At 66.2% G+C, this 52,888-nt stretch carries 63 protein-coding genes and 2 pseudogenes (1 of these 65 cut by a window edge); 33 read left to right on the top strand and 32 right to left on the bottom strand.

What is annotated here, in order from left to right:
* The 7 genes from ACCC97_RS01785 to ACCC97_RS01755 form a co-directional block, all read left to right on the top strand.
* Nucleotides 1-467: the 3' portion of a TolC family protein gene (locus tag ACCC97_RS01785; protein ID WP_413331441.1), read on the top strand. Its footprint begins 958 nt before the window's first position; the window shows 467 of its 1,425 coding nt (coding positions 959-1,425); the start codon falls outside the window, past its left edge; the stop codon is at nt 465-467.
* Nucleotides 468-499: 32 nt separating this feature from the next.
* Nucleotides 500-1,915, top strand: coding sequence for a multicopper oxidase family protein (locus tag ACCC97_RS01780; RefSeq protein WP_413331440.1), 1,416 nt, complete (start codon nt 500-502; stop codon nt 1,913-1,915).
* Between the two features lie 47 nt (nt 1,916-1,962).
* The gene (locus ACCC97_RS01775) at nt 1,963-2,454 is read left to right on the top strand and encodes a plastocyanin/azurin family copper-binding protein (protein ID WP_007828402.1); all 492 of its coding nucleotides are present in this window, start codon (nt 1,963-1,965) and stop codon (nt 2,452-2,454) included.
* 74 nt (nt 2,455-2,528) lie between these two features.
* Nucleotides 2,529-2,897, top strand: a complete 369-nt coding sequence (locus ACCC97_RS01770) for a copper-binding protein (protein WP_007828400.1) — start codon at nt 2,529-2,531, stop codon at nt 2,895-2,897.
* Nucleotides 2,898-3,098: 201 nt separating this feature from the next.
* Nucleotides 3,099-3,344, top strand: a complete 246-nt coding sequence (locus tag ACCC97_RS01765; RefSeq protein ID WP_413331439.1) for a hypothetical protein — start codon at nt 3,099-3,101, stop codon at nt 3,342-3,344.
* 63 nt (nt 3,345-3,407) lie between these two features.
* Nucleotides 3,408-4,067, top strand: a complete 660-nt coding sequence (locus ACCC97_RS01760; RefSeq protein ID WP_413313088.1) for a c-type cytochrome — start codon at nt 3,408-3,410, stop codon at nt 4,065-4,067.
* A 435-nt stretch (nt 4,068-4,502) separates the two neighbouring features.
* The gene (locus ACCC97_RS01755; protein ID WP_007828393.1) at nt 4,503-4,694 is read left to right on the top strand and encodes a heavy-metal-associated domain-containing protein; all 192 of its coding nucleotides are present in this window, start codon (nt 4,503-4,505) and stop codon (nt 4,692-4,694) included.
* A 43-nt stretch (nt 4,695-4,737) separates the two neighbouring features.
* On the opposite strand, the gene ACCC97_RS01750 is transcribed toward ACCC97_RS01755, so the two are convergent.
* On the bottom strand, nt 4,738-5,673 hold the full coding sequence (locus ACCC97_RS01750) for a LysR substrate-binding domain-containing protein (RefSeq protein WP_007828391.1): 936 nt from the start codon (nt 5,671-5,673) through the stop codon (nt 4,738-4,740).
* Between the two features lie 96 nt (nt 5,674-5,769).
* Between ACCC97_RS01750 and ACCC97_RS01745 the strand changes: the two genes are divergently transcribed.
* From ACCC97_RS01745 to ACCC97_RS01715, 7 genes and pseudogenes are all read left to right on the top strand, one after another.
* Nucleotides 5,770-6,222: a hypothetical protein gene (locus ACCC97_RS01745; protein ID WP_007828389.1), complete on the top strand. Its 453-nt coding sequence runs from the start codon at nt 5,770-5,772 to the stop codon at nt 6,220-6,222.
* A 33-nt stretch (nt 6,223-6,255) separates the two neighbouring features.
* A complete protein-coding gene (locus tag ACCC97_RS01740; protein ID WP_413331438.1) occupies nt 6,256-7,425 on the top strand; it encodes a trans-sulfuration enzyme family protein in 1,170 nt (389 codons plus the stop codon).
* 22 nt (nt 7,426-7,447) lie between these two features.
* The gene (locus tag ACCC97_RS01735) at nt 7,448-8,374 is read left to right on the top strand and encodes a transporter substrate-binding domain-containing protein (RefSeq protein ID WP_413331437.1); all 927 of its coding nucleotides are present in this window, start codon (nt 7,448-7,450) and stop codon (nt 8,372-8,374) included.
* Between the two features lie 59 nt (nt 8,375-8,433).
* Nucleotides 8,434-9,171 carry an amino acid ABC transporter permease gene (locus tag ACCC97_RS01730; protein ID WP_413313079.1) on the top strand — a complete coding sequence of 246 codons (738 nt, stop codon included), beginning with the start codon at nt 8,434-8,436 and terminating at the stop codon, nt 9,169-9,171.
* A complete protein-coding gene (locus ACCC97_RS01725) occupies nt 9,171-9,860 on the top strand; it encodes an amino acid ABC transporter permease (RefSeq protein WP_413331436.1) in 690 nt (229 codons plus the stop codon). Before ACCC97_RS01730 ends, ACCC97_RS01725 begins: the two co-directional genes overlap by 1 nt.
* Nucleotides 9,861-9,887: 27 nt before the next feature.
* Nucleotides 9,888-10,190, top strand: a pseudogene (locus ACCC97_RS01720) (amino acid ABC transporter ATP-binding protein); the annotation flags it as partial.
* A gap of 59 nt (nt 10,191-10,249) precedes the next feature.
* Nucleotides 10,250-10,750, top strand: coding sequence for a cupredoxin domain-containing protein (locus ACCC97_RS01715; protein ID WP_413331435.1), 501 nt, complete (start codon nt 10,250-10,252; stop codon nt 10,748-10,750).
* A gap of 35 nt (nt 10,751-10,785) precedes the next feature.
* On the opposite strand, the gene ACCC97_RS01710 is transcribed toward ACCC97_RS01715, so the two are convergent.
* The 4 genes from ACCC97_RS01710 to ACCC97_RS01695 form a co-directional block, all read right to left on the bottom strand.
* Nucleotides 10,786-13,092: a copper-transporting P-type ATPase gene (locus ACCC97_RS01710; RefSeq protein WP_007828367.1), complete on the bottom strand. Its 2,307-nt coding sequence runs from the start codon at nt 13,090-13,092 to the stop codon at nt 10,786-10,788.
* Nucleotides 13,093-13,405: 313 nt separating this feature from the next.
* The gene (locus ACCC97_RS01705) at nt 13,406-14,080 is read right to left on the bottom strand and encodes a methyltransferase family protein (RefSeq protein WP_007828363.1); all 675 of its coding nucleotides are present in this window, start codon (nt 14,078-14,080) and stop codon (nt 13,406-13,408) included.
* Nucleotides 14,061-14,297, bottom strand: a complete 237-nt coding sequence (locus ACCC97_RS01700; RefSeq protein WP_007828361.1) for a DUF2933 domain-containing protein — start codon at nt 14,295-14,297, stop codon at nt 14,061-14,063. Before ACCC97_RS01700 ends, ACCC97_RS01705 begins: the two co-directional genes overlap by 20 nt.
* A 24-nt stretch (nt 14,298-14,321) precedes the next feature.
* Nucleotides 14,322-14,735, bottom strand: a complete 414-nt coding sequence (locus ACCC97_RS01695) for a hypothetical protein (protein ID WP_007828359.1) — start codon at nt 14,733-14,735, stop codon at nt 14,322-14,324.
* Between the two features lie 129 nt (nt 14,736-14,864).
* On the opposite strand from ACCC97_RS01695, the gene ACCC97_RS01690 reads away from it, so the two are divergent.
* Nucleotides 14,865-15,167, top strand: a complete 303-nt coding sequence (locus ACCC97_RS01690) for a DUF5676 family membrane protein (protein WP_007828357.1) — start codon at nt 14,865-14,867, stop codon at nt 15,165-15,167.
* A 6-nt stretch (nt 15,168-15,173) separates the two neighbouring features.
* Here the strand turns inward: ACCC97_RS01690 and ACCC97_RS01685 are convergent, their stop codons facing one another.
* From ACCC97_RS01685 to ACCC97_RS01675, 3 genes are all read right to left on the bottom strand, one after another.
* A complete protein-coding gene (locus tag ACCC97_RS01685) occupies nt 15,174-15,389 on the bottom strand; it encodes a hypothetical protein (protein WP_007828355.1) in 216 nt (71 codons plus the stop codon).
* Between the two features lie 396 nt (nt 15,390-15,785).
* Nucleotides 15,786-17,321: a sensor domain-containing diguanylate cyclase gene (locus ACCC97_RS01680; protein WP_042672615.1), complete on the bottom strand. Its 1,536-nt coding sequence runs from the start codon at nt 17,319-17,321 to the stop codon at nt 15,786-15,788.
* A gap of 191 nt (nt 17,322-17,512) precedes the next feature.
* Nucleotides 17,513-17,770 (bottom strand): hypothetical protein, encoded by a 258-nt coding sequence (locus tag ACCC97_RS01675; protein WP_007828352.1) that lies wholly within the window; start codon nt 17,768-17,770, stop codon nt 17,513-17,515.
* Between the two features lie 271 nt (nt 17,771-18,041).
* On the opposite strand from ACCC97_RS01675, the gene ACCC97_RS01670 reads away from it, so the two are divergent.
* Both ACCC97_RS01670 and ACCC97_RS01665 read left to right on the top strand, forming a co-directional pair.
* Nucleotides 18,042-18,347, top strand: a complete 306-nt coding sequence (locus ACCC97_RS01670) for a hypothetical protein (protein WP_007828351.1) — start codon at nt 18,042-18,044, stop codon at nt 18,345-18,347.
* Nucleotides 18,348-18,457: 110 nt separating this feature from the next.
* On the top strand, nt 18,458-19,615 hold the full coding sequence (locus ACCC97_RS01665; protein WP_413331434.1) for a DSD1 family PLP-dependent enzyme: 1,158 nt from the start codon (nt 18,458-18,460) through the stop codon (nt 19,613-19,615).
* Nucleotides 19,616-19,642: 27 nt separating this feature from the next.
* On the opposite strand, the gene ACCC97_RS01660 is transcribed toward ACCC97_RS01665, so the two are convergent.
* Both ACCC97_RS01660 and ACCC97_RS01655 read right to left on the bottom strand, forming a co-directional pair.
* Nucleotides 19,643-19,957, bottom strand: a complete 315-nt coding sequence (locus ACCC97_RS01660; protein ID WP_007828349.1) for a hypothetical protein — start codon at nt 19,955-19,957, stop codon at nt 19,643-19,645.
* A 368-nt stretch (nt 19,958-20,325) separates the two neighbouring features.
* Nucleotides 20,326-21,153, bottom strand: a complete 828-nt coding sequence (locus ACCC97_RS01655; protein ID WP_413331433.1) for a crotonase/enoyl-CoA hydratase family protein — start codon at nt 21,151-21,153, stop codon at nt 20,326-20,328.
* Nucleotides 21,154-21,243: 90 nt separating this feature from the next.
* Between ACCC97_RS01655 and ACCC97_RS01650 the strand changes: the two genes are divergently transcribed.
* The gene (locus ACCC97_RS01650) at nt 21,244-23,112 is read left to right on the top strand and encodes a PhoX family protein (protein WP_413331432.1); all 1,869 of its coding nucleotides are present in this window, start codon (nt 21,244-21,246) and stop codon (nt 23,110-23,112) included.
* A 26-nt stretch (nt 23,113-23,138) separates the two neighbouring features.
* Nucleotides 23,139-23,537 (top strand): DUF488 domain-containing protein, encoded by a 399-nt coding sequence (locus tag ACCC97_RS01645; protein WP_413331431.1) that lies wholly within the window; start codon nt 23,139-23,141, stop codon nt 23,535-23,537.
* Between the two features lie 31 nt (nt 23,538-23,568).
* On the opposite strand, the gene ACCC97_RS01640 is transcribed toward ACCC97_RS01645, so the two are convergent.
* Complete coding sequence (locus ACCC97_RS01640; RefSeq protein WP_007828343.1) at nt 23,569-24,471, bottom strand: SDR family oxidoreductase; 903 nt, start codon at nt 24,469-24,471, stop codon at nt 23,569-23,571.
* A gap of 149 nt (nt 24,472-24,620) precedes the next feature.
* Here ACCC97_RS01640 and ACCC97_RS01635 point away from each other — a divergent pair, with 149 nt between their 5' ends.
* Nucleotides 24,621-25,502, top strand: coding sequence for a CoA transferase (locus ACCC97_RS01635; RefSeq protein WP_413313056.1), 882 nt, complete (start codon nt 24,621-24,623; stop codon nt 25,500-25,502).
* Nucleotide 25,503: 1 nt separating this feature from the next.
* Here ACCC97_RS01635 and ACCC97_RS01630 read toward each other — a convergent pair whose 3' ends face one another.
* The 3 genes from ACCC97_RS01630 to ACCC97_RS01620 all read right to left on the bottom strand — a co-directional run bounded on the left by ACCC97_RS01630 (nt 25,504) and on the right by ACCC97_RS01620 (nt 29,031).
* Entirely contained in the window at nt 25,504-26,406 is a 903-nt protein-coding gene (locus ACCC97_RS01630) for a hypothetical protein (protein WP_413331430.1), read from the bottom strand.
* A 64-nt stretch (nt 26,407-26,470) separates the two neighbouring features.
* Nucleotides 26,471-28,873, bottom strand: coding sequence for a YgiQ family radical SAM protein (locus ACCC97_RS01625; protein ID WP_413331429.1), 2,403 nt, complete (start codon nt 28,871-28,873; stop codon nt 26,471-26,473).
* Entirely contained in the window at nt 28,870-29,031 is a 162-nt protein-coding gene (locus tag ACCC97_RS01620) for a hypothetical protein (protein ID WP_413331428.1), read from the bottom strand. The genes ACCC97_RS01625 and ACCC97_RS01620 overlap by 4 nt, the downstream gene beginning before the upstream one ends.
* Between ACCC97_RS01620 and ACCC97_RS01615 the strand changes: the two genes are divergently transcribed.
* Nucleotides 29,021-29,971, top strand: coding sequence for a GNAT family N-acetyltransferase (locus tag ACCC97_RS01615; protein WP_413331427.1), 951 nt, complete (start codon nt 29,021-29,023; stop codon nt 29,969-29,971). The two genes, ACCC97_RS01620 and ACCC97_RS01615, sit on opposite strands and share 11 nt — an antisense overlap.
* Nucleotides 29,972-30,102: 131 nt before the next feature.
* Here ACCC97_RS01615 and ACCC97_RS01610 read toward each other — a convergent pair whose 3' ends face one another.
* The 4 genes from ACCC97_RS01610 to ACCC97_RS01595 all read right to left on the bottom strand — a co-directional run bounded on the left by ACCC97_RS01610 (nt 30,103) and on the right by ACCC97_RS01595 (nt 33,477).
* A complete protein-coding gene (locus ACCC97_RS01610) occupies nt 30,103-30,885 on the bottom strand; it encodes a 3-hydroxybutyrate dehydrogenase (protein WP_007828334.1) in 783 nt (260 codons plus the stop codon).
* Nucleotides 30,886-30,931: 46 nt separating this feature from the next.
* Nucleotides 30,932-31,681, bottom strand: a complete 750-nt coding sequence (locus tag ACCC97_RS01605) for an acetoacetate decarboxylase (protein ID WP_413313049.1) — start codon at nt 31,679-31,681, stop codon at nt 30,932-30,934.
* Between the two features lie 77 nt (nt 31,682-31,758).
* On the bottom strand, nt 31,759-32,889 hold the full coding sequence (locus ACCC97_RS01600; RefSeq protein ID WP_413313191.1) for a patatin-like phospholipase family protein: 1,131 nt from the start codon (nt 32,887-32,889) through the stop codon (nt 31,759-31,761).
* A gap of 138 nt (nt 32,890-33,027) precedes the next feature.
* Nucleotides 33,028-33,477 (bottom strand): CHRD domain-containing protein, encoded by a 450-nt coding sequence (locus ACCC97_RS01595; RefSeq protein ID WP_007828331.1) that lies wholly within the window; start codon nt 33,475-33,477, stop codon nt 33,028-33,030.
* Between the two features lie 117 nt (nt 33,478-33,594).
* Between ACCC97_RS01595 and ACCC97_RS01590 the strand changes: the two genes are divergently transcribed.
* The gene (locus ACCC97_RS01590) at nt 33,595-34,146 is read left to right on the top strand and encodes a DUF924 family protein (protein ID WP_042672612.1); all 552 of its coding nucleotides are present in this window, start codon (nt 33,595-33,597) and stop codon (nt 34,144-34,146) included.
* Between the two features lie 3 nt (nt 34,147-34,149).
* Here the strand turns inward: ACCC97_RS01590 and ACCC97_RS01585 are convergent, their stop codons facing one another.
* Nucleotides 34,150-35,073, bottom strand: a complete 924-nt coding sequence (locus ACCC97_RS01585; protein WP_413331426.1) for a YihY/virulence factor BrkB family protein — start codon at nt 35,071-35,073, stop codon at nt 34,150-34,152.
* Nucleotides 35,074-35,158: 85 nt separating this feature from the next.
* Here ACCC97_RS01585 and ACCC97_RS01580 point away from each other — a divergent pair, with 85 nt between their 5' ends.
* From ACCC97_RS01580 to ACCC97_RS01565, 4 genes are read left to right on the top strand one after another with little or no spacing between them, the layout of a single operon-like run.
* On the top strand, nt 35,159-35,728 hold the full coding sequence (locus ACCC97_RS01580) for a chromate transporter (protein ID WP_007828328.1): 570 nt from the start codon (nt 35,159-35,161) through the stop codon (nt 35,726-35,728).
* Nucleotides 35,725-36,324 (top strand): chromate transporter, encoded by a 600-nt coding sequence (locus ACCC97_RS01575; RefSeq protein WP_413331425.1) that lies wholly within the window; start codon nt 35,725-35,727, stop codon nt 36,322-36,324. The genes ACCC97_RS01580 and ACCC97_RS01575 overlap by 4 nt, the downstream gene beginning before the upstream one ends.
* Before the next feature lie 48 nt (nt 36,325-36,372).
* Nucleotides 36,373-37,344, top strand: a complete 972-nt coding sequence (locus ACCC97_RS01570) for an aldo/keto reductase (protein ID WP_413331424.1) — start codon at nt 36,373-36,375, stop codon at nt 37,342-37,344.
* A 13-nt stretch (nt 37,345-37,357) separates the two neighbouring features.
* Complete coding sequence (locus ACCC97_RS01565) at nt 37,358-37,834, top strand: DUF3237 domain-containing protein (RefSeq protein ID WP_413331423.1); 477 nt, start codon at nt 37,358-37,360, stop codon at nt 37,832-37,834.
* Here ACCC97_RS01565 and ACCC97_RS01560 read toward each other — a convergent pair.
* Nucleotides 37,831-38,352: a GNAT family N-acetyltransferase gene (locus tag ACCC97_RS01560; RefSeq protein WP_007828321.1), complete on the bottom strand. Its 522-nt coding sequence runs from the start codon at nt 38,350-38,352 to the stop codon at nt 37,831-37,833. The genes ACCC97_RS01565 and ACCC97_RS01560 overlap by 4 nt on opposite strands.
* Before the next feature lie 49 nt (nt 38,353-38,401).
* Here ACCC97_RS01560 and ACCC97_RS01555 point away from each other — a divergent pair, with 49 nt between their 5' ends.
* From ACCC97_RS01555 to ACCC97_RS01545, 3 genes are all read left to right on the top strand, one after another.
* Nucleotides 38,402-38,989 (top strand): helix-turn-helix domain-containing protein, encoded by a 588-nt coding sequence (locus ACCC97_RS01555; RefSeq protein ID WP_413331422.1) that lies wholly within the window; start codon nt 38,402-38,404, stop codon nt 38,987-38,989.
* A 123-nt stretch (nt 38,990-39,112) separates the two neighbouring features.
* A complete protein-coding gene (locus ACCC97_RS01550; RefSeq protein WP_007828319.1) occupies nt 39,113-39,283 on the top strand; it encodes a hypothetical protein in 171 nt (56 codons plus the stop codon).
* 95 nt (nt 39,284-39,378) lie between these two features.
* Nucleotides 39,379-40,590, top strand: a complete 1,212-nt coding sequence (locus ACCC97_RS01545; protein ID WP_413331421.1) for an NAD(P)/FAD-dependent oxidoreductase — start codon at nt 39,379-39,381, stop codon at nt 40,588-40,590.
* A gap of 12 nt (nt 40,591-40,602) precedes the next feature.
* On the opposite strand, the gene rlmB is transcribed toward ACCC97_RS01545, so the two are convergent.
* The 4 genes from rlmB to ACCC97_RS01525 are packed head-to-tail and all read right to left on the bottom strand — an operon-like array spanning nt 40,603 to nt 43,637.
* A complete protein-coding gene (gene rlmB, locus ACCC97_RS01540; RefSeq protein WP_007828317.1) occupies nt 40,603-41,349 on the bottom strand; it encodes a 23S rRNA (guanosine(2251)-2'-O)-methyltransferase RlmB in 747 nt (248 codons plus the stop codon).
* 43 nt (nt 41,350-41,392) lie between these two features.
* A complete protein-coding gene (locus ACCC97_RS01535) occupies nt 41,393-42,376 on the bottom strand; it encodes a phage holin family protein (protein WP_007828316.1) in 984 nt (327 codons plus the stop codon).
* 4 nt (nt 42,377-42,380) lie between these two features.
* Nucleotides 42,381-42,875 carry a hypothetical protein gene (locus tag ACCC97_RS01530; RefSeq protein WP_413331420.1) on the bottom strand — a complete coding sequence of 165 codons (495 nt, stop codon included), beginning with the start codon at nt 42,873-42,875 and terminating at the stop codon, nt 42,381-42,383.
* Between the two features lie 51 nt (nt 42,876-42,926).
* On the bottom strand, nt 42,927-43,637 hold the full coding sequence (locus ACCC97_RS01525) for an ABC transporter ATP-binding protein (protein WP_007828312.1): 711 nt from the start codon (nt 43,635-43,637) through the stop codon (nt 42,927-42,929).
* A gap of 36 nt (nt 43,638-43,673) precedes the next feature.
* Here ACCC97_RS01525 and ACCC97_RS01520 point away from each other — a divergent pair, with 36 nt between their 5' ends.
* Nucleotides 43,674-44,306, top strand: a complete 633-nt coding sequence (locus ACCC97_RS01520; protein ID WP_413313029.1) for an arylesterase — start codon at nt 43,674-43,676, stop codon at nt 44,304-44,306.
* Nucleotides 44,307-44,371: 65 nt separating this feature from the next.
* Here ACCC97_RS01520 and ACCC97_RS01515 read toward each other — a convergent pair whose 3' ends face one another.
* Entirely contained in the window at nt 44,372-44,575 is a 204-nt protein-coding gene (locus ACCC97_RS01515; protein ID WP_007828308.1) for a hypothetical protein, read from the bottom strand.
* 114 nt (nt 44,576-44,689) lie between these two features.
* Nucleotides 44,690-45,883 carry a PLP-dependent transferase gene (locus ACCC97_RS01510; protein ID WP_007828307.1) on the bottom strand — a complete coding sequence of 398 codons (1,194 nt, stop codon included), beginning with the start codon at nt 45,881-45,883 and terminating at the stop codon, nt 44,690-44,692.
* On the opposite strand from ACCC97_RS01510, the pseudogene ACCC97_RS01505 reads away from it, so the two are divergent.
* The 3 genes and pseudogenes from ACCC97_RS01505 to ACCC97_RS01495 form a co-directional block, all read left to right on the top strand.
* Nucleotides 45,882-46,274 (top strand): annotated as a pseudogene (locus ACCC97_RS01505) (DUF6597 domain-containing transcriptional factor); the annotation flags it as partial. The gene ACCC97_RS01510 and the pseudogene ACCC97_RS01505 overlap by 2 nt on opposite strands.
* A 229-nt stretch (nt 46,275-46,503) precedes the next feature.
* On the top strand, nt 46,504-46,833 hold the full coding sequence (locus ACCC97_RS01500; protein ID WP_413331419.1) for a helix-turn-helix domain-containing protein: 330 nt from the start codon (nt 46,504-46,506) through the stop codon (nt 46,831-46,833).
* Between the two features lie 97 nt (nt 46,834-46,930).
* Entirely contained in the window at nt 46,931-47,380 is a 450-nt protein-coding gene (locus ACCC97_RS01495) for a VOC family protein (protein ID WP_056598137.1), read from the top strand.
* A gap of 4 nt (nt 47,381-47,384) precedes the next feature.
* Here the strand turns inward: ACCC97_RS01495 and ACCC97_RS01490 are convergent, their stop codons facing one another.
* The 6 genes from ACCC97_RS01490 to hflK form a co-directional block, all read right to left on the bottom strand.
* On the bottom strand, nt 47,385-47,909 hold the full coding sequence (locus ACCC97_RS01490; RefSeq protein ID WP_007828299.1) for a phosphoribosyltransferase: 525 nt from the start codon (nt 47,907-47,909) through the stop codon (nt 47,385-47,387).
* Nucleotides 47,910-47,925: 16 nt separating this feature from the next.
* Nucleotides 47,926-49,257: an adenylosuccinate synthase gene (locus ACCC97_RS01485; RefSeq protein ID WP_007828298.1), complete on the bottom strand. Its 1,332-nt coding sequence runs from the start codon at nt 49,255-49,257 to the stop codon at nt 47,926-47,928.
* A gap of 23 nt (nt 49,258-49,280) precedes the next feature.
* A complete protein-coding gene (locus ACCC97_RS01480) occupies nt 49,281-50,441 on the bottom strand; it encodes an ATP phosphoribosyltransferase regulatory subunit (RefSeq protein WP_007828297.1) in 1,161 nt (386 codons plus the stop codon).
* A gap of 44 nt (nt 50,442-50,485) precedes the next feature.
* Nucleotides 50,486-50,674, bottom strand: a complete 189-nt coding sequence (locus tag ACCC97_RS01475; protein WP_042672606.1) for a DUF2065 domain-containing protein — start codon at nt 50,672-50,674, stop codon at nt 50,486-50,488.
* A 22-nt stretch (nt 50,675-50,696) separates the two neighbouring features.
* Entirely contained in the window at nt 50,697-51,596 is a 900-nt protein-coding gene (gene hflC, locus ACCC97_RS01470) for a protease modulator HflC (RefSeq protein ID WP_007828296.1), read from the bottom strand.
* A gap of 17 nt (nt 51,597-51,613) precedes the next feature.
* A partial coding sequence (gene hflK / locus ACCC97_RS01465; protein WP_413331418.1) for an FtsH protease activity modulator HflK occupies nt 51,614-52,888 on the bottom strand: 1,275 nt, incomplete at its 5' end.

The following is a 52,888-nucleotide window of genomic DNA, read 5'->3' as shown; positions in this document are numbered from 1 at the left end:
CGGAGGGCACCAAGAGCACCCGGCGTGGCTTCGAGCTCGACATCCGGTTGCCGCTGTTCGACTGGGGTTCTGCGCAACGCGATGCATTGAACGCTCAGTCCCTGGCCGCGGCCAACCGATATGACGCCACCGTGCGCGGCGCTTCTTCGCAGTTGCGCGAAGGCTACTCGGCCTACCGCACGGCCTACGACATCGCGCGGCACTACCGCGACGAGATCGTGCCGCTGCGCCAGGCCATGGCCGACGAAAACGTGCTTCGCTACAACGGCATGCTGATCGGCGTCTTCGAACTGCTGGCCGAAGCGCGCGACCAGATCTCCAGCGTGACCAACGCCATCAACGCCCAGCAGCAGTTCTGGCTGGCCGACGCCGCCCTCGCGGCTTCCGTGATGGGCAAGCCCACGTCCATGGGCGCCGCGACGGCCAGCTCGGGTGGCGAAGGCGCCTCCACTGGCGCCGCCCACTAGTGCCCCCGGGGCTCATCAACGATTTGAACGACATGACCAACAGACGCAATTTCCTGAGCGGTGCCGGTGCCATCACGGGCGCCATTGCAACCGCGAGCGTGAGCAAGGTGGCCATGGCCGCCTTGCCCGAGCCTGTGCTCCAGACGACGCCCAACACCATGCCTCCGCTGATGCCCTCGAGCGGACGCCCCTACAACCCCGTGGTCACGCTCAACGGCTGGACCCTGCCCTGGCGCATGAACAATGGCGTGAAGGAGTTCCACCTGGTGGCCGAGCCCGTGGTGCGCGAGATGGCGCCGGGCTTCAAGGCCAATCTGTGGGGCTACAACGGCCAGTCGCCCGGCCCCACCATCGAAGTGGTGGAAGGCGACCGGGTGCGGATCTTCGTGACCAACAAGCTGCCGGAGCACACCAGCATGCACTGGCACGGCCAGCGCCTGCCCAACGGCATGGATGGGGTCGCAGGCCTGAACCAGCCGCCGATCCGTCCGGGCAAGACCTTCGTCTACGAATTCGTGGCGCGCCGTCCCGGCACCTTCATGTACCACCCGCACGCGGACGAGATGACGCAGATGGCGATGGGAATGATGGGTTTCTGGGTGACGCATCCGAAGGCCGAGCATCCGCTGATCGAGAAGGTCGACCGCGACTTCGTGTTCCTGCTCAACGCCTACGACGTGGAGCCCGGCAGCGCCACGCCCAAGATCATGACGATGCTGGACTTCAACCTGTGGTCCTGGAACAGCCGGATCTTTCCCGGTATCGACTCGCTCAACGTCAGGCTCAACGACAAGGTGCGCATCCGCATCGGCAACCTGACGATGACAAACCACCCGATCCACCTGCATGGGCACGAGTTTCTGGTCACGGGCACCGATGGGGGACCGACACCCAAGAGTTCCAGGCAGTACGAGGTGACCACGGACGTGGCGGTCGGCCAGATGCGCCAGATCGATTTCCTGGCCGACGAAGAAGGCGACTGGGCCTTCCATTGCCACAAGAGCCATCACACGATGAACGCCATGGGCCACGACGTGCCGACCATGATCGGCCTGGACCACAAGGACGTCGCCAAGCAGATCTCGAACCTGGTGCCGGACTACATGGTCATGGGCGAGCGCGGCATGGCCGACATGGCCGAGATGGAGATGCCGATCCCGGACAACACCGCGCGAATGATGACGGGCGAAGGCCCCTTCGGCTCGGTCGAGATGGGCGGCATGTTCAGTGTGGTCAAGGTGCGCAAAAACCAGAAGGCCGGTGACTACTCCAATCCCGGCTGGTTCAAGCACCCAAAAGGCACGGTCGCCTACGAACTGGACGGCCCGCCGCCGGAAACCCCGCGCCAGCGCGGCGCCGGCGCAGCCGCGATGCCCGCTCGGAACATGCCCGCCAAGAACATCGAAGTTCAGATCCGCAAGCCCGCCAGCGGTCATTCCGGCCACTGACATTTTTTCCACTCCCCTCAAACCTTCCAACCTCTCAAAGGAAAACCATGAAACACACCTTCCGCAACACCACTCTCGCTGCACTGCTCGCACTGGCCGCCGCCGGCGCTTCGGCGTCGGGCACCCATGCCGGTGGCCACGGCCACGATGCCGACGAGGCGATCGGCAAGCCCGGCGTGGCCACCAAGGCGACGCGCACCATCAACGTCGACATGACCGACAGCATGCGCTTCACGCCGGCCAACATCAGCGTCAAGCAAGGTGAGACCGTGCGCTTTGTCATCAAGAACTCTGGCCAGCTCAAGCACGAACTCGTGATCGGGACCGAGAAGGAGCTCAAGGAGCACTACGAAGTCATGAAGAAGAACCCGGAGATGGAGCACTCCGATCCGAACATGGTGACGCTGGCCGCGGGCAAGACCGGCGAGATCGTCTGGCAGTTCACCCAGGCCGGAAAGGTCGACTTCGCTTGCCTGCAGCCGGGCCACTACGACGCCGGCATGAAGGGCGCCGTGAACGTGACCAAGACCGGGAAGTAAGCGCCAAACGCGCGCCGCGGGCCTCTATCGGGACGCGGCGGGCTTCAATTTCATTCATATCCAAGGAGATTCTCATGTCGAACATTCGCATCGCACTCTTGGCATTCGTTGCCACACTCTCGTTCGCTGGCACGGCCAGCGCGCAATCTTCCAAGTCCGACATGCCGGGCATGTCCGAGAAGGCGCCGGCCGCCGGCGCAGCGGATGCTGCCGCGGCGTCGGATCTCACCGAAGGCGAGATCCGCAAGGTGGACAAGGACAACAAGAAGCTCACGATCAAGCACGGCCCGCTCAAGAACCTGGACATGCCTGGCATGACGATGGTGTTCGGGGTCAAGGACGACGCCATGCTCGACAAGGTCGAGACCGGCGTCAAGGTCCGCTTCCAGGCGGAAAAGATCGACGGAAAGATCATGGTCACGAAGATCGAATCAGCTCGCTGAGCGCATCTTCACCAGGCGCTGTGCAGGAATGACATCTGGCTCGCCGCAGGCTCCCTGCACTGTTTCGAGGACGCGCGCCCGAACGATCTGCTCCACCGGTGCGAAAGACTGCCACGGCATATCCTGTTGAACAAGTCGCGCCTCTGCGATGGTGAGGACTACGTGACGACCCAGAATATTAGGGCCGGCTGCTTCTCACCGATGCACGTCTACAACCGTGGCAGCTTCATCGAAGAGATTGAATTGCAGGAAGACGGCCGGCTCCTACGAACTTGCCGGACAGCGCTTCGCGATCCCGGTCGATCGCTCCACGGGCAGCGCCACGCGCACGTCGTGATGCTGAATCCGGCGACATCCGCCGAGTTGGGCGACATCGTTTCGGCCAACGTCGACAGGTGCGGCACAACCATTCGCGTGTTGTCGCATGCACAACTGCCACCCGGCTGAATCGGCCTGCGCACGATCTCCGGCCATCTTTGCAGCCAGCCTCCCGCCAAACCTGAGCACCCCATGAAATTGTTCGCGCCTCTTTTGCTAGCCGCTCTCGGCGGATTGTCCTCCGGCTTTTCTTTCGCGGCCGATCCTGCCCTGCCAGCGCCGATCGACAGAGTCCCCGCCAAATCGGCAAAACCCGACATTGCGAACGGCGAAGTCGTCTTCAATGGCAAGTCATGCGCCGCGTGCCACAGCGGGGATGGAAACTCGGCTATCCCCGCCAATCCCAAGCTGGCCCAGCAGCATCCTGAGTACCTGCTCAAGCAACTGCAGGAGTTCAAATCCGGCAAGAGAAAAAGCGCAGTCATGAGCGGCATGGCGGCGATGCTTTCCGAGCAGGAAATGCGCGACGTCGCCTGGTTCCTGGGCTCCAAGCCCATCAAGCCGGGGTTTGCGAAGGACAAGGATCTGGTGGCGTTGGGCGAGAAGATCTATCGCGGCGGCGTCGGGGACCGCAGTGTGCCGGCCTGCGCGGGCTGTCACAGCCCCAACGGGGCGGGCATCCCGATCCAGTACCCCCGACTGGGCGGACAACACGCCGAATACATCGCCGCGCAGCTGACCGCGTTTCGCGATGGAGGGCGACTCAACAGCGTGCCCATGAGCGGCGTTGCAGCGAAGCTCAACGATCGCGAGATCAAGGCTGTGTCCGATTACATCGCGGGGCTTCATTGAATGACGCCATGCGTCCAGAGCTGCCCTCGCCTCAGGAGGTAGGCATGTATGTGACGGGACGATGGGTTTCAACCAATGTTGTCGGCACGATGTTCGTCGCCTGGCTCGTTGGAGTTGTCATCTTCGTGGCCGTCATCGTGTGGCAGCGCCGGAAGTCCTGGTGGAGCGAGCGTCTGACAGACATCGCGTCCGCCGCCGGCCAGTCTTAGAGGCCCGGCGGCGTCCTTGTCTGTATGCATTCAGCCCCCCTTGCGTCTGCCTCGCAGAGACAAGTCACGAGGACGCTGACCAACTGTTCCTGCGATTCGCTTCGCCCGGCCTCTTGAAAAGCCTGAATGCAAGAAACCACGCCGTTGAAGGATTTGATGCCAGTCGCTTGACCTTCACACGATGTCAAGCCTGAAACTGGAACCACTTTCAATCAAGGAGTCTCTCATGCAAGAGTTCGTCATCCAGTCAATGTCCTGCGGTGGCTGCGCGAGCCGGATCGCCCAGGCCGTCAAGAATCTGGACGCCGCAGCGAAGATCGAAGTCGACCTGCCGACCAAGACGGTGCGCGTCGACAGCGCCGAAGACCGCGCATCTGTGATCGCGGCCCTGACGGAAGCCGGCTACCCGCCGAAGTGATCCGCAACGCACGGGACATCGGCCTCAATCGGCTGTAGTGGCGCTATGCGGCGCGGGGTTTGAGGAGATTCGCGAGGGCCTTCTGGTCTTCGGCCAACTGGATGCGCATGAGCTGAAGCACTCGCAGGGCGAGGCCGGACAGCGGCTGCCCAGGGGGAAGCACCAACACCCCCGCGAAGGAGACTTCCAGGGACAGCGGACGGATGGCCAGGCCGCGTTGGGCGTATTCCATTGCGGTGACCGGATTGACGAACCCGATGCCCATCCCGCTCAAGGCCATCTCGCACACGCTCGCCGCGTAGGGGGTCTCGACCAGCACGCTCAACCCGACGTTGCACTCCGCCAAGGCGCGTTCCAGACGTCGCCGGGATGCGTCCTCGGGGTTGAGTGCAAGGAATGGCTCTTCCGCGAGCTGATGCGGCTGGATGGCCCTGGCCTTGGTCAGGCGGTGCTTCGCATGCATCACAACTACACCCGGGAAGCGCGCGAACTCGGAGTGCTCCAGGCCTGTCGTCGGCATCTCGTCGGCCATCAGCCCGAAGTCGACCTGCCGCCCCTGCACGGCCTCGTGCACCTCCCGCGAGCTGAGCACCTGCAGCGAAATCTGCGGCCGGGCGTCGCTGTCCCGGCGCTCGGCCACCAGCCGCGACAGGACTCGCGGGACGAAGGTCAGGCCGAAGGCCGGATAGACCGCCATGCGCAGCGTGTTGACGCCAAAGCGCTTGAGGCTGCGCATGCGGTGCTCGATGCTGCTGAGACCCACGAAGACGCGCTCGACCTCGACCAGCAAGGCATGCGCTTCGGGCGTGGGCTGCAGCCGGCCCCGCAGCCTGCGAAACAGCGGGAATCCCGCCGCTTCCTCGAGCCTGCGCAACGACTGGCTGATGGCGGGCTGCGTGACGCCCAGGAGCGCGGCCGCCTTGCTCGCGGAGCCGACGGACATCACGGAACGGAACACCTCGATCTCTCGGAGCAACATATAACAACCGCTTATGGAGAAAGAATTTCGAGCGCGAATCAGATTATCCCTGTCGTCCTAGAGTTGGCGTCTTCAGCCACCTTCCGGAGAAGCGACATGAAACTTCAAACAGTTCTTGCAGTGACCGTCCTCGCATGTGCCGCGCCTGCATGGGCGCACGATTTTTCCGGCGACATCGCCAGGTTCCGGACCATCGCCGCCACCAAAAAGCCCGATAGTCAGCAGGCGCTGGCCGCGAAGCTCGCGCTGGAGCGTGCGCAGGGCGAGATGGAGCAGTCGGACGTGAAGATGGTGTTGCGCATCCGCTCGATGACCAACGCCGGCCTGCGCGCCATCGGCGAACAACCGGCCTTCCTCACCAGCGAGTACAAGCGCCTGGAGGCGGCACTGGCCAATCCGAAGACCAACGACCCGGCCAAGATCGCCGCGGCCAAGGAAACCTTCGCCCGTCTGTCGGTGGAGATGAAGGTCTACACCGATCTCGAGAACATGGCCGTCGACCAGATGAAGCAGGCGCTGCAGCTCATCGAATCCGCACCTGCCAACTGATCGCACGTCCAACGAACAGCCCCGTCTTTCATCGTGAACTCTTCCATCCCCAATCTTGGCACCTCTCCTCGTGGTGCATTCGCCAGCCTGGTCCCGCCGGTGTGGCGTGCCTCCACGGTCGTCTTCGATTCACTCGACGATTTCGTGAATCGCCGCACCCGTCTGCCGGATGGCTTCAGCTACGGCACCACGGGCACGCCGACGCAGCGCGCCCTGGAGACACGCATCGCCGAACTGGACGGTGCCGCACATTGCGTCGTCTTTCCCTCCGGGCAGGCGGCGATCTGCAGCACGCTCCTGGCGTTGCTCAAGAAGGGTGATCACCTGCTGATGACCGACGCCGCCTACGGCCTGGCCAAGTCCTTCGCCGTCGAGCGGCTGCAAGCGCTCGGCATCGAGGTCGAGTTCTATCCGCCGCGGATCGGTGCGGACATCGAACGCCTGGTGCGTCCGAACACGCGCCTCATCTGGCTGGAGTCCCCCGGCACGGTGACGATGGAAGTGGAAGACGTGCCGGCGATCACCGCCGTGGCGCGTGCCCGTGGCGTACTGACCGCCATTGACAACACCTGGGCCAGTCCGCTGGGATTCGCGGCCTTGGCACGTGGCGTCGACCTGTGCATTCACGCCTGCACCAAGTACATGGGCGGCCATTCGGACGTGTTGATGGGCAGCATCGCGACCAACGACGAAGGTCTGTACAAGTCCTTGCGCGGACTCCAGTCGCAGATGGGACTGGCCGTGAGCCCTGAGGACTGCTTCCTGGTTGCCCGAGGTCTGGACACGATGCAGGTGCGCATGGAGCGCCAGGCGACCAGCGCACAGTTGATCGCCGAGCGGCTCGCAGCGCATCGCCTGGTGCGCCGGATGCTCTTTCCCGCGCTGCCCGGCGCGCCGGACCATGCGCTCTGGGCGCGTGACTTCAGGCAGTCCGGCTGCGTGATGTCGCTGCAGCTGCTGGACGGCCCCTACGACGCTTACCGGGCGCTGTTCGGGAATCTGAAGCTGTTCTCCATCGGTGCCAGCTGGGGAGGTGTGCGCAGCATCGCTGCTTTCTATCCGGCGGAAGAGCTGGCCAAGCGCAATTTCTGCGACGTCCGAGGCCCTGTCATCCGTCTGTCGATCGGCCTGGACGATCCCCAAGCGCTGCTTGACGAGTTGCAAGGCGCCTTGCGCGCCTGCGAAACGAGTTTCAACCTCTGATTCACGCCATCTGGAGCCCGCGATGCCCCTCAAGCCGACCTTTCACACTGCGTTGATTCGCTCCTTTCTCGCCGTAACAGGCCTCGCGCTGTGCGCCGGCGTCGCCGCGCAAACCGCGCCGCCGCTGGAGGGCACGCTCAAGAAGATCAAGGACACCGGGACGATCACGGTGGCCACGCGAGGCGCTTCCATCCCGTTCAACTACCTGGATGACAACAACAAGCAGGCGGGCTTTGCCTGGGAGATCGCGCAGCGCGTGGTCGACCAGGCGAAGAAGGACCTCAAGCTTGCGAAATTGGACGTCAAGGCCCTGGAAGTCACGCCGCAGACGCGCATTCCGCTGGTGGCCAACCAGACCGTCGATCTGGAGTGCAGCTCGACGACGAACAACGCGGAGCGGCAGAACCAGGTGTCGTTCTCGACGACGTTCTTCGTCGTTGGCGCACGGCTGCTGGTGCGCAAGAATTCCGGCATCAAGCACTGGTCCGACCTTGTCGGCAAGAACGTCGTGGTCAGTGCGGGCACCACCGCGGAGCGCATGCTGCGGCAGCTCAACGAGAAGAACAAGTGGGGCATCAACATCATCCTGGCCAAGGACATCAACGAGAACTTCCTGACCGTGGAGACGGGGCGCGCAGTGGCAGCGACGCAGGACGACATCATTCTCTTCAGCAACATCGCTCGCGCCAGGAACCCGGCGGATTGGGAAGTGGTCGGTGTGCCGCAGCAAAAGGAAGCCTATGGCTGCATGCTGCGCAAGGGAGACGTCGCCTTCAAGAAGCTCGTCGACGGCGTGATCACCGGAATGATGCGCTCCGGCGAATTCGCCTCGCTGTACGAGAAGTACTTCCTGAAGCCCATCGCGGTGAAGGGCAGCGTGACGGTCAACTTCCCGATGTCGCCCGACATGCAGGAACTCTTGCGTCACCCGAACGACCAGCCGCTGTAAGGCGCCGAACGCCACAAGTTCGACCACCGCTTCACGAACCGTCTCCAAGCACTTTCAAGATGCACTACACCTGGGATTGGCTGATCTTCTTCAAACCCTCGGTCACGGGTGAAGGCATGTACGGCCTGATGCTGCTGCGCGGGTTGCTGTGGACGGTCGTGTTGTCGTTGCTGGCCTGGACGCTGGCGCTGGGCATCGGCCTTTTCGCCGGCGTGGCCCGGACCTTGCCGAGCCGCACGGCGCGATACCTGTCCACGGCCTACATCCACTGCTTTCGCAACACACCGCTGCTGGTGCAGCTTTTTCTCTGGTACTTCGTGGTGCCGGAGCTGCTGCCCGTCGAATGGGGCAATGCACTCAAGCAGATGAACCCGACCACGAACCAGTTCCTCACCGTGCTGGTAGGCCTGACGCTGTACACCGCCGCGAAGGCCGCCGAGCAGGTGCGCGCGGGCATCGAGTCGGTGCCGCGCAGCCAGAAACAGGCTGCCATGGCGCTCGGACTGGGCACCACGGCGGCCTATCGCCACGTGATCCTGCCGCAGGCCTTGCGCACCGTCATTCCTCCGCTGACCTCGGACTTCCTGAACGTGTTCAAGAACTCGGCCGTCGCGCTCACCATCGGCCTCATGGAGCTGACCGGGCAGACGCGCCAGTTCAGTGAGTTCAGCGCGCATCCCTTCGAGGCCTTCATTGCGTCGACGTTGATCTACGTGGCCATCACTTATGGCGTGATCGTGCTGATGCGCCACGTCGAGCGCCGCACGCGGGTGCCTGGCCTGCTGGGAGCCGCGTGATGGGCTACGACTTCGACTGGGCCTCTCTGCAGCGCGCCTGGCCCTATCTGATGCAGGGCCTGCAGATGACCGCCTTCCTGGTGGTGGTCTCGATGGCGGCCGGCGTCGCGCTGGGGACCTTGCTGGCCATCACCCGGATCTTCGCGCCGCGTCCGATCGCGGCGCTGGTGGCCGGGTATGTGAACCTGTTCCGCTCGATCCCGCTGATCCTCACGATCCTGTGGATCTACTTCCTGATGCCCGTCCTGCTGCGGGCCGTGACCGGAGATGCGAACCTCGGCGTCGGGCCGATCTATGCTGCGCTCGTGGCGTTCGTGCTCGCGGAGTCGGCCTACTACTGCGAGATCATTCGCGCCGGGATCGGCAGCGTGCGCGCGGGCCAGATGCAGGCGGCGCAGTCGCTCGGCATGTCGCCGTGGCAGGCCCTGCGCCACGTGATCCTGCCGCAGGCGTTTCGCAACATGACGCCCTCGCTCATCAACCAGACCATCGCCCTGCTCAAGGACACCTCGCTGGTCTACGTGATCAGCCTGAACGACTTCCTCGGGGCGGCCAGCAAGGTGGGACAACGCGACGGGCGCGTGGTCGAGATCTACATTCTGGTCGCTGTCGTCTATCTGGTGCTGTGCACGGCAGGCGCCTGGTGGGTCACCTGGCTGCAGCGGCGCAAGGCCGCGGCTGCGATCTGAATGAACTCCATGATCGAAATCAACGACGTCTCCATTGCACGGGCGTTGTCCATGGACCCGATCGTCATGCTGTTCGACGAGCCGACCTCGGCGCTCGACCCGGAGATGGTGGGCGAGGTGCTCGACGTCATGGTGAAGCTCGCGCGCGAAGGCATGACGATGATGGTAGTGACCCACGAGATGGGCTTTGCCCGGCAGGTCAGCGACCGGGTGATCTTCATGGACCAGGGACGCATCGTCGAAGACTGCTCGAGCGAGGCGTTCTTCGGCCGTCCCGAGAGCCGGCCACCGCGCGCCCAGGACTTTCTCTCCAAGATGCTCGCGCACTGAAGGTCGAAGAAGCACCGAACCCTTCCCAGACAAGCCCAACCGCCTCCCAAAGGAAACACATGAAATCGATCAAGACACTGGTGCTCGCCAGCACCCTGGCGTTCTCGGGCCTGGCCCTCGCACATGGCGACGAGGATCACAGTGCGTCGAGCGGACCGGTACGCAAGGAGCAAAAAGAATGGGGCATCGCGGGCGATGCGAGTGCGGCCAGGCGAACGCTGGAATTCAAGATGAATGACAGCATGCGCTTCACACCCAATCGCATCCAGGTCAAGCAGGGCGAGACCGTCAAGCTCGCCATCCACAATGAAGGAAAGGCCATGCACGAGTTCGTGATCGGAACGAAGAAGGAGCTCGACGACCATGCCGCACTCATGATGAAGTTCCCGGGCATGGCGCATTCCGAGCCCTACATGGCGCACGTCGCTCCTGGCAAGACCGGCGAGATTGTCTGGACCTTCAATCGTGCGGGCGAATTCGATTTCGCCTGCCTCATCGCGGGGCACTATCAAGCAGGCATGGTCGGCAAGGTCAAAGTGGCGGCGGCCGCAGGATCTTGAGGGCGACGCCGGGGGACACGCCGTGGTGAGAAACGCTACTCCACCTTCACCGTCCGCAGTCGGAGCGCGTTGCCGATCACGCTGACCGACGACAGCGCCATCGCCGCAGCGGCAACGACCGGCGACAGGAGCATGCCGAAGAAGGGGTAGAGCACCCCGGCCGCAAGCGGGATGCCGGCCACGTTGTAGGCGAACGAGAGGAACAGGTTCTGGCGGATGTTGCGCATGACGGCGTGCGACAGCGTCCTCGCGCGAACGATGCCCATCAGGTCGCCCTTGAGCAGCGTGATGCCGGCGCTTTCCATCGCCACGTCGGTGCCGGTGCCCATCGCGATGCCAACCGTGGCGGCGGCAAGCGCTGGCGAGTCGTTGACGCCGTCGCCGCCCATGGCCACGACCCGGCCCTCTTTCATCAGGCGCTGCACGACCGCGACCTTGTCCTCGGGGAACACCTCGGCAACGACTTCGTCGATGCCCAACTGTTTGCCCACAGCTTCGGCCGTCGTCTTGCCATCGCCCGTGAGCATGACGATGCGAATACCTGCAGCCTTCAGCAGCTGGAGCGCCTGGGGCGTCGTGGCCTTGATGGGGTCGGCGATTGCGACGAAGCCGGCGAGCTTGCCATTGACGCCGACGAAGATGACGGTGGCCGCCTTGGCGCGCTGCTCTTCCGCAGCCTGGTTCAATGGCGCCGATTCGATGCCGCTCTCGGCCAGGAACTTCGCGCTGCCCGAGACCACCTGCTGTCCGTCGACCGTGCCGACCACACCCTTGCCGACGGGCGAGTCGAAGTCCGTGACGGCGGACAGGTTCAACTTTCCCTCCTGCGCCGCGTTCACGATGGCCAGGGCCAACGGGTGTTCACTGGCCCGCTCGACGCTCGCGAGCTTCTGCAGTACGTCGTCCTTGCTGAAACCCTCGGTCGGTTCGACGTGGACGACTTTCGGCCGCCCCTCGGTCAGCGTTCCGGTCTTGTCGAGCACCAGCGTGTCGACTTTTTCCATGCGCTCGAGCGCTTCCGCATCGCGGACAAGCACGCCGTGCTGCGCGCCCTTGCCGACCCCGACCATGATGGACATCGGCGTGGCCAGGCCCAGCGCACACGGACAGGCAATGATGAGAACGGCGACCGCCGTGATGAGGGCGTAGCTGAACGCCGGCGGGGGGCCCCACACCAGCCAGACGCCGAACGTGATGACCGCGATCAGGATGACGATCGGCACGAACCAGCCCGCAACCTGGTCGGCCATGCGCTGGATGGGCGCGCGGCTGCGCTGGGCCGCCGCCACCATGTGAACGATTTGCGAGAGCAGCGTATCCGCGCCGACCTTCTCGGCGCGCATGACGAAGCCCCCGGTCTGGTTGAGCGTTCCGGCAGTCACCTTGGAGCCGACCGCTTTTGCCACGGGAATGGGTTCGCCCGTGACCATCGACTCATCGACGTTGCCCTTGCCGTCGGTGAGTTCGCCGTCGACCGGGACCTTCTCGCCAGGTCGCACGCGCAGGAGGTCACCGACCTGGATGGCATCGACCTGAACGGTTTCGTCCGAACCATCGGCCTTCACCTTGATCGCGGTCTTCGGCGCAAGCCCGAGCAGGGCCTTGATGGCCCCGGACGTCTTCTCGCGCGCTCGAAGCTCGAGCACCTGGCCCAGCAGCACCAACACCGTGATCACCGCCGCAGCCTCGAAGTAGACCTGAACGGCACCGCCTTGCAGCCGAAGTTCAGCCGGAAACAGCCCGGGCGCGACGGTCCCGACGATGCTGTAGATCCAGGCCGCTCCGGTGCCCAACGCGATGAGCGAGAACATGTTCAGGCTTCGGTTCCTCACCGATGCCACAGCACGCACGAAGAAGGGCCAACCTGCCCACAGCACGACCGGTGTTCCCAGCAGCAATTGCACCCAGTTCGAGGGCTGCTGCGCGATGAGGTGGTGGATATTGAAGAGGTGTCCGCCCATCTCCAGGGCAAAGACCGGCACCGTGAGCGCCATGCCGACCCAAAACCGCTTCGTCATGTCCCGCAGCTCGGGGCTCTCGCCCTGCTCTGCCGTCGCCAGCACCGGCTCGAGCGTCATCCCGCAAATCGGGCAGTTGCCCGGACCCATCTGACGCACCTGAGGGTGCATCGGGCAGGTGTACTCGACCTGACCCTGGTCGCCCTCGGCCGCCGGCTTGGCGGCAGCGTGCGCATGGGCGTGGTGGCTGTGGCCATGGTGGGCATCGTCCATCACGGTGCCGTCTGGCATGACGTGCTGGCCTTCGTGAGGTCGTCCGTCCGGCGCCGGTTTTGTCGGGGGCGGGCGGATGGGGTCATGGGTCGTTACGTTGCTGGGTCGCATCGCGCTCTCCTGTTGTTGTGGCTAGTTTCAACCTTCCCATGGTTGGAAGGTCAAGAGGCGCTACCGAAACGCCAATACCGAGGCAATCCAGAGGCCGCCACCGGCCAGAAATGCCCAGCACAACCAGAACAGCAACCGCTCCCACCAGGCCGGTGGACTTTCGCGGCCTTCGAGCCGGTACTTCAGTGTCATCCCTGCGCCATGGACCAGCAGACCCACGCCGAGCAATGGGACGGCGTAGGGCCGAATGGCCTCTGGGGCAATGAGCGCCAAACCGGCGCCCAAAACCATGGCGCCGAGACCGGAAGCGAGCTCAGCGCCCCGTGTGGCTGTTGACCGGCCGGCCACGGTCGTCTTTCGAGAAATGCGGAATGAACCGTGGCGTGGCAGCCGCGTAATCGCGCCACGCGTCGCCGAATGCGGCTTCCGAGTCGCGCTCCTCGGAGATGGCCAACCGCACATACATCGCCACGAGCACCGGGAACATCGCCATCGTCAGCAGTGTCGGCCATTGCAGCAGGAAGCCGAACATGATGAGCACGAAGCCGATGTACTGCGGATGGCGCACCAGTCGGTACGGTCCCGCGGTCGCAAGCGCATGACGCCGCTGGGCATGATAGAGCACGTACCAGGCCTTCGAGAGCAGCATGAAACCAGCGAAGAGCACGACGATGCTCAGGATGTGGAGTACACCGAGGTGCGGATTGCCATGCCGACCGGTCAGCAGCCACCATAGGTGACCGGCGTCGTGACCGAACAGGTTGACACCCGGAAACTTCGAGCCCAGCCAGCCCGACAGCAGGTAGATGGTCAGCGGGAAGCCGTACATCTCCGCGAACAGCGCGACGATGAACCCGGAGTAGGCGCCGAAGCTGCGCCAGTCGCGCAGGGTCGTCGGCTTGAAGAAGCTGTAGGCGAACCCGACGAAGATGGCCGAGTTGAGAACCCCCAGGTCCCACAGGCCGTAGTCATTGTCTGGGGTGTTCATCGTCAGCCTTTCTTGAGTGGCTGCCGTGGTGGTGGCCATGGTGCATGAAGAGGTGCATCAGCGGGCACGCCAGCAGAAGTGCGAACGGCAAGACGCCCAATACATGGGCGCGGTGTTCGGTGAACAGAAGAAAACCGCCGACTGCCGATACGACGAGCAGCACTACGCCTCCGCGCGAGCGCCAGAACGGGGGCGGTTCGTGGTTCATATCGCCCATGGCCTTGCTCCTTGCGGCCGACGGCTACTTGGCCGCCGGTGGCTTCATCCCGTCGCGGTCCATCATCATCTGCATCATCATTTCCATCATGTCCATGCGCTTGCCCATCATCTCGGGAGACATGCGCGCGCCGCCTTTGCCGTCGGAAGTGTGCATTTGGCCCATCATCGCCATGCCGTCCTGCATGGCCTTCATGTGTTCGCCCATCAACGCCTGGCGTTCGTCCGGCGTCTTCGCGTCCATCATCTTTTGGTGCATCGCCTGCATGGACTTCATCTGCATCTCCATCTGCACAGGTGGTACTTTGGGCGCCTTCGACGTTCCAGACGTTGGCGCTACCGCGTTCGCAGGGTGATGGGCACCATGGTCCTGCGCGGATTGCGCCAGTGCGCCGCTCGAAAGCGCCGCGGTGATGGTGAGAAGAAGAATTGAGCGCATAGAGGGCCTCCGGCTTGTTAACCAAGTTTCGGGACACCCAGCGCTCCGCAGCTTGCGCTAGGTCAAGGCAGAAGGCTCGCGGCGCGCCTGGATTGGCTGAGAGGCATCTCCAACCTCCAAGGAGAATTCATGAACCACACGTCGCCTTCGATTCAGGAAAGCGGCGCACCGTCGACCGCGCTTCGCACAGGAGTGGCGCTGGCCACCACCGTCGCGGTTTTCTATGCCCTGTGCACCCTGGCCTGGGTCGCTGCACCCGGCCCGTTTCTGAGCTTCATGAACAGCCTGTTCCATGGCATGGACTTCTCCGTCCTCAGTCGGCCCGCGCCCTTTTCGGTGCGCGGCTTTGTCGAAGCCTTTCTCGTGATGAGCCTGTGGGCGTTCCTGGCGGGCTCTTTCTTTGGATGGCTGCGCCCGCGTCTCGGCGCGTAGGCACTTTCAAAGCCCGTCGCTCCGGGATGAAAACGAGCGCGCGAACGGAATCGTGGACCCGCCGATGCCTTGGTCAGGCAGTTTCGCCGTCAGTACGGGTGAACTGTGGCTCTGGACCACACCGGCGACATGCTTCACACCCAGGGCAGCGACGACGCCCGCCGCAACCATCGTGATCGCCAGGCCGGTGCTGAAGCAGAGCATGAGGGACGCTTTGGCCAAGCCTCGTGCTTCCTCGGTGGAGGAGATTGCGTCAAGTCACAGCCTCCATTGGGATCACCGAGCGCTTGTCCTGCTGATCCCGCGGCAACGTCGGGTCGGATCGGGTCGGGCTTGTACATGCGCGCCATCAAAGCTGCGCGTCGGCGTTCATGGTGAGCATCGCGAAGTTGCCCATACCCCGCCGGCATGCCGGGAGGTCGGACGCGCGACTGCATACCACTGCGACGCAGGAGCCAGACGTTTTGCCACTCTCCGATGCCGGGGCAGGAACGCATGCAAGCCCCACCGCTGCGGGAGGGCGCGTAGGCACCGGTTCGCAAGCGACCGGCCGTTGTCGCCATCAGGGTTGGCTTGGGTCCGTTCCAAGGCGACGGGCTCCTTCAAGCTGTGTCCCCTTCAGGCCGCCTTTCGCATCGTCGTGCAAACACGGTTCCGCCCCCCCATCTTGGCCTCGTACAGCGCCTTGTCGGCTGCCTGGATCAACGCCTTCGGCGGCCCCTTGGTGATTGCGGGGCTGAGCGCATCCACGCCGGCACTCAGCGTCACGAACCCGTCTGGCGTACCGGCGTGCACGATTTCCAGGCCACGAACTGCACTGCGGATTCTTTCCGCCAGGATGACGGCGCCAGCCACATCGGTATGCGGCAACAACACCGCGAGTTCTTCTCCGCCGTAGCGGGCCGCGAGATCTCCCGGACGGCGCGAAGCGAGGCTGGCGATCGTGCGGCTGATCGTCTGCAGGCACTCGTCGCCGGCCGCATGTCCATAGATGTCGTTGTACTGCTTGAAGCAATCGACATCGATCATGATGAGCGCCAGGGTGCTCGCATCGCGCATGGCCCGGCTGAATTCGCTGTCGAGCGTCACGTCGAACTGGCGGCGATTTGCCAACCCGGTAAGGCCGTCCTCCATGGCGAGCGTATTCAAGGTCTTGTTGAGCGTTTCCAGCGCGTCGCGCGCCCGCCGCAGTTCGGCCTCGCTCTTGTTTCGCAGTTCCATCTGCTTCACCAGCCGCCATCCGACGAAGCCGACGATCGACGTCATGAGAATGATGCCCGCCGTATGCCAGAGCGTGTCCTGCCACCATGCGGCCAGGATCTCATCCTTCGAAAGTGCTGCAGTAACGAACAACGGATAGTTGTCGAGACGCCGAAAGCTGTTCAGGCGCGTGACGCCGTCCTGCGCTGATAAGACTTCGGTCGTTCCTACCGGACCTTGTGCAAGGTATGCGCGGAAGAGCCCGGTCTCCCGCATGTTCCGTCCCACCATGTCTGCGCTGTACGGCCGGCGAATCATCATGGTCCCGGTTTCGAGGACCAGCCCGATCGCGCCGGCACGGCCTATGTCGAGGCTGTCGTAGAACTTCTTGAAGAAGTCGATATCGATCGACGCAAGCACCACGCCGGCGAAGCTGCCATCCGCATTGTTGATGCGCCGGGAGACGGGAACGAGCAGCTTTCCGTTGGTTCGGCTTTGCACCGGAATGCCGATGTGCGGCCCCCGCTCCTCGTGCTCTCGATGAAATAGAAAGTACTCCCGGCTCGCATTGTTCAGGTTCGGATTCTGCGACGTCGTCTGCCTGGAGTTTGCGACCCAGTTTCCATCCTTGTCATAGATGTGAATCGCATCGAGCTGAGGGAGTTCGGCCACCCGCATGGCAAGAACCTTGCGAAGCCGTTCGACGGCCGCCGGCTCCGTGCCGTCGTGTTCGACGCGCTCGACGATGCCGACCAGCGCCGTATCGGCCTGCTTGACCGTGTCTTCCGCCTGCTGTGCCATTGCACGCGCGAGATTCGACGCCGCGACGCCCATCTGCTGGAGCAGGACCGTGCGCGCGTGCCAGCTGTTCCAGCAGTCGAGCACCACGAGGGTGAGGCAAACCACGGCCACGAAAGCCGTCGTCCGGAAGGTGATGGATGGCCGGCGAAACACTATGTGTCTTCGGCGCAATGACGTCTGGAACTCATACCCGACTTTGGCACATCCTTGGCTGAATTGGCCACCATCATCAGCCATTGGGCCCCGTCCGGGCAGGCAAGCAGGGACCGCCAGCAGCTGATCGCGCAGCCAAGATAGCCTTGCCGCAGACAAAAATCTCCGGGATTAACCCTCGCCAGGGCTCGTCAGAGTGCCCTCTCTGCGCCCTCTGGAATCAATGGCGACAAAGGCTCGATAGCCTCGCCCGTCTCCACGTAGTTGAGCTCGATCGGGTGGACGACGGCTGCTGCGGCCTCGCCGTCGAATTTCACCAGCAGGTACTCGCCGCTCGCGCCGGAGATGATCCCGAAACGGCCATTGAACTCGACCCTGCTGCCGCGCCGCGCCGGCACCTTGAAGCGCATTCGAATGTAGGGAAGACCTACGCGGAAATACTCAACCATGTGAAATCCCAGTCTTGTTGTCGGTTCGACGGGGAAGCACGCTGCAGGCCCGTGCGGACCTGCGCAAACTCCCTGGCAGCCATCTCACCGCCACCCCTCGGGAGGGCGTGTCAGCCAAGGCCGCTCCTCGATGACAGCCGCCGGATGTTCAGATGGTGGAGCGCTCAAATGACAAGCCGAAGAAGCCGCTGGGAACGGCATCGCCGGAACACTACGTCCCTTCGCGCAACAGGCCTTCACGGCCCGGTGCGGGATCGGCGATGCTCAGGGCATGCCCACTGCAAATTCACGGCCGCCAGCGCGCTTCGGATGGCGCGTCGCCGCGCTGATCTACACGGTCACCGGCGTCGCGTGTGTCCTGGCCTGCGCCGCCGTGCCCGAGAGCGAGGCGGGCCTGCTCGCCGCCGTCTTGGGCGGGCTGCCATGGTCGATGAGCTTGCTGACGCTGGACCTGTCGCCCGGCGTGGCGAACACGGCGCTGATGCTGCTGGCCGGCAGTTGGGCGATCAATGCCGCGCTGCTCTGGTGGCTGGCGCTGCGCCGGCCAACGCACCACGGACCATCGCGTCCGGCGTAGGGACATTTCCGTCTCCGGCGTCCTGCGCCAGGCAGGCATTCAGTGCGATCATTCGCGCGCGAAATGCTGGCTCATTTTTCTCGCCCCCTCCCCTTCAAAGGCTTTTCCCGATGCCCCAAGACCCGCTGCAAGTCAACGCGCCCCTCATCGGCGTTCCCGGCGGCCGCCACCTGCTCGACACGCCCGCCCTGCTGATCGACCTGCCCGCAATGACGCGCAACATCGAACGCATGGCCGCCTTCGCCAAGGCGCGCGGCATCAACCTGCGACCGCATGTGAAGACGCACAAGTCGGTCGAGATCGCGCGGCGGCAGGTTGCGGCGGGCGCCATCGGCGTGAGCTGCGTCACGCTGGGCGAGGCGGAGGTGATGGTCCAGGGCGGCATTCCGGGCGTGCTCATCACCTCGCCCGCCGTCACGCCGAGCAAGATCTCGCGGCTCATCAAGCTGGCGCAGCGTGCGCGCCCGGGCGACGTGATGGTGGTGGTCGACAACCCGCAGAACCTGGCCGACCTGGCGCGTGCGGTGAGCGAACTCACGCACCCGCTCGACGTGCTGGTGGATTACGGCGCGGGCTACAACCGCACCGGCGCAGCCACGCAGGCGAAGGTGCTCGAACTCGCGGCACTGGTGGCCGCCGAGCCGCGCCTGCGGCTGCGCGGGCTGCAGTCTTATGCGGGCAACCTGCAGCACATCGTGTCGCGCGAGGAGCGCAGCACGGCGGCGGCCGGCCTGCGCGAAACGGTGGCGGACATCGTCGCGGCGGCGAAGCGGCAGGGCCTGCACTTCGACATCGTGACCGGTGCAGGCACCGGCACGCACGATCTCGATTCGCAGGAGAACGCGTTCACCGAACTGCAGGCGGGCTCGTACGTGTTCATGGATGCCGAGTACACGCAGGTGCTCGCCAACGACGGGCAACCGTCGCCCTTCGAGGTTTCGCTGTTCGTGCAGACGGCAGTGGTCAGCACGAATGCGACCGGCTGGGTGACGGTGGACGGCGGCACCAAGTGCTTCTCGACCGACAGCGGCGTGCCGCTGGTGGCCAAAGGCGCCGACGCCGCGAGCCGCTATGCCTTCTTCGGCGACGAGCACGGCAAGTTGATACCGCCCCAGGGCTCGCAGGCGCAGCGGCCCGCGCTGGGTGCTCGCGTGGAGTTCGTCACGCCGCATTGCGACCCGACGGTCAACCTGCATGACGCGTATCACGTGGTCGAAGGCGGCACGCTTGTCGCCATCTGGCCGGTGGACGCGCGCGGCAGGCGATAGGCGTCCTGGGGGCCGACCGCAGCGGCGTCAGACGCGCGGAAGCGCCGCAAGGAAGGTGGACACGACGATCGCGGCGGCGCGGTCGAGCTGCAGGATGTCTCCCACATCGAAAGCGTGCGGCGCTGTGCGTCCACTCGAACCGAGTGGCTTGCGGATCTCGACAAGAACTTCAGCCGCCAATTCGCGGTCGCTGCGCGGCCCGCCGTCGGGATGCATCACCCATTTATCGACTTGATCGAATGGAATGCTGCGGAAGACCCCCACGATGGGGATGTACTTGTAGCGATCCTCGCCCACCAGGATGGGCACGCTGAGGTTGCAAAAAAACGTGGTCGTCGACATGCAGGATCGCCGTCGCTAAGCAAAGCGTTCAATTGTTAATTAGTGCGCTGTCAACAACCACCCTCTGCGTAGCCATCAGAGGGGAAGACGTGACCTTCTGCACACAAACTACCTCCATTCTCTCTTCTCCTCCCCTTAAAACAACTACTTTATTCTTACACAAGGGCGCCGAAAAAAGCACTCGTGTGTTTTCGGCGGTTTGAACGCGACCTAAGAGGGTCGCCCACGGGCAGCGGCAGGCGCGAAAGCTGGGGGATACGAGGTTGCGCGAAGTTCGGCACCCTCCGGGCTGGGGGATTACCCGGCCGCCCGGACGTGGGACGGCGCAGCGACCAGCCCCTGCATCAGGGCCGCAGGCCAGATGTGGATCAGGCCGGAATACTGAATCGCGGCATGCGCCGCTCGATGTTGGCCTTCACGGCCTCAAGCTGGTTCGGGCTGCCGATCAGGGCCTTCTGCTCGACCGATTCGGCCACCAGCAGTTCAGCTGCGCTCTGCGAGGCCGACGCATTGAGCAGCCGCTTGCCGGCACGGATCGCATCGGGGCTCTTGCCTGCGATCTCGTGCGCCATCTGCAGCGCCTCGGCCAGCGGATCGACCGCAATGCGGGTGGCGAAGCCGATCCGAAGAGCCTCCTCGCCGGAGAAGACGCGGCCCGTGAAGGTGAGTTCGCGCACCACGTCGCTTCGGGCGAGCTCACGCATCAGCACCATGCCGGCCATGTCGGGCACCAGGCCCCACTTGATTTCCATCACCGAGAGCCTGGTGTCGGGCGCCACGATGCGGATGTCCGCACCCAGCGCCACCTGCAGCCCACCGCCGAAGGCCACGCCATGCACGGCCGCAATGACCGGCACCGGCACCTCGCGCCAGACCATCGCCACTTGTTGCGCGGCGTTCGAGATGCCATGCGTGCGCGCCAGCAGGTTGGCGCCGGCCGCGCCCTCGCCCAGCACATCGGAGCCCGGGCCCTGCTGCATGCGCTCGAAAGACGCCATGTCCAGTCCCGCGCAGAAGGCCTTGCCGCGGCCCGAGATCACCACGGCCCGCACTGCCTTGTCCTCACGCAACGCCTCGCCGGCTTCGATGAGTGCATCGAACATCGCGGGGTCGAGCGCGTTCATCTTGTCGGCGCGCGCGAGCTGCAGTTCCACCACGCCGTCGGCGTGGCGGGTCGTTTCGATGCGGTCGGTCATTCGATGTCTCCGGAATGGGTCCTGCGCCAGTATCGCCGGGCCTGGCACTCGGCGATGATGGCGCCTGTCGCCTGCACAACACCCTCTGCCATGTCTCTGGACCGCCGCCACTTTCTCATTCAATCGGGTTCGGCCGCCGCCGTGGTGGCGCTGTTCGGCCAGGGCTGTGCCGCCCCTTCCCCGTCCGCGCCCCATGGCGACGTGCTGGGCTTCGCCGGCGTGCCGGCTTCCTTGCACGACGGCGTCGTAGTGCCGCCCGGGTACGAGTGGCAACTGCTCTACCCCTGGGGCACGCCCACCGGCATCGCGGGGCGGATGCCGGCCTTCGCGCCCGACGCCGGGAACAGTGCCGACGACCAGGCCGCGCAGGCCGGCATGCACCATGACGGCATGCACTTCTTCGCGCTCGACGCGAGCGGCGAGCGCGGCCTGCTGGTGATGAACCACGAATACACCGACGAGCAGCTGCTGCATACCGACGGCGTGAAGGTATGGACCGCCGAGAAGGTGCGCAAGTCGCTGCACGCGATGGGGGTCTCGGTGATCGAGATCCGGCGCAGCGCACAGGGTTGGCAGCAGGTGCAGCCCTCGCCCTTCGCGCGCCGCGTGCACGGCAACACGCCGATGCGCATCACTGGTCCGGCCGCAGGAACGCCGCTGATGCGCACCGCCGCCAACCCGGCGGGCGATGCGGTGTCCGGCACTTTTGCCAACTGCGCCATGGGCGTCACGCCGTGGGGCACGTACCTCACGTGCGAGGAAAACTTCCATGGCTACTTCGGCGGGCCGAAGGAGGCCGCCCAGGACGCGACGGCTGCCCAGCGCCGCTACGGCACGGTGGCCGGCTCGCAATGGGTGGAGTACTGGCGCTACGACGAGCGCTTCGACCTGAGCCGGCATCCGAACGAGCCGCACCGCTTCGGCTGGGTGGTCGAGATCGATCCCTTCGACCCGGCCGCCGAGCCCATCAAGCGCACCGCGCTCGGCCGCAAGCGGCAGGAAAGCGCCACCTGCACGGTCGCCAAGGACGGCCGTCTGGTCGTCTACATGGGCGACGACTCGCGCTTCGAATACATCTACAAGTTCGTCAGCCGGGAGAAGGTGCGCCCCGGCACCGACGCCGCCGCACGCGCCGCCAACCGCCACCTGCTCGACGATGGCAGGCTCTACGTGGCGCGCTACGACACCGGCGGCCGCGGCCGCTGGCTCGAGCTTACGCACGGCCGCGATGGGCTCGATGCGGCGAACGGCTTCGCCGACCAGGCCGAGGTGCTGATCCACGCCCGGCTGGCAGGCGACGTCGTTGGTGGCACGAAGATGGACCGGCCCGAATGGATCGCGGTGCACCCCCAGTCGGGCGAGGTCTACGTGACCCTCACCAACAACAGCCAGCGCGGCGACGCCGGCAAGCCCGGGCCCGACGCAGCCAACCCACGCGCCAACAACCTGTTCGGCGGCATCCTGCGCTGGCGCGAAGACGGTGGCGACGCTGCCAGCACCGGCTTCGCCTGGGACCATTTCGCGCTCGCGGGCGATCCCGCGCAGTCCGGCAGCGGCGCACGCTATCCATCAAACGAGGCCGACATGTTCGGCGCCCCCGACGGCCTGCACTTCGACAAGGGCGGCCTGCTGTGGATCCAGACCGATCTGAGCGGCCAGGTGCTGGGCAGGCCGCCCTACACCTCTCTGGGCAACAACCAGATGCTCTGCGCCGACCCGGCATCGGGGCGCATCAAGCGCTTTCTCACCGGACCAAACGGCTGCGAGATCACCGGCTGCGTGGTCACGCCCGACCGGCGCACGCTGTTCGTCAACATCCAGCATCCGGGCGAGGCGCGCGACGACGGCGACACGAAACCCAACAGCGCCTGGCCCGACGGCACGGAGCCGGGCAGCGCGCGGCCGCGCTCCGCGACGCTGGCGATTCGCCGGCGCGACGGCGGTATCGTCGGCACCTGAGACAAACAGAGAAAGGGGAAACCCCCATGAGCATCCGCATCGTCCGTCTCGGCACCCCGCGCGCGCCCGACGAGGGCCTGCGCGTAGGCACCGTGCGCCGTCCGCCGCGCGGCGTTCCGAAGACCGAGTTCGCATCGCAGGACTGGTACGACGTGTGGTACCCGAACCTCGCACCCTCCGTCGAGACGATGAAGCAGGCGCAGGAAGCCCAGAAAGCCGACTCACCCGCGCAGTGGAGCGCCTTCGTGCGCAAGTTCAAGGCCGAGATGGCCGAGCCCGACGCGAGCCGCAGCCTCGACCTGCTGGCCGCGCTGTCTCACAGCACTTCGCTTTCGGTGGGCTGCTACTGCGAGGACGAATCGCACTGCCATCGCTCCGTGCTGCGCAGCCTGCTGGCCGAACGCGGCGCGGACATCGCAGACTGAGCGGGTCGACGCACACCCCGCGAGCGAGGCTTCAGCGCTGCGCCTTGTCCTTCTGGTTCTGCGCCTCGATGCGTTCGCGCGCGGCCTGCCAGTCGGCGTCGCTCCACTGGCGCAGCTCGTAGAAGTTGCCACCGGTGGCCAGCGCGTTGCCGCCGTCCATCATGATGCTCTGGCCCGTGAGCCAGTCGCACTGCCCGGGCGCCATCAGAAAGGACGCGAGGTTCTGCAGTTCGCTCATGCGGCCGGTGCGTGCCATCGGGTTGTGCTGCTTGCTGCGCGCGCCGGGCTCCTCGCCTGGGTTCAGGCGCTTGCTCATGCCTTCGGTCGGAATCTCGCCGGGGCCGACGGCGTTCAGGCGGATGCCATGCCGCGCCCACTCCACCGCAAGCGACTTGGTCATGACCTCGATGCCGGCCTTGCTCATGGCCGAGGGCACGACGTAGGGGCTGCCGTTGTCCACCCAGGTGACGATGATGCTCATCACGCTGCGGAAGGCATCGCCCGGCTTCCACTCGCCCGACTTGGCCTGCGCCACCCAGCGCTTGCCCACCGCCTGCGTCACGTAGAAGCTGCCGTGGAACACGATGTTGGCGATGGCGTCGAAGGCGCGCGGCGAGAGATTCTCGGTCGGCGAGACGAAGTTGCCCGCCGCGTTGTTGACGAGCCCCGTGAGGCCGCCACTCTGGAACAGGCTCTCGACCATCTCGTCGACCTGCTGCGCGATGCGGATGTCGACGCCGAAGGTGTCGATACGCCTGTCCGGGAACTGCTGCCGCCACTCGGCCGCGGTCTCGTCGCAGACCGACTGGCGCCGGCCGCAGATGGCCACGTCGGCGCCCAGGCCCAGGAAGCGCTCGGCCATCGCACGGCCGAGGCCCGTGCCGCCGCCGGTCACGAGGATGCGCCGGCCGCTCATGAGGGAAGCTTCAAACATGGTTCGTCTCCTTGTCATTGAGGCAGCGGCAAGGGAGGTGGCTGCCACTCGCGGATGCTACGCGCGAGACGCGGCGTCGGCTTGCGGGAAGTGGCTTCGGGTGCCGGGGTGAGAATGCGCGGAACGAGTTTCCCGGAGACAAGACGCCGATGCCGAGTTCCGCCAGCCCCGCCAACGACCATGCCGCGACGCTCGAGGGCGTGCGCGTCGTGAGCGTCGCGCTCAACCTCCCCGGCCCCGCCGCGCTGCTGCGCTGCCGTGAAATGGGCGCCACCTGCCTCAAGCTGGAGCCGCCGGGCGGCGATCCGATGGGGCTCTACAACCGGCCCGCGTATGCGGCGCTGCATGCGGGCATCGAGATCCGCACCGTCGATCTCAAGACCGAGGCCGGGCAGCAGCTGCTGCACGCCGAACTCGCGGCGACCGACGTGCTGCTCACCTCATTCCGCCCTTTCGCGCTCGGCAAGCTCGGGCTCGACTGGGCCACGCTGCATGCGCGTCATCCGGCCCTGTCGCAGGTGGCCATCGTCGGCGCGCCGGGCGAGCGCGCCGAGGAACCGGGCCACGACCTGACCTACCTCGCCGAAAGCGGGCTCGTCACCGGCACCGAGCTGCCGCCGACACTTTATGCCGACATGGGCGGTGCCCTGCTCGCAAGCGAGGCTGTGCTGAAGGCCATGCTGCGGCGGTCCCGCAAGGCCGGCGGCGCGTATTTCGAGGTGGCGCTGAACGCCTCGGCCGACTGGCTCGCCCTGCCCCGCACCTGGGGCCTCACGCAGCCCTCGGGCATGGTCGGCGGCGCGCACGCCGGCTACCGCGTCTACCCCTGCGCCGACGGCCGCGTGGCCGTTGCCGCGCTGGAGCCGCATTTCGCGGCCCGGCTATGCGAGGCGGCTGCAATCGCTTCGCGCGACATGACTGCGCCGGCCACGCACGAGGCGCTGGCCGCGTGGCTCGCGACCCGCACACGCGCCGAACTCGAAGCCATGAGCCGCACGCGCGACGTGCCGCTGCTCACGATGGCCAGCTGATTCAGCGCGCCGCGCCGTCGCGCTGCCGGTCTTCGCGCTTCAGTGCGAGATAGGTATCGAGGTCCACTTCGTGCAGCTGGCGCGGGTACTGCTCCACCGCTGCGAACCAGCGGCGCTGGCGGCGCTCGGCCTGGTCGGGGCCCGGCGCGGCGAGGTAGGCGTCGAGCGTCAGGAAGTAGCGCATCGCGTTGCGCTCCACCAGCCCGCGCAGGCCGCGGATGTATTCGGGCTGCCCTTCCGGCGTCTTGCCCACCACAGTGAAGCCGACTTTGTCGCTGCCGAACGTCGCCAGGTAGGCCATGGTGCCCAGCCGCACCATCGCGTTGTGGTCGTAGCTGTAGCTGAAATGCAGGAAGCTCTTGCGCTCGTCGAGCGCCACGGCCTGCAGCGTGACACGGTAGTTGCTGGTGCCCAGCGGCCCGCTCTCGGCCATGAGCTCGACCGACATGTACTCGGGCGTGGCGTTGGTGACCCGGTAGACGAACGGCAGCTCGAAGGCCTGGTCGATCGGCTTGTCGTAGCGACGCACCACATAGAGCGTGAGCATTTCGCTGCCTTGCGGGCCGCTGGCCGTGCGGCAGCGCCGGTTGTTGATGTGCAGGGTCAGCACGCCGCACCAGTGGGCCGATCCCTTGAGCGTGGCGCTGATCGCCGACAGCGGATGTTCGACCACCGCGTAGACGTCACCCTGCAGGCCGTCGGTCGTCTCCATGGAATCGAGCTGCACGGGGCGCCCGAAACTGCTGTGATCGAGCTTGTCGCTCATCCGCTGGTGCGTGGCACGCAGCGCCTGGACAGAAGAGTTTTCAGGTGCGGCGGCAAGCGCCTGCAGCGAGGCCGCGAGCAGCAGCGCCCCGGCCAAGGTGCGCGTCCATGAAGCCCGCGGGGAGGGAGAACTGCTCATGGCCCACACCATACAGCGGACTGTCCATCTTCGCTGTCGGTCGGACCGCGCCGGCGTTCTGAAATTAGCGCGGCTTGCGGATGCCGCCACGCACCGGGCCAGCGGCTTTGCGCGAGGCCGGCCCCGAGCCGTTGTCGCGCGGCGGCAGGCCGGTGTGCTGCGTGAGGATGCGGCCCTTCGAGGGCTTCACCGGCGTCAGCTTGACCGGCACGGCCTTGGCCACGGCCGGTGCGGCCGTCGAGTTCTTGCGCCGCGCGCTGGTGTAACCGCCGTCGGTCAGCGGCTGCCAAGTCGGGATGAGGTGGTGCTTGCCGTTGCCGATCAGGTCGGCGCGGCCCATGCTCTTGAGCGCCTCGCGCAGCAGCGGCCAGTTGTTGGCGTCGTGATACCGCAGGAAGGCCTTGTGCAGGCGGCGGCGCTTGTCGCCGCGCACGATGTCCACCGTCTCGCTCTCGCGCGTGATCTTGCGCAGCGGGTTCTTGTTGGTGTGGTACATCGTCGTCGCCGTGGCCATCGGGCTCGGGTAGAACGTTTGCACCTGGTCGGCGCGGAAGCCGTTCTTCTTGAGCCAGATCGCGAGGTTCATCATGTCCTCGTCGCTGGTGCCCGGGTGCGCGGCAATGAAGTACGGAATGAGGTACTGCTTCTTGCCAGCCTCGGCCGAGTACTTCTCGAACATCTGCTTGAACTTGTCGTAGCTGCCGATGCCGGGCTTCATCATCTTGGTGAGCGGGCCTTGTTCGGTGTGCTCGGGCGCGATCTTCAGGTAGCCGCCGACGTGGTGCTGCACCAGCTCCTTCACGTATTCGGGCGACTGCACGGCCAGGTCGTAGCGCAGGCCGGAGCCGATGAGGATCTTCTTGATGCCCTTGAGCGCACGCGCCCGGCGGTAGATCTTGATGAGCGGGTCGTGGTTGGTGTTGAGGTTCGGGCAGATGCCCGGATACACGCAGCTGGGCTTGCGGCAGGCCGACTCGATCTCGGGCGACTTGCAGCCGATGCGGTACATGTTGGCCGTGGGGCCGCCCAGGTCGGAGATGGTGCCGGTGAAGCCCTTGACCGAATCGCGGATGGCCTCGACCTCCTTGATGATCGAGTCTTCCGAACGGCTCTGGATGATGCGGCCTTCGTGCTCGGTGATCGAGCAGAAGGTGCAGCCGCCGAAGCAGCCGCGCATGATGTTCACGCTGAAGCGGATCATTTCCCACGCCGGGATCTTGGTCGCGCCATCGTGGCTGCCGTTCTCGTCGGCATAGCGCGGATGCGGGCTGCGCGCGTACGGCAGGTCGAACACGTGGTCCATCTCGGCCGTGGTGAGCGGAATGGGCGGCGGGTTGATCCACACGTCGCGCGCCGTGGCGCCCTCCCCGTGCGCCTGCACCAGCGCGCGGGCGTTGCCGGGGTTGGTCTCGAGGTGCAGCACGCGGTTGGCGTGGGCGTAGAGCACCGGGTCGCTGCGCACCTGCTCGTACGACGGCAGGCGGATCACCGAATGGTCGCGCGGCGGAACCTTGATTCTTGCCCGCACGGCCAGGGCCGGGTTGGGCACGAAGTTCAGCGGCTTGATGGCGGGGTTGACGACCGAACCGGCAGCGGAGCCGGCAGCTTCTGCCGCCTTGGCGACGGCTTCGGCCTCGTCTTCCTTCGCGCAGGTCGCGCCGTTGGCCTTGGCCTGGTCGGACACCATCAGGTACGGATTGACATGCGCTTCGACGCGGCCGGGTTCGTCGACGCTGGTGGAGTTGATCTCGAACCAGCCTTCGGGCGTTTCGCGCCGCACGAACGCGGTGCCGCGCACGTCGGTGATCTGCTGCACCGGTTCCTTGGCGGCCAGGCGGTGCGCGATCTCGACGATGGCGCGCTCGGCGTTGCCGTACAGCAGCAGGTCGCACTTCGAATCGACGACGATCGAGCGGCGCACCTTGTCCGACCAGTAGTCGTAGTGCGCGATGCGGCGCAGCGAACCTTCGATGCCGCCGAGGATGATCGGCACGTCGTTCCAGGCTTCCTTGCAGCGCTGCGAATACACGATGGCCGCGCGGTCGGGGCGCGAGCCGCCGACGTCGCCGGGCGTATAGGCGTCGTCGCTGCGGATCTTGCGGTCGGCCGTGTAGCGGTTGATCATCGAATCCATGTTGCCGGCGGTCACGCCGAAGAACAGGTTCGGCTTGCCCAGCGCCTTGAAGGGCTCTGCGCTCTGCCAATCGGGCTGGGCGATGATGCCCACACGGAAACCCTGCGCCTCCAGCATGCGGCCGATCACCGACATGCCGAAGCTGGGGTGGTCGACGTAGGCGTCGCCGGTGACCACGATGATGTCGCAGCTGTCCCAGCCGAGCGCTTCCATTTCCTTGCGCGAGGTCGGCAGGAACTTCGCCGTGCCGAAACGGGCGGCCCAGTACTTGCGGTAGCTGGTCAGCGGCTTGGCGGCACGTGCAAAAAGGGAGACGTCGACGGGGGCGTTCATCGGTGGGCGTTGACAGCGCCATAGCGGCGCCGTTGTGGGCAACCCTCGATTTTAGGGTTTTCCACCATGTCTGTCGCGACAAACATCCTGTGACCCGGTTGTCGCAAGGCCTTCAATTGATTGCCAAAGTCAAATAATTTGATGACAATGGCAATCATGTCCACCCCATCTCCAACCGTCGATCCCGCCGCCGTCAAGGCAATCCGGCAGTTCAACCGCTTCTACACGCGCCGTATCGGCGCCCTCGATCCTTACCTCGGCAGCACCATGTCCTTGACCGACGTGCGCGTGCTGTACGAGCTGGCGCACCGTGAAACGGCCGTCGCCAGCGAGATCGGCCGCGACCTCGGGCTCGATGCGGGCTACATGAGCCGCATCCTGCGCCGCTTCGAGAACGAGGGCTGGCTTTCGCGCAAGCCGCATCCGCGCGATGCGCGGCAGAGCGTGTTGCGCCTGACAGACGCCGGCCACGCCGCATTCGCGCCGCTGCAACAGAAATCGCGCGAAGAAGCCGCCGCCCTGCTCGCCCCGCTGGCGCCGGCCCAGCGCCAGCAGCTGGTGCAGGCGATGGGCACGATGCAAGCGCTGCTCGACTCCGAGGCGCCGCCCGCGAAGCTCCAGGCGGCCGTGCTGCGCGACCCGGCGCCCGGCGACATCGGCTGGGTGGTGCAGCAGCACGGCGAAATCTATGCGCGCGAGTACGGCTGGAACAGCGAGTTCGAGGCTCTGGTGGCCGGCATCGCGAGCGAGTTCCTGCTCAAGTTCCAGCCCGAGTGGGAGCGCTGCTGGATCGCCGAACTTAACGGCGAGCGCGTAGGCGCGATCTTCGTGGTGCGCAAGTCGGCCACGGTGGCGCAGCTGCGCATGCTGATCCTGGCGCCCGCCGCGCGCGGGCTGGGCCTGGGCGGCAAGCTGGTGGACGAGTGCATCACCTTCGCGCGCCGCAAGGGCTACCGGAAGATGGTGCTGTGGACCAACAGCTGCCTGTCGGCCGCGCGCGGCATTTATGCGAAGCGCGGCTTCCAGCTCGCCAAGTCGGAGCCGCACGAGAGCTATGGCCAGCATCTCGTGGGCGAGACCTGGGAATTGAAGTTGTAGTGCTTGCCTTGCTCCTTCCCCCTCTGGGGGGAAGGCTGGGATGGGGGCAGGCCTTCGATCAAGCGCCACGCTTGAATGGGCGCCCTCGTGCCCCCACCCCGCCCCTCCCCCAGAGGGGGAGGGAGAAAAAATCACTGCATGAACCAGCCGTGGCTCACCACCAGCGACTGGCCGGTGAGCGCATTCGTCGGGAAGCCCGCGAACAGCAGCGCCACGCGCGCCACGTCTTCCGTGGTCGTGAACTCGCCATCCACCGTTTCCTTCAGCATCACGTTCTTGATGACTTCCTGCTCGCTGATGCCCAGCGTCCTGGCCTGCTCGGGAATCTGCTTCTCCACCAGCGGCGTGCGCACGAAGCCCGGGCAGATCACGTTCGCGCGCACGCCGTGCTTGGCGCCTTCTTTCGCGACAGTCTTGGCCAGCCCGATGAGGCCGTGCTTGGCCGTCACGTAGGGCGCCTTCAGCAGAGAGGCTTCCTTCGAGTGCACCGAGCCCATGTAGATCACGCTGCCGCCGCGGCCCTGCGCGTACATGTGCTTCAGGCAGGCCTTGGTGGTGAGGAAGGCCCCGTCAAGGTGAATGGCGAGCATCTTCTTCCAGTCGGCGAAGCTGAACTCTTCCACCGGGTGAACGATCTGGATGCCGGCGTTGCTGATGAGGATGTCGATCCCGCCGAAGGCCGCAGCGCCCTCTTCGACCGAGGCATTGACCTGGTCTTCGTTGGTCACGTCGACACCTACGCCAATGGCCAGCGCGCCCGTGGCCTTGAGCTCGGCCGCGGTAGCGTCGGCCGCTTCCTTGTTGAGGTCGGCAATGATGATCTTCGCGCCTTCCTGTGCGAACAGAATGGCGATTTCCTTGCCGATGCCGCTGGCCGAGCCGGTGATGTAGGCGACCTTGTCCTTGAGTTGCATGGTGAGTTCCTTGGATGAGGGTTGGGAGGGAAAGAGGCTGCGGGAGTCAGGCGAGATAGTCGTGTTCGACGGTGCCCAGCGCCAGCGTCATGTCGGCGATGTAGTGCACCGCGGATTCAACCTTGCGCACCGGCAGGTCGGCCACCGGCGCCAGTGCATGGGGATGCAGTTCGAGCGAAGCCGGGCCGGCCCACGCGCCGTGCAGCGTGACGTCGACCATGTGATAGCGCACCAGCTCGCAGATGCGGGCCGTGCCGTCGACGTGCGGAATGATCTTCAGCAGGAAGTTCGGCTGCGCGATGCCCGCGAGGATGGGCCCGGGCTCGAGCGTGCGGTGCTTGAAGCCCATCGTGGCCTTGGCCACGCGCACCTTGCCATAGTCGAGCGTGCCGACCACCACGTCGGTCTCATAGTCGAGCACCGGCGAGGCCAGCTTCTTCGGAAAACCCCACAGTTCGCGCCCGCCGGCAATCGGCGGATGGTCGTCGAGGTACATCGCGTGCACGTACGAGCCCTTCTCCACGCCCCTGGCGGTGCGCAGCTGCACAGGAATGACCTGGCCCGACTCGGTGTAGTCGCCAAAGCCGGTGGAGTCGGGCATGCGGATGAATTCGTACTTGACCAGCGGCTCGACCACTTCGAGCGGCTCGGGCACCACGGCGCGCAGAGCGTCCATGTCGGTGCTGTAGGTGACGACGAGAAATTCGCGCCGCGCGAACCGGTACGGGCCGGGCGGAAAAGCGGGACTGGTCAACGGCATCGCGAATGCCGTTCGTCGCACGTCTTCAATGTTCATGGACATTCCTCCTGTTGAAGTGGCAGCCAGTCTGGCGCCGGTTTCTTAGCCGCGGCTGAATCGAGGCACCTTCATCGTCATGTCGACAGGCCCGGCCGCTTGACGCGCCCCGCGCCATGTTCACCGAGGTCGAAGGTGGTCACGCCATTGACCGTGGCGTCGGCGCGCAGGGTCTCGGGGTGGGCCAGCGTGTTGCGCATGTCGCGCGCACCCGATTCCCAATGCTCTTCCACCGCGGCGCGCGAGAACTCGTAGTCCTTCGACTCCAGCTCGTAGGGCTTGTCGCGGTAGATCAGATGGAAGATGTCGATCGGCTGGTGCGTCAGTTGCGACTGCACCGCGAGCACGCTCGGGTCGTTGCGCAGGCTGACCGGCAGCTTGGAGATCAGGTCGGCAATCGCCTGCTGCAGGTTCATGTTGGCGGCCAGCGCGTCGGTGTTCATGCGGGTGCGGCTCGAGTAGGTGATGTCCTTCTGCCGCTCCATCACGCCCGCCATGGTGCGCGGCATCTCGCCACGCGCATTGAACAGGTCGACCTGCAGCACCACCAGCGGTTCGGAGCGCGGGTGCATGTCGAGCACATACTGCAGCGGCGTGTTCGACACGATGCCGCCGTCCCAGTAGTCGTCGCCGTCGATGCTGACCGGTGCGAAACCCGGCGGCAGCGCGCCGCTGGCCATGATGTGCTCGGGCCCGATGCGCTGGCGCGTGTTGTCGAAGTACACCGAGTTGCCGGTGCGCACATTGACCGCGCCTACGCTGAAGCGCGCTTCGCAGGCGTTGATGCGGTCGAAGTCCACAAGCCGTTCGAGCGTGGCCTTCAGCGGCGAGGTGTCGTAGTAGCTCAGCAGCGGCGCCGCGCCGCCCATCAGGAAGGCCGGCGAGTAGCGCGGTTCGAAGAAGCCCGGAATGCCGAGCAGCGAGGCCATCGTCGCGCTGTACTGGTTCTGCGTGGCCCGGTCGCCGAGCCATGAAGGCAGGCGCTGCGAAGGACCCGAAGACACCAGGTGCCAGAACTCGCGCAGCCGGTCGACCCGGCGTTCGGGCGCATTGCCCGCGATCAGCGCCGCGTTGATGGCCCCAATGGAAACGCCGGCGATCCAGTGCGGCTGCAGTTCGGTTTCGCTGAGCGCTGCATACACGCCGGCCTGGTAAGCGCCGAGCGCGCCCCCGCCCTGCAGCACCAGCGCCTTGCGGGCGGTGCGCATGTCTTCGCGGCGCGAAGCGAATGGGTCGAGGGGTTTGGAGGCGGCACGGATTTTCTTCTTGGGTGGTGTCGTCATTCGTTCATTTGACACCAGCCCCGCGACGCCAACCTGACCAGGGCTTGCCGCCCCGGAACGATGTCACATCTTCGGCAGCATCTGTCCGCGGATCTCGCCGCCCGGGTTGGCGGCGGTGTGCACGTTGGCGTACCACTTGCCCGCAGCCAGGTCGGCGGCCTGTGCCGGCGTGAGCGTGGCCTGGCCTTCGATCGGGCTCGCCGGGTTGGCGAAGGGCAGCACCACGCCGGCATTGGCGCCGGCGGCGGCCGGGCCGTGGAAGTGCGCCATGGTGGCCGGGCCGCTCAGGCCGCTGTAGGTGATCTTGTACTTGAGCACGTTGGTGTCGCGGTTGAGCCAGGCCTCGGCCATGCCGCTGCCGCGCGTCATGTTGGGCGGGACTTCGCTGGCCGCGTTCATCGCGCCGCTGAAGCTCGCCACGTTCGACTTCGACATCATCCCGCAGCCGACCAGCGCGGCACTGGCCACCGCGGTGACGAGAGCTGCGCGCAAAAGAGTGCCATAGTTGGTCATGAGCTTGATCTCCTGAGTTATGAAAACCTCCACAGCATAGGCAGCGCCGCGGTTCTTGTCTTGTCGGCCACCACCCCGACTTTGATGGCGCCCAGGTGGCTGGAAGAGAATGCGGCGATGACTTCCACCCCCCTCCCCAGCGCCCGCGACGTGGCCGATTTCTGGCGCGAAGCCGGTCCCGGCCGCTGGTTCGCCAAGAATGATTCCTTCGACGCCGATTTCTCCGCCCGCTTCTCGCAAGCCCATCAGGCTGCAGCCCGCGGCGAGCTCGACCACTGGGCGTCCGATGCCGAAGGTGCGCTGGCCCTTCTGGTGCTGCTCGACCAGTTCCCTCGCAACACCTGGCGCGGCAATCCGCACATGCTGGCTACCGATGGCAAGGCGCTGGCCGTGGCGAAGCAGGCGGTAGCTGCGGGCTTCGACCGGCAGTGCGAGCCGGCGCTGCGCCCCTTCTTCTACCTGCCCTTCATGCACTCCGAGGTGCTGGCCGAGCAGGAGCGCTCGGTCGAACTCAACGCGGCGCTCGACGCCAACACGCAGCGCTATGCAGTGCTGCACCGCGACATCATTGCGCGCTTCGGCCGTTTTCCGCACCGCAACAGGATGCTCGGTCGCAGCAGCACGGCGGAAGAACAGCGCTTTCTCGACGAAGGCGGCTTTGCCGGCTGACGCTCAGGCGTCGTTGTGTGGAAGCGGCGCTTCGCGCGTCGGGGACGGATTCAGGTCGCCCGCGCCCTTGGTATCCTTCATCGAGCCGTAGGTGCGCGCATAGACCCAGGTGAACTCGGCTCCCAGCAGGAAGATCTGCGCCGAGTAGTACACCCACACCAGCACCACCACCAGCGAGCCCGCGGCCCCGTAGCCCGAGGCGACGCTGCTCTTGCCGATGTACAGCCCGATGAGGTGCTTGCCCACGGTGAAGAGCAGCGCAGTGACGCCTGCCCCGATCCACACGTCGTGCCACTGCACCCTGGCGCGCGGCATGATCTTGTAGATCATCGCGAAGATCACCGTCACCATCGCGAAGCTGAAGACGAAGTTGACGGCCTGCGCCGCCGCCTCCCAGGGGCCGAACACCGGCGACCACCACTTGCCCAGCGCCGCGAGTGCCGCGCTCGCCACCAGCGACACCATGAGCAGGAAGCCGATGCCCATGATCATGCCGAACGACAGCAGCCGCACGCGCAGCAGGTTGAACAGCCCCTTGTTCTTGGCACGGGCCGGCGCGCGCCAGATGCGGTCGAGCGCATCCTGCAGCTCGCCGAAGACGGTGGTGGCGCCCACCACCAGCAACCCGACCCCGATCGCCGTCGCGACGATGCCCTCGGCCGGCTTGTTGACGGCCTGCAGCATGCCCTGCACCGCCGCCGCGCCCTGTGCACCCATGAGCCCGGCGAGCTGCGCGAAGATCTCGCCGCGCGCGGCCTCTTCCCCGAACGCCAGGCCGGCGACCGAGATCACGATCAGCAGCAGCGGCGCGATCGAGAACACCGTGTAGTACGCCAGCGCCGCGCCCATGCTCGGCGCGTAGTCGTTCGACCAGGAATTGAAGGCCCGCTGGCAAAGATCGAAGAGTGCGCGCAGTTGCATGAGCATGCCGAAGTTTCTCAGTGAAGCCGCCCGGTGCCGTGTCAGTCCGTTGCCCGGCAAGTTGAAAGCCTGCCTACGATAATCGCTCCACATGCACCCGTCTCCCCCCGCCGCCCAGCCCCAATCGCCACGCGACCTGTTCCTTTCATTCACCTGGCTCGCGCTGCAGGGCTTTGGCGGCGTGCTCGCCATCGTCCAGCGCGAGATGGTCGAGAAGAAGAAATGGCTCACGCCCGAGCAGTTCCTCGAAGACTGGGCCGTGGCGCAGGTGATGCCGGGGCCCAACGTGATCAACCTCGGCCTGATGATCGGCGACCGCTACTTCGGCCTGCGCGGAGCGCTCGCCGCCGTGGCGGGCATGCTGGCCATTCCGATGGTCGTCATCCTCGCGCTGGCCGTGCTGTACGCGCACTACGCGGGCAACCCTCAAGTGGCGGCGGCGCTGCGCGGCATGGGCGCGGTGTCGGGCGGACTGATTGCCGCGACCGGCATCAAGCTGGTGCCGCAGCTGCGCAAGCACCCGCTGGGCTTCGCAGCCTGCCTCGCCTTCATGGCGCTGGTGTTCGTGGCCATCGTGGTGCTCAAGATGCCGCTCGGCTGGGTGCTGCTGGTGGTGGGGGGCGTGGCCTGCGTGTGGACCTGGAAGAAAATCCCCGCATGAGCATCGCGATGCAATGGCACGACTGGCTGGCGCTGTTCGGGCAATACATGCTGCTGTCGCTGCTGTCGATCAGCGGCGCCATCACCACCGTGCCCGACATGCACCGCTACCTCGTGGCCCAGAACGGTTGGCTCACCGATGCGCAGTTCAGTTCCTCGGTCGCCATCGCACAGGCCGCACCCGGGCCCAACGTGCTGTTCGTGGCGCTGATGGGCTGGAACGTCGGCCTCAACGCGGGCGGCGGCATCGGCGCCGGGCTCCCGGCCTGGGCGCTCGGTTTCTTCGGCCTGACGGTCACCATGGTCGGCATCATGCTGCCGAGCACCACCCTCACCTACTTCGCCACGCGCTGGGGCCACCGCAACCGCACGCGGCGCGAAGTGCGCGCGTTCAAGCAGGGCATGGCACCCGTGGTCGTGGGCCTGCTGATCGCCACCGGCTGGGTGCTGGCCGCCGGCAACCATGCCGGCGATGCGCCTGCATGGCACCTGTGGCTGCTGAGCGGCGCGACCGCACTCATCGTCTGGCGCACGCGCATCCACCTTCTTTGGCTGCTCGGCGCCGGGGCGATCCTGGGCGCCGTGGGCTTCGTCTGACCGCTCTCATCTTTCGCATTCCTTCGTCTTACTCAGGAACACCTCGACATGTCGCAACTTCGTCCGCTCGGCCGCTCCGGCCTCCTGGTTTCCCCGCTCGCCTTCGGCGGTAACGTGTTCGGCTGGACCGTCGACGAGGCAGCGTCGTTCAAGCTGCTCGATGCCTGGCTGGACGCGGGATTCAACTTCATCGACACCGCCGACGTCTATTCGGCCTGGGTTCCGGGCCACGTCGGCGGCGAGTCCGAGACCATCATCGGCAAATGGCTCAAGCAGAGCGGCAAGCGCAACCGCGTGGTGCTGGCCACCAAGGTCGGCAAGCCGATGGGAGAAGGCAAGTCGGGCCTGTCGCCCCAATACATCCGCGAAGCTGTCGAGGCCTCGCTCAAGCGCCTGCAGACGGACTACATCGACCTCTACCAGTCGCACGACGATGACGCCGGCACGCCCCTCCAGGAGTCGCTCGGCGCCTTCGACAAGCTGATCAAGGAAGGCAAGGTGCGCGCCATCGGCGCCTCGAACTACAGCGCGCCGCGGCTGGCCGAGGCGCTCGACGTGTCGGAGCGCCTGGGCATTGCCCGCTATGAAAGCCTGCAGCCGCTCTACAACCTGTACGACCGCGCGGTGTTCGAGGACGCGCTGGAGCCGCTGTGCCTGAAGCGCGAAGTGGGCGTGATCAACTTCTACGCGCTGGCGGCCGGCTTCCTCACGGGCAAGTACCGCACCGAGGCCGATGCGGCCAAGAGCCCGCGCGGCGCCAACACCACCAGGAAATACCTCAACGAGCGCGGCCTGCGCATCCTCGACGCACTCGACAAGGTGGCCCAGCAGTACAACGCCAAGCCGGGCCAGGTCGCCATTGCGTGGCAGATCGCGCGGCCGGGCGTGACGGCGCCCATCGCCAGCGCCACCTCCATCGGCCAGCTCGAAGAACTCGTGGTCGCGACGCAGCTGAAGCTCGACGCAGGCACCATCGAAATGCTCGATCGCGCCAGCGCCGAAACCCAACCCGCAGCCTGAACGGCCAACGGCAATGAGTGTGTTCGACTCCATCGCAGCCCCTGCGCTCGAGCACTTCGCCGACCTGCGCGTCGAGGTGGGCGTGCCGCAGGTGCTGGGTAGCAGCCAGCGCGGATTGCGCCGCGTGGTGCCGATCACCGGCGGCGAGGCCATCGGCCACGGCTGGCGGGCGCGCGTGCTGCCGGGCGGCAGCGACTTCCAGCTGATCGTGAGCGATACGCTCTCCGAGCTCGACGCGCGCTACGGCCTCGAGACCGATGCGGGTGACCTCGTCTACGTCCAGAACCACGCTGTGCGCTCGGCCTCGCCCGAGGTGATGGGCAGGCTGCTGCGCGGCGAACCGGTCGATCCGTCGCAGGTGTATTTCCGCTGCAGCCCGCGCTTCGAGACCGCGTCGCCTTCGCTGCGGTGGATCAACGAGCGCATGTTCACCGGGGCCGGCGTGCGCCACCCTGCCGAAGTGGTGATGCGCTTCTACACGCTGGTCTAACCGTCTACCGGGTTCAGCGGCGTCGCAAGAATGCGCTGATAGAAGGCCACGTCGAGCCAGCGGCCGAACTTGAAGCCGGCCTGCCGCACGGTGCCCGAATGCTCGAAACCCAGGCGCTCGTGCAGCGCGATGCTGCCGGCGTTGGCGGCGTCGATGGCGCCGACCATCACGTGCATGTCGCGCGCCATCGCCTCGGCAATGATCGCCTCCATCAGCGTGCGGCCCAGGCCTTCGCCGCGGTGCGCGCTGTCGACGTACACCGAGTGCTCCACCGTGTACTTGTAGGCGGGAAAGGCGCGGAAAGCGCCATAGCTCGCGAAGCCCAGCAGCTTGCCGCTGTCGTCCTCCGCGCCGATCACCGGGAAGCCGTGGGCGCGCTTGGCGGCGAACCACGCGACCATGTTCTCGGGCGTGCGCGGCTTGTAGTCGTACAGCGCGGTGGAGGTGGCGATGGCCTCGTTGAGGATCGCCAGTATCGCGGCGGCGTGGGTTTCCTCGCTGCAGGAGATGAGACGCATGGTTTTCCTCTTTGAAGTTTCGTTCAATATAAGAGAATAATAATCTCATATGAGAAACGATCCAACGACAACCAGCGCGCCCGGCCCGGACATCGACACGCTCATCGCCGCCCGGCTGCTGGCGCTGCGGCAGGTGCAGGCACTGAGCCTTGCGGACCTGGCCGAGCGCTCGGGGGTGAGCAAGGCCATGATCTCCAAGGTGGAGCGCGCCCAGAGCAGCCCCACGGCCGTTCTGCTGGGACGGCTGGCCGCCGGGCTCGGCGTACCGCTGGCGCAGCTTCTCACCGAGGAGAGGGAGCAGCCGCAGCGGCTGCGCACTCGCGCCGAACAGGAGATCTGGCGCGACCCGAAGGCAGGCTACCTGCGCCGGCAGGTCGCCGAGCGCCGGGGGGGCGGCGTCGAACTGGTCGAGGTCGAACTGCCGCGCTCGGCACAGGTCGACTACCCGCGCTGGAGCGGCAAGCCGTACCGGCAATGCCTGTGGATGCTCGAGGGCGCCCTCCGGGTCGACTACGGCGACGAGCGCTTCGAGCTCTCGCCCGGCGACTGCCTCGACTTCGGCGTCGACCGGCCGCTGGCCTTCAAGGCGCTGGGCCGCACCGGCTGCCGCTACCTGTTGGCGGCCAGTCCGCAGTAGCGCGGGCCTCGGGCAGCGTCCGCAGGGTAGGCAAGCTCCCACATGCACAGTCGGCGCGCACCGGTGCGACGGTTGGCACGGCCCGGGATACTGCAAGCCATCGTGGCTTCCAGAGGAACGACTATGTCTTTCGTGCTCTACCTGATCGGTTTCCTGATTTTCCTGGCCGGCCTCGCCTGGGGCGCCTCCGTGGCCGGCGTGCCCTCGCTCTACATCGGCATCGGCGTGGTGATCCTGCTGGGCATCGGCATCTTCAGCGCGGTGAGCCGCACACGCAGCAAGGATCCTTCCTGAGTTCACGAAGGCTTCACGCCGCACGCACAGAGGGTCGCTAACTTCGCATGCGCATCGCGGAACGCGGTGCGCATTGCTTCAAGTCGGCGGCCTCCATGCACACCTCTTCTCCCAGTTCTTCTTCCAGTTTCTTTTCTCCCTTCTTTTCGCCTGCCTCTTCGGCAGCGCCTTCGCCCCTTCCCCCGGCCGACCATGTGGGCGGCCTCAAGGTCGACCTGCTCGTGGTGGGCGCGAGCTTTGCCGGCCTCGCCTGTGCGCGGGCGGCCGCCCTCGCGGGCCTCAGCGTGATGGTGGTGGAGAAGAAGGCCAGCGCCGGGGCCAAGCTTCACACCACGGGCATCATCGTCAAGGACGCGGTCGACAGCGTGCCCTGGCTGTCAGAGGTGCCGCCCGCGCTCGTGCGCCGGATCGAAGGGGTGCGCCTGTATGCCCCCAACATGCGCCACGTCGACCTGCACGCACCAGGCTACTGGTTCTGGGCCACCGACGCGCCAGCGCTGCTCGACTGGATGGTGGGTTCGGCGCGCGACTGCGGCGTCGACGTGCGGCTGGGCACGCTGTTCGAGCAGGCACTGTGGGTCAACGGACACTGGGAAGTGCCGGTGACGCAGGGACCCTGCATCACGGCCACCTACCTCGTGGGCGCCGACGGGCCCCATTCGCGCGTTGCCAAGACGCTGGGACTGTCACGCAACACGCGCTTCCTCTACGGCATCGAGCATGAATACCAGGGCGCGCTGATGGCTCCGGGCCTGCTGCATTGCTTCATCGACCGCAGGCTCGCGCCCGGCTACATCGGCTGGGCGCTCCAGGGCGTGGGCGTCAGCCAGATCGGACTGGCGCGCCGCGTGGCGCACCACCATGCCGGGGCGCTGAAGCTCGACCCCCTGCTGCGCAAGATCGCGCCGGTGGTCGCGCCCGGCAATGCGCCGCCGGTCGCGGTGCGCGCGGGCATGATCCCGTGCGGCGGCGTGCTGCCGGTGGTGGCGCGGGAACGGGCGCTGCTGGTGGGCGATGCAGCCGGCATGGTGTCGCCGGTAACGGCAGGCGGCATCCACACGGCGCTGCTGCACGGCCAGCGCGCGGGCGAGGCTGTTGCGCGCTTCGTGCGCCGCGAGGCCGGCGATCCCGCCACGTGGTTCGTGCGCAGCTACCCCGGCTTTCGCCTCAAGCGCACGCTGCGCTGGGCCTTCGACCACTTCCAGAGCGACTGGATGTTCAACCACCTGCTGGGGACGCCGCAGATGCGGCGGGTGGCCGAACTCATCTACTTCCACCGCAAGGGTGGATCGTCGCCAGAAAACTAGCCCGAAAGACGCTCAGGCGCCGCGTTGCCGCATCGCCTCGTAGAGGCACACGCCGCTCGCCACCGAGACGTTCAGGCTCTCGACCGCGCCGGCCATCGGGATGCTCACCAGTTCGTCGCAGGTCTTGCGCGTGAGCTGCCGCATGCCTTCGCCCTCGGCGCCCAGCACCAGTGCCAGGGGGCGCTTGAAGTCGCTCTGATAGATCGTGCCCGGCGCGTCGTCGCTGGTGCCCACGCACCAGATGTTGCGTTCCTTGAGTTCGTTCAGCGTGCGCGCAAGGTTGGTGACCATGAAGTACGGCACCGTCTCGGCCGCGCCGCTCGCCACCTTGGCCACGGTGGCATTGATGCCGGCCGCGTGGTCCTTGGGGGCGATGACCGCGTGCGCGCCGGCGCCGTCGGCCACGCGCAGGCAAGCACCGAGGTTGTGCGGGTCGGTCACGCCGTCGAGCACCAGCAGCAGGGGCACGGTGCCGGCCTCTTCGAGGCCTTCGAGCAGTTCGTCGAGCGAGCGGACCTGTGCCACAGGTTCGACCCGCGCCACCACGCCCTGGTGGCCGTGGCTGCCGCTGAGCTTGGACAGCCGCAGGCCATCGGCCTCGACCAGCCGCACGCCGGCTTCCTGCGCACGCGCGATGAACTGTTTCATGCGCGCATCGCGCCGGCTGGCGTCGAACATCACTTCGAGCACCGATTTCGGCGCGGTCTTGATGCGCACGCCCACGGCATGGAAGCCGAAGATCACTTTGGGAGAAGACATCCCCCGATTATCGAGTGCCGCGCGCCCCTGCCCCAAAGGCCCGTCAAGCGAGCGGCAAACCGCTGAGCGCGCGAGTGCGCTCGTCGTGCAGTTCCTGCACCGCCAGCGCACTCGGATGCACCTTCCCGCCATTGCCCACGCTCTCCAGGTACTGGCAGGCGGCATGGCCTTCGGCGGCCTTTTCGTAGCGCGCGATCCAGGCGTCGCGCGCGGGCAGCTTGTCGGGCGACACCGGCCACACGCCCGGCCGGGGCCGCATGTGGTCGCCGATGCCGATCCGCCAAGGCTTGGCGCTCACCCGGGCGCGAAAGCAGTTCTGGTTGCGGCACATGCGCGCGTAGATCTTGTCGACGCCCAGCGCCTGGAAGCAGTCGGCCACCGCGGTGTCGGACGGGCTGAAGACATCGTGCATCGCCAGCACCCGGAAGCCCGCGGGCGTGCGGTAGATGCGCAGGTTCCAGTCGGGGTGCTGCTGCATGAAGCGCGCGATGCGCTCGGCCGCCTGCTTCTCCGGCACGGGGTTGCCGCTGGGCTCGCCGCGCTTCTTGCGCTGCCCGATGACCCAGGCCACGGCGAAGACCACGATGGCCGCGATCAGTCCACCCAGCCAGGTCTTGGCGGCCCAGCCGCCGACCACGCCTGCGATCAGCGCCGGCACCAGCGCAAAGCCGAACACGCTGCCGCGCAGGGGCTCCTCGAAATCCATGTCGACGAACAGCACATCGGGCGTATTGAGGCAGCGCGCGCCGTAGGTGTTGCGCGTGATGACGGTGTCGCCATGGCGCTCGACGATTTCCTCGCGGATCGGCACGCCATCGGCGCCGTTGTAGGGCACTTTGCGCTCGCGGCGGTCGAGCTTCTCGCCCTGGTGGACGATGCGGTCGAAGGCGTCGCGCGTGCGCTGGTCGGCATGCGCCTGCGCGGCGATCGGGCTCTCGTCGGACCAGCCATAGCGGCGCACGGTGAACTGCTTGCCCGCGACACGCTCCTGGATACGGCCTTCCGCCCAGAACTGGGGAACGATCATCGGCTCAAGCCCCTCTGCCGAAATACAGCCAGATCATGAGCGCGGCCATCGCGATGATCAACGCCGGCAGCCATCTGTAGCCACCGCCGTGCTCGCGGCCCGGTTCGTTCATCGAGCACCGGGGCATGTGCCGGGTCAGCGGGCCGAAGCCGATGCCCGACGGATCCTCGTGGTTGTCGACCAGCCGCTTCGCCGCGGCCAGGCTCAGGCCGGTGGCTTCGCGGGTAAGGCGGATGGCCTCGATCTTGTTGCCCCTCGCCAGGGCCGCGAGCGCGGTGGAGGGCATAGCCGCAAAGCCGCGTTCCTGCCTTGCGGCAGTGGGCGCGCAGCGTCCGCAGGCGGCATCGCCATCCCCTGCTTCCTGCCGGTCGGCATAGCGATCGACGGCTTCCTTGGCCGCCTTGAGGTCCATGCCCGTGCGATTGCGCACGATCTTGATGGCCTCGATCATCCTGCCGCGCTGCAGCGCCAGGACGGCGTCCTGCGGAAGTTCCTCCATGGCTATCTCCTCGAGTTGACTCGCTATTCATTTGATAGCCTAGTGCGCTTGTCATGCGGGCGCCAGAGCCACTTTTTCATTAAGCGAGACGTGCCCGGCCTCGATCGTGATGCGGCGTTCGCACTGCGCCGCGATGCCGCGGTCGTGGGTGACGAGCACGAGCGTGGTGCCCAGTTCCCGGTTGAGGTCGAACATCAGCCGCATCACCTGCTCGCCCGTTGCGAAGTCGAGGCTGCCGGTGGGCTCGTCGGCCAACAGCAGCGCGGGCTGGACCACGAAGGCACGTGCCAGCGCCACGCGCTGCTGTTCGCCGCCCGAGAGCACCTTGGGATAGTGGCCGAGCCGCTGCCCAAGCCCGACGCGGCCGAGCATTTCGGTGGCTGCCTTGCGGGCGTCCTTGCGGTTGGCCAACTCCAGCGGGAGCATCACATTTTCAAGCGCGCTGAGGTTGCCGAGCAGTTGGAAGCTCTGGAACACGAAGCCCACGCGCTGCGCCCGGACCGCTGCGCGCTCGTCCTCGTCGATGGCGAAGATGTCCTCGCCGGCGATGCGCACCGTGCCGCGCGTGGGCGTGTCCAGCCCCGCAATGATCGACAGCAAGGTGCTCTTGCCGGAGCCCGAGGCGCCGACGATGGCAGCGGTTTCCCGCGCGCCGAGGGTGAAATCGATGTCCTGCAGAATGTCCAGCGTGCCGGTCGAGTCCGTGACGGACTTGAAGACATGCTCGACGGCGACAATGGCATCAGACGGGGGTTGGGACATGGAAAGGCTTTGGTTTTGAATCGACGAGACTTTATCTTGACCACCGCCGCGCTCGGCAGCGCGGGGACATGGACGGCCGCGGCGCAGGCCCAGGCCGTGGCAACCGGCAAGCCGGTGATCCTGGTGCTCGGCGATTCGCTGAGCGCAGAGTACGGCCTCAAGCGCGGCGAAGGCTGGGTACCCTTGCTGGAAAAAAGGCTTGCGCAGCAGAAGATCCCGGCCACGGTGGTCAACGCCAGCATCAGCGGCGACACCAGTTCCGGTGGGCGAGCCCGCTTTGCGTCGCTGCTCGCGCAGCACAAGCCCAGCCACGTGGTGATCGAGCTCGGCGCCAACGACGCCTTGCGCGGCCTGCCGCTGTCGGACACGGAAAGCAACCTGCTGCAAATCGCCAGGGCCGCGCAGGCTGCGGGCGCGAAGGTGCTGATCGTCGGCATCCAGGTGCCGCCGAACTATGGCGGCGACTACACGCGGCGCTTCGAGGCGGTGTTTTCCAAGGTGGCTGGCGCCACCAGGTCCGCGCTCGTTCCCTTCCTGCTCAAGGGCGTGGCCGATGCGCCCGATGCGCTCTCGCTGTTCCAGTCCGACCGCATCCATCCGACGGCCGCGGCACAGCCGCAACTGCTCGACAACGTCTGGCCCGAATTGCGCAAGCTGCTGCCCAGGTAATGGAAAAAGCCGCCGCAGGCACAGGCCTGCGGCGGCTTCTTCTCGATCGGTACGCCAGGAGCGGATCAACCGTTCTTGGTGGGCAACTCGGGCACGGTGGGTGGATCGCGTTCGAGCGAGGCCATGTCGGTTTCCGGGTCTCCGGGGGCCAAGCCGTCGCTGCTCGGGCTGAGTTTGCGGTTCGCCTTTTCCCGGAGCTTCTCTTCCTTCTTTTTCTTCTTGGCCAGCTCTTTCTGGCGCTTCTCGTAGCCGTAATTGGGTGTTGCCACTGCTTCTCCTTGGGCGAGGCAGTCAGGGTGACTGCACGTGGCCTACTGTAAGCGATAACGGTGCGGTCTCGAGACGGTACCCCATGACGCTCGCAGGGAGCGCGAAGCGATTTTTTACATCCGCGCCAATGCCTGCTGAAGGTCGGCGCGCAGGTCCTCCACGTCTTCGAGGCCGATGGAAAAACGAACGAGCGTGCCCTTGTAGGGCCAGCGCGCCACGCCGGCGTCGCGCATCAGGCCGATGTCATAAGGCACCACGAGGCTGATCGGGCCGCCCCACGAGTAGCCGAGCCGGAACAGCCGCAGGCTGTCGCAGAAACGATCGACCTGCTCGGTGCTGTAGCGCTCGTCGAATACCACCGAGAACAGGCCCGCCGCGAGGTCGGTGGCGCCGCACAGCGCACGCCAGTGGGTGTGGCCCGGCGAGTCTTCGAGCGCGGGGTGCAGCACCTGCGCAATCTCTTCGCAGCCGTTGAGCCAGCCGGCCAGTTCGCGCGCCGAGCGGTCGTGCGCGGCATAGCGCAGCGCGATGCTGGGCAGCGAACGCAGCAGCGTTTCCACGTCGCCCACGCCGATGCCCCAACCCATGCGCATGTGCGTGAGCTTGAGCGCGCGGTGCAGCCGCTCGTCGCGCGTGATCACGCTGCCCATGAGCACGTCGCCGCCGCCGCTCGGGTACTTGGTGAGCGCGTGCACCGAGATGTCGACGCCCTGCCCGCTGCCGTTGAAATCGAAGGGCGCGAAGGCCAGGCCCGCGCCCCAGGTGTTGTCGAGCGCCGTCATCACGCCGCGCGCGCGGCAGACGTTCACGAGCGCGGGCAGATCGGGAAACTCCATCGTCACCGAGCCCGCTGCTTCCACCCAGACCAGCCGCGTGCGGTCCGACAGCTTGGCCGCGAGGTCGGCCGGGTTCATCGCGTCGTACAGGCGATGGGTGATGCCGAAGTTCGCCAGTTCGCCGGTGGCAAGCGCCTTGTTGGGTCCGTAGGCGTTGTCCGGGATCAGCACCTCGTCGCCGGTCTTGAGGAAAGCGAACGAGACCAGCGAGATGGCCGCCAGCCCGCTGGGCACGAGCAGGCACTCGGTGCCGCCTTCGAGCGTGGCCAGGCGCTCTTCCAGCGTGAAGGTGGTGGGCGTGCCGTGCAGGCCGTAGGTGTAGCCGGCCTTGGTGCGCCAGTCGCGCGCGCGCATGGCGGCCACGTCGGCGAAGAACACCGTCGATGCCTTGAAAACGCCGGGCTGCGGCGCAGCGAAGGTGGCGGGCGGAACGTAGGGGTGGTGGATCAGGGTCGTGGAAGGCTTGCTCATGGGTGGATGCTATCGCGGCCGGCCCGGTGCCTCCGGCACGCGTTCCATCGCACAATGCGCGGATGGGCCAGAGCCCGCTTCATGGAAGAAGCTCGCGATCGTGCAACTGACGCGCCTTGCCCCTTCTCACCTGCGGCCCTTCGTGCGGCTGATGTGGGCCTCGTCGCCCGGGGGCAAGCCTGCCGAGCGCCCGGGTGTGCGCGAGCATGTGCTGCCCACCGGCGGCATGCACCTGGTCTTCCGGCTCTCGGGGCCGCCATTGCGCCTGTTTCGCGACGATGCCGATGCGCAGGGCTTCACGGTGGGCTACGCCATGGTAGGCGGCACCCGCTCGGCCTTCTTCGTGCGCGATGTGTCCGTTGCGACGCGTTCGGTCGGCGTCATGCTGCAGCCGGGCGCGGCCAGGGCGCTGCTCGGGGCGCCGGAAGATGCGCTGGCCGGGCGCCACACCCCGCTCGAAGCGCTCTGGGGTGCCGATGCGGGCTTCGCGCTCGAACAGCTGCACGGCACCGACTCGCAGGCGCGGCAGCTCGCCATCGTCGCAGCCCTGCTGAGCGCGCGCCTTGCCTCGTCCTCCCTGCGCGGCCTGCACCCCCGCGGTGGCGCAGGCACTGGCCCGGATGTCCAGCGCGAGTGCCAACGACAACGACGGGCAAGCCGGTGCCATCGGCGAACTGGTGAAGCAAAGCGGCTACAGCCACAGGCGCTTCATCGCGCTCTTTCGCGGCATGACCGGCCTGGCACCCAAGCAGTACGCGCGCATGCTGCGCTTCGACCGCGTGATCGGCCAGTTCGCCACCGCCCCGGCCCAACGCTGGGTCGAGCTGGCGCTGCAGGCCGGCTACAGCGACCAGGCGCACTTCAATCGCGACTTCCTGGCCATTGCCGGCATGTCGCCGCAGGCGTACCGGCGGGCGGCGCCGGCGTCCTCGCGGCACGTGCGGATCTGAGCGGCCTGCTACGCCCCCGCAGGTCAAAATTGTTCAAGACCCGATTTGCGGCGAGCGCCAGAATCGCGCCCATCTCAACCCGAAGGGACAACAAACCATGGCGATCCACGAGCTGTTTCCGTACCTCTGCGTCCATGATGCCGGCGCAGCCATCGAGTTCTACTGCAAGGTCTTCGAGGTGAAGGAAATCTTTCGCCTGACCGAACCCAGCGGACGCATCGGCCACGCGGAGCTGGACTTCCACAACGGCGCGATCCTGATGATCTCGGACGAATTCGCCGAGTTCAACATCCACAGTGCGAAGACGCTGGGCGGCACGGCCGTCACGCTGCACCTGCATGTGGACGATGCCGACACGTTGGTGGCGCGCGCAGTCGCTGCAGGCGCCACGCTCGACATGGCACCGCAGGATCAGTTCTACGGGGAACGCTCCGGCGTTTTTCGCGACCCCTTCGGCCATCGCTGGAACGTGGGGCACAGCATCGAGAAGCTGACGCCGGAAGAAATGCAGCGGCGCTACACCGAGATGCTCGGCGGCGCCGGCTGAGAGATCAGACCGACCACTTCTCGATCAGCTTCTCGGCGCCGAGCGAGTCGTAGCCTTCGAAGGGCTGGTGGATCCAGGGGTTCGTCGCCAGGTATTCGACCGAGTAGTCAGGCGTGAAGGTCGATAGCGCCTTCGTCCAGATCACCGCGCTGCGCAGTTCGGTGATCGGCTTGTAGTTGTTGCGCAGCATGTCCATCACGGCGTGCAGCGTGTGGCCCGAGTCGGCCAGGTCGTCGACCAGTAGCACCCTGCCAGCGATCTCGCCCTTGGGTGTCGTGATGAAGCGCGCGATGTCGAGATGGCCCTGCACCGTGCCCGCGTCAGCGCGGTACGAGCTGGTCGACATGATGGCAAGCGGCTTGCTGAAGATGCGCGAGAGCACATCGCCAGGGCGCATGCCGCCGCGCGCCAGGCACAGGATGGTGTCGAACTGCCATTCCGACTGGTACACCTTGATCGCGAGCTTCTCGATCAGGTTGTGGTACTCGTCGTAGCTGACGTAGAGATGCTTGCCGTCTTCGGTCAACATGGGTCTTTTTTCCTCTTCAGTCGGCCAAGTAGGGGTGGCGCATCATGATCGTGTGGTCGCGATCCGGGCTGGTCGACACCATGTGGATCGGCACACCGGTGATCTGCTCGATGCGCTGCAGGTAAAGGCGCGCATTGACCGGCAGCTTGTCGTACTGCGTGACGCCCACGGTGCTCTCGGTCCAGCCTTCGAGGGTTTCGTAGATCGGCGTGCAGCGCTCGATCTCGTCCGCGCCCATCGGCAGGATGTCGGTGGTCTCGCCGTCGAGTTCGTAGCCGGTGCACAGCTCGAGCTTCTCGAGGCCGTCGAGCACGTCGAGCTTGGTGATGCACAGGCCCGACAGGCCGTTGACCTGCGCCGAGCGCTTGAGCAGCGCGGCGTCGAACCAGCCGCAACGGCGGCTGCGGCCGGTGGTCACGCCCTTTTCGGCGCCCACGGTGCTCATGTGATAACCGGGGGTGCCGGGCGTGGCCCAGTCGAGTTCGGTGGGGAACGGACCGCCGCCCACGCGCGTGCAGTAGGCCTTGGTGATGCCGAGGATGTAGTGCAGCATGCCCGGGCCCACGCCCGAACCGGCGGCGGCATTGCCGGCCACGCAGTTGCTGGAGGTGACGTACGGATAGGTGCCGTGATCGACGTCGAGCAGCGTGCCCTGGGCGCCTTCGAACAGCAGGTTGGCGCCGTTCCTGTTCGCGTCGTTCAGTTCGCGCGAGACGTCGGCCATCATGGGCTTGAGCAGCTCGGCGTGCCTCATCGCTTCGTTGAAGACTTCGTCGAAATCGATGGCCGGCGCGCTCAGCACCTGCGTCAGCACGTGGTTGTGCAGGTCGAGCAGCACGCGCAGCTTGGTGGCGAAGCGCTCGGGGTGCTTCAGGTCCTGCACGCGCAGTGCGCGGCGTGCGATCTTGTCTTCGTAGGCCGGGCCGATGCCGCGGCCGGTGGTGCCGATCTTCTCGATGCCGCCCTTTTCGCGGTAGGCCTCGCGCGCGATGTCCAGTGCGGCATGGAACGGCAGGATCAGCGGGCAGGCCTCGCTGATGCGCAGGCGCGAACGCACCTCGACGCCAGCCTTCTCCAGCCCTTCGATTTCCTCGAACAGCTTGGCCGCCGACAGCACCACGCCGTTGCCGATGTAGCACTTGACGCCGGGCCGCATGATGCCGCTCGGGATCAGGTGCAACGCGGTTTTCACACCGTTGATGACCAGCGTGTGGCCCGCGTTGTGGCCGCCCTGGAAACGGACCACGCCCTGGGCGCTTTCCGTCAGCCAGTCGACCAGTTTGCCTTTGCCTTCGTCGCCCCATTGGGTACCGACGACGACCACGTTTCTTCCGGTGGTTACGCTCATGCTCGTTCCATTACTTCAAAAATTCAGATCGCTCGGACACTCCACTGGCCTGCTTGCTCGACGAGCTCGCGGTCGCAGTGGAATTCATCGATTTCGCTGCCATGGCCCGGCAGCACGCAGACTACCGTTTCACCGGACTTGCGCAATTGGGCAATCGCCTGACGCAGGCCGGCCGCATCGCTCCAGGGCGCGCGGATGGCGGCGCGCAGCGGGCGGGCCGGCAGCACGCCGACCAGCTCGCGCACGTCGAGGCTGAAGCCGACGGCCGGACGGTTGCGGCCGAACACGGCCCCCACTTCGTCGTAGCGGCCGCCGCGCACCAGCGAATCGGCCGCGCCGGGCACGTAGATGCCGAAGCGCATGCCGCTGTAGTACGCATAACCGCGCAGGTCGGCCAGGTCGAAGCTGATCTGGCGGCCGGCCACGCCCTGGAGGCCGGCAGCGAGCTGCTTCAGGTCGGCCAGCGCGGCGCCGACGGCAGGCGTGCCCTTCAAGGCCTTGGTGGCCTCGTCGAGCACCGACGCGTCGCCGTACAGCTGGACCAGGGCGCGCAGCCCTTCGCGCGAGGCGGCAGGGAAGTCCTTGGTGAGTGAAGCGAGCTCGCTCTCGTCCTTGGCGGCCAGCGCAGCGTGCACCCGGGCCAGCGTGGCGGCATCGACCGGTACGCCGGCGAACAGCGCGCGCACGATGCGGGCATCGGCCAGGTCGACGATCACGCCTTCGCGCAGGCCGGCGGCGTCGAGGCAGTCGAGCGCCAGCAGCAGGGTTTCGGTGTCGGCCTCGAGCCCGGCATGGCCGTAGATCTCGGCGCCGAACTGCAGCGGCTCACGGGTGGCGTGCGGGCGGTCGGGCCGGGTATGGAGCACCGGGCCGCAGTAGCACAGGCGGGCCACGCCGTCGCGGTTCAGCAGATGGGCATCGATGCGCGCCACCTGAGGGGTGGTGTCGGCGCGAAGGCCCATGCTGCGGCCGGAGAGCTGGTCCACGAGCTTGAAGGTTTGGAGGTCGAGCGCCTCGCCGGTGCCCGAGAGCAGCGATTCGAGGTGTTCGAGCAGCGGCGGCATCACCAGCTCGTAGCCATAGCCACGGGCGGTATCGAGCAGCTGGCGTCGAAGTTCTTCGATGTGGCGCGCCTCTGAGGGCAGCACATCGGCAATGTGATCCGGGAGGACCCAGGCGGACATGGGGATCGAGGGCGTGGTTAAACCGGAATTCTACCGGGACCGCGCTACCCCAAGATCCAGAGCAGTAGCAAACCCAGCAGGATGCTGCAAAGTCCGAAGAAACGAAGCTGGCCGTCACGCAGCTGCATGAGCTGGCCGAAGCCGCGCCGCCACCCTCCCGGTGAGACGAAAGGCAGGATGCCTTCGATCACCAGGACGAGCGCCAGCGCGCTCCAGAAAGTGTCGGCGCTCACGGCTCCTGGGGACGGCTGCGAATCAACGACGGGAAGCGTTGGTGTTCGAACCCGAACCTTGCATGGCGCGGAAGAAGTCCGAGGATGGATCGAGCACCATCACGTCGCTCTTCTTGTTGAAGCTCTGTTTGTAGGCTTCGAGGCTTCGGTAGAACTGAGCGAACTGCGGGTCGCGGCCAAAGGCCTCGCTGTACGTGGAAGCGGCCTGGGCATCGCCCTCGCCCTTGATCTTCTGCGCGTCGCGGTAGGCGTTCGCCACGATCACTTCGCGCTGGCGGTCAGCGTCGGCGCGGATCTTCTCGCCTTCGGCCGTGCCGGTCGAACGCAGCTCGTTGGCCACGCGCTTGCGCTCGGCTTCCATGCGGCGGTAGACCGATTCGGTGATGGCTTCCACATAGTCGACACGCGTGATGCGCACGTCGACCACGTCCACGCCCCAGGGCTTGGCACCCTTCACCACCGACAGCACTTCGCGCTGCACGTCGGCCATCAGGGCCTCGCGGCGCACCGAGATCAGGTCGCGCACGGTGCGCTTGTTGATGTTTTCCTGGAACGCATTTCGCACCACGCGGTTGAGCTGCATGGCGCCGGCGTTCTCGTCGAGGCCGACATTGCGGATGTAGGCTTGCGGGTCGCTGATGCGCCAACGCACATACCAGTCGATCACCACACGCTGCTTCTCGGCGGTGAGCATCGGCTCGGTGTCCACGCTCGACAGCGTCAGCAGGCGCTTGTCGATGTACGACACGTTCTGGAACGGCGGCGGCAGCTTGAAGTTGAGGCCGGGCTCCGTGATGACCTGCTTGATCTGGCCAAGCGCATAGACCACGCCGAACTGCCGCTGGTCGACCACGAAAAGGGTCGAGCTTGCCAACACCAGCAGCACGAGGATCGAGGTGGCGATGAATCCGATTCTGTTCATATTCTTTCGGGCCTTTTTCAACGCACGTCGCGGTCACGCGAGCGGCCATCGCGGGCACGCACGTCGTTCGTCGCAGGGGCCACCGGGATCACCGAGGACTGGGCCGGTGCAGTGCCGGCAACGCTCGGGCTGGCCGCGTCGACCGGCGTGGCCGCCGCATTGTTGCCGCTCAGCTGCATGAGCTTGTCGAGCGGCAGGTACAGCAGGTTGGAGCCCTGCTTGCTGTCGACCAGCACCTTCGTCGTGCTGGCGTAGATCTGCTGCATGGCGTCGGTGTACATGCGGTCGCGCGTCACCTGCGGGGCCTTCTGGTATTCGGCCAGCACCGCACTGAAGCGGCCGGCATCACCCTGGGCCTGCGCCACGATCCGCGCCTTGTAGGCCTCGGATTCTTCCTTCAGGCGCGAAGCCGTGCCGGTGGCGAGCGGCACCACGTTGTTGGCATAGGCCTGCGCATCGTTCTTGGTGCGCTCGCGCTCCTGGCCAGCCTTGAGCACGTCGTCGAACGCGGCCTGCACCTGCTCGGGCGGACGCACACCGCCCTGCTGCAGGTTGATGCCGACGACTTCGACGCCGATCTTGTAGCGGTCGAGAATGGTCTGCATCAGCGCGCGCACGCGCGGTGCGATCTGATCGCGCTCTTCGGCCAGCGCGGCGTCCATCTTCATCTTGCCGACCACCTCGCGCACCGAGGTCTCGGCCACCTGCACGACGGTGTCGGCGGGCGACTTGCTTTCGTAGAGCCAGGCACGCGGATCGCTCAGGCGGTACTGCACGGCGAACTTGATCTCGACGATGTTCTCGTCTTCGGTCAGCATGGCCGACTCGCGCAGCCCGGTGGAGCGCACGATGGCGTCGCGGCCGACGTCGGCGGAACGGATCTGCGTGGTCACCACCACCTCGTGGCGCTGGATCGGGTACGGCAGGCGCCAGTTGAAGCCGGCGCCCACGGTGCTCTTGTAGCGGCCGAACTGTGTGATGACGGCCTGCTGGCCCTCGTTCACGATGAAGAAGCCGGTGCCGAGCCAGATCAGGACCACCACTGCCGCCACGAGACCGAGGCCGAATCCTGCATTCTTCATGTCGGGCCTGTAGCCGTTGCCGCCACCATTGCCGCCGTTGGGGCGGTTGCTGCCGCCCTTGCCACCGAAGAAGCCACCGAGCTTGCGATTGAGGTCGCGCCAGAGTTCATCGAGGTCGGGAGGACCTTGATTGGGACCCTGTCCCCGAGGGCGGTTGTCGTTGTTGCCGTTGTTGCCGCCATTGCTCGAAGGCGGTGGGGTCGGTGCGCC

The organism is Variovorax sp. Varisp85 (assembly GCF_047304045.1).
Lineage (GTDB): Bacteria > Pseudomonadota > Gammaproteobacteria > Burkholderiales > Burkholderiaceae_C > Variovorax.
The sequence above is the reverse complement of the archived record's forward strand: the minus strand, read 5'-3'. Positions and strand labels throughout refer to the sequence as shown.

Bases quoted from the DNA above. Each gene is read 5' to 3' on its own strand.
- ACCC97_RS01775 (WP_007828402.1), top strand. From the start codon at position 1,963: ATGAAACACACCTTCCGCAACACCACTCTCGCTGCACTGCTCGCACTG.
- ACCC97_RS01575 (WP_413331425.1), top strand. From the start codon at position 35,725: ATGAGCATCGCGATGCAATGGCACGACTGGCTGGCGCTGTTCGGGCAA.
- ACCC97_RS01660 (WP_007828349.1), bottom strand. From the start codon at position 19,957: ATGTCGACGACCACGTTTTTTTGCAACCTCAGCGTGCCCATCCTGGTG.
- ACCC97_RS01640 (WP_007828343.1), bottom strand. From the start codon at position 24,471: ATGTTTGAAGCTTCCCTCATGAGCGGCCGGCGCATCCTCGTGACCGGC.
- ACCC97_RS01555 (WP_413331422.1), top strand. From the start codon at position 38,402: ATGAGAAACGATCCAACGACAACCAGCGCGCCCGGCCCGGACATCGAC.
- ACCC97_RS01670 (WP_007828351.1), top strand. From the start codon at position 18,042: ATGCCCACTGCAAATTCACGGCCGCCAGCGCGCTTCGGATGGCGCGTC.
- ACCC97_RS01675 (WP_007828352.1), bottom strand. From the start codon at position 17,770: ATGGTTGAGTATTTCCGCGTAGGTCTTCCCTACATTCGAATGCGCTTC.
- ACCC97_RS01530 (WP_413331420.1), bottom strand. From the start codon at position 42,875: ATGGAGGAACTTCCGCAGGACGCCGTCCTGGCGCTGCAGCGCGGCAGG.
- ACCC97_RS01780 (WP_413331440.1), top strand. From the start codon at position 500: ATGACCAACAGACGCAATTTCCTGAGCGGTGCCGGTGCCATCACGGGC.
- ACCC97_RS01590 (WP_042672612.1), top strand. From the start codon at position 33,595: ATGACTTCCACCCCCCTCCCCAGCGCCCGCGACGTGGCCGATTTCTGG.
- ACCC97_RS01650 (WP_413331432.1), top strand. From the start codon at position 21,244: ATGTCTCTGGACCGCCGCCACTTTCTCATTCAATCGGGTTCGGCCGCC.
- ACCC97_RS01550 (WP_007828319.1), top strand. From the start codon at position 39,113: ATGTCTTTCGTGCTCTACCTGATCGGTTTCCTGATTTTCCTGGCCGGC.
- ACCC97_RS01690 (WP_007828357.1), top strand. From the start codon at position 14,865: ATGAACCACACGTCGCCTTCGATTCAGGAAAGCGGCGCACCGTCGACC.
- ACCC97_RS01495 (WP_056598137.1), top strand. From the start codon at position 46,931: ATGGCGATCCACGAGCTGTTTCCGTACCTCTGCGTCCATGATGCCGGC.
- ACCC97_RS01745 (WP_007828389.1), top strand. From the start codon at position 5,770: ATGAAACTTCAAACAGTTCTTGCAGTGACCGTCCTCGCATGTGCCGCG.
- hflC (WP_007828296.1), bottom strand. From the start codon at position 51,596: ATGAACAGAATCGGATTCATCGCCACCTCGATCCTCGTGCTGCTGGTG.
- ACCC97_RS01655 (WP_413331433.1), bottom strand. From the start codon at position 21,153: ATGACCGACCGCATCGAAACGACCCGCCACGCCGACGGCGTGGTGGAA.
- ACCC97_RS01480 (WP_007828297.1), bottom strand. From the start codon at position 50,441: ATGTCCGCCTGGGTCCTCCCGGATCACATTGCCGATGTGCTGCCCTCA.
- ACCC97_RS01545 (WP_413331421.1), top strand. From the start codon at position 39,379: ATGCACACCTCTTCTCCCAGTTCTTCTTCCAGTTTCTTTTCTCCCTTC.
- ACCC97_RS01725 (WP_413331436.1), top strand. From the start codon at position 9,171: ATGGGCTACGACTTCGACTGGGCCTCTCTGCAGCGCGCCTGGCCCTAT.
- ACCC97_RS01610 (WP_007828334.1), bottom strand. From the start codon at position 30,885: ATGCAACTCAAGGACAAGGTCGCCTACATCACCGGCTCGGCCAGCGGC.
- ACCC97_RS01710 (WP_007828367.1), bottom strand. From the start codon at position 13,092: ATGCGACCCAGCAACGTAACGACCCATGACCCCATCCGCCCGCCCCCG.
- ACCC97_RS01595 (WP_007828331.1), bottom strand. From the start codon at position 33,477: ATGACCAACTATGGCACTCTTTTGCGCGCAGCTCTCGTCACCGCGGTG.
- ACCC97_RS01585 (WP_413331426.1), bottom strand. From the start codon at position 35,073: ATGCTCATGCAACTGCGCGCACTCTTCGATCTTTGCCAGCGGGCCTTC.
- ACCC97_RS01560 (WP_007828321.1), bottom strand. From the start codon at position 38,352: ATGCGTCTCATCTCCTGCAGCGAGGAAACCCACGCCGCCGCGATACTG.
- ACCC97_RS01570 (WP_413331424.1), top strand. From the start codon at position 36,373: ATGTCGCAACTTCGTCCGCTCGGCCGCTCCGGCCTCCTGGTTTCCCCG.
- ACCC97_RS01705 (WP_007828363.1), bottom strand. From the start codon at position 14,080: ATGAACACCCCAGACAATGACTACGGCCTGTGGGACCTGGGGGTTCTC.
- ACCC97_RS01735 (WP_413331437.1), top strand. From the start codon at position 7,448: ATGCCCCTCAAGCCGACCTTTCACACTGCGTTGATTCGCTCCTTTCTC.
- ACCC97_RS01605 (WP_413313049.1), bottom strand. From the start codon at position 31,681: ATGAACATTGAAGACGTGCGACGAACGGCATTCGCGATGCCGTTGACC.
- ACCC97_RS01755 (WP_007828393.1), top strand. From the start codon at position 4,503: ATGCAAGAGTTCGTCATCCAGTCAATGTCCTGCGGTGGCTGCGCGAGC.
- ACCC97_RS01615 (WP_413331427.1), top strand. From the start codon at position 29,021: ATGGCAATCATGTCCACCCCATCTCCAACCGTCGATCCCGCCGCCGTC.
- ACCC97_RS01765 (WP_413331439.1), top strand. From the start codon at position 3,099: ATGCACGTCTACAACCGTGGCAGCTTCATCGAAGAGATTGAATTGCAG.
- ACCC97_RS01730 (WP_413313079.1), top strand. From the start codon at position 8,434: ATGCACTACACCTGGGATTGGCTGATCTTCTTCAAACCCTCGGTCACG.
- ACCC97_RS01645 (WP_413331431.1), top strand. From the start codon at position 23,139: ATGAGCATCCGCATCGTCCGTCTCGGCACCCCGCGCGCGCCCGACGAG.
- rlmB (WP_007828317.1), bottom strand. From the start codon at position 41,349: ATGTCTTCTCCCAAAGTGATCTTCGGCTTCCATGCCGTGGGCGTGCGC.
- ACCC97_RS01715 (WP_413331435.1), top strand. From the start codon at position 10,250: ATGAAATCGATCAAGACACTGGTGCTCGCCAGCACCCTGGCGTTCTCG.
- ACCC97_RS01600 (WP_413313191.1), bottom strand. From the start codon at position 32,889: ATGCGCACCGCCCGCAAGGCGCTGGTGCTGCAGGGCGGGGGCGCGCTC.
- ACCC97_RS01760 (WP_413313088.1), top strand. From the start codon at position 3,408: ATGAAATTGTTCGCGCCTCTTTTGCTAGCCGCTCTCGGCGGATTGTCC.
- ACCC97_RS01750 (WP_007828391.1), bottom strand. From the start codon at position 5,673: ATGTTGCTCCGAGAGATCGAGGTGTTCCGTTCCGTGATGTCCGTCGGC.
- ACCC97_RS01510 (WP_007828307.1), bottom strand. From the start codon at position 45,883: ATGAGCAAGCCTTCCACGACCCTGATCCACCACCCCTACGTTCCGCCC.
- ACCC97_RS01700 (WP_007828361.1), bottom strand. From the start codon at position 14,297: ATGGGCGATATGAACCACGAACCGCCCCCGTTCTGGCGCTCGCGCGGA.
- ACCC97_RS01625 (WP_413331429.1), bottom strand. From the start codon at position 28,873: ATGAACGCCCCCGTCGACGTCTCCCTTTTTGCACGTGCCGCCAAGCCG.
- ACCC97_RS01770 (WP_007828400.1), top strand. From the start codon at position 2,529: ATGTCGAACATTCGCATCGCACTCTTGGCATTCGTTGCCACACTCTCG.
- ACCC97_RS01525 (WP_007828312.1), bottom strand. From the start codon at position 43,637: ATGTCCCAACCCCCGTCTGATGCCATTGTCGCCGTCGAGCATGTCTTC.
- ACCC97_RS01695 (WP_007828359.1), bottom strand. From the start codon at position 14,735: ATGCGCTCAATTCTTCTTCTCACCATCACCGCGGCGCTTTCGAGCGGC.
- ACCC97_RS01665 (WP_413331434.1), top strand. From the start codon at position 18,458: ATGCCCCAAGACCCGCTGCAAGTCAACGCGCCCCTCATCGGCGTTCCC.
- ACCC97_RS01620 (WP_413331428.1), bottom strand. From the start codon at position 29,031: ATGATTGCCATTGTCATCAAATTATTTGACTTTGGCAATCAATTGAAG.
- ACCC97_RS01485 (WP_007828298.1), bottom strand. From the start codon at position 49,257: ATGAGCGTAACCACCGGAAGAAACGTGGTCGTCGTCGGTACCCAATGG.
- ACCC97_RS01580 (WP_007828328.1), top strand. From the start codon at position 35,159: ATGCACCCGTCTCCCCCCGCCGCCCAGCCCCAATCGCCACGCGACCTG.
- ACCC97_RS01490 (WP_007828299.1), bottom strand. From the start codon at position 47,909: ATGTTGACCGAAGACGGCAAGCATCTCTACGTCAGCTACGACGAGTAC.
- ACCC97_RS01565 (WP_413331423.1), top strand. From the start codon at position 37,358: ATGAGTGTGTTCGACTCCATCGCAGCCCCTGCGCTCGAGCACTTCGCC.
- ACCC97_RS01635 (WP_413313056.1), top strand. From the start codon at position 24,621: ATGCCGAGTTCCGCCAGCCCCGCCAACGACCATGCCGCGACGCTCGAG.
- ACCC97_RS01630 (WP_413331430.1), bottom strand. From the start codon at position 26,406: ATGAGCAGTTCTCCCTCCCCGCGGGCTTCATGGACGCGCACCTTGGCC.
- ACCC97_RS01535 (WP_007828316.1), bottom strand. From the start codon at position 42,376: ATGATCGTTCCCCAGTTCTGGGCGGAAGGCCGTATCCAGGAGCGTGTC.
- ACCC97_RS01500 (WP_413331419.1), top strand. From the start codon at position 46,504: ATGTCCAGCGCGAGTGCCAACGACAACGACGGGCAAGCCGGTGCCATC.